This window comes from Agromyces hippuratus, assembly GCF_013410355.1.
GTDB lineage: Bacteria > Actinomycetota > Actinomycetes > Actinomycetales > Microbacteriaceae > Agromyces > Agromyces hippuratus.
Genome location: NZ_JACCFI010000001.1, coordinates 901,522 through 959,192, shown reverse-complemented (window position 1 = coordinate 959,192; position 57,671 = coordinate 901,522). Strand labels below are relative to the sequence as shown.

Annotated in this window: 52 protein-coding genes, 2 tRNA genes and 1 pseudogene (2 of these 55 only partly in view); 50 read left to right on the top strand and 5 right to left on the bottom strand. The window is 70.4% G+C overall.

Annotated elements, in window-relative coordinates; genetic code table 11:
- From BJY17_RS04630 to aroB, 10 genes are all read left to right on the top strand, one after another.
- On the top strand, positions 1–755 hold the 3' portion of the coding sequence (locus BJY17_RS04630) for a replication-associated recombination protein A (RefSeq protein ID WP_179550326.1). It extends 682 nt beyond the left edge of the window; 755 of the gene's 1,437 nt are visible here — the last part of the coding sequence; its start codon lies off the left edge, out of view; its stop codon occupies positions 753–755.
- Positions 756–968: 213 nt separating this feature from the next.
- Positions 969–1,592 carry a 30S ribosomal protein S4 gene (rpsD, locus tag BJY17_RS04625; protein ID WP_074258913.1) on the top strand — a complete coding sequence of 208 codons (624 nt, stop codon included), beginning with the start codon at positions 969–971 and terminating at the stop codon, positions 1,590–1,592.
- 147 nt (positions 1,593–1,739) lie between these two features.
- Positions 1,740–1,943 carry a hypothetical protein gene (locus BJY17_RS04620; RefSeq protein ID WP_179550325.1) on the top strand — a complete coding sequence of 68 codons (204 nt, stop codon included), beginning with the start codon at positions 1,740–1,742 and terminating at the stop codon, positions 1,941–1,943.
- Between the two features lie 54 nt (positions 1,944–1,997).
- On the top strand, positions 1,998–4,655 hold the full coding sequence (gene alaS / locus BJY17_RS04615; RefSeq protein WP_179550324.1) for an alanine--tRNA ligase: 2,658 nt from the start codon (positions 1,998–2,000) through the stop codon (positions 4,653–4,655).
- Positions 4,656–4,660: 5 nt separating this feature from the next.
- A complete protein-coding gene (gene ruvX / locus BJY17_RS04610) occupies positions 4,661–5,137 on the top strand; it encodes a Holliday junction resolvase RuvX (RefSeq protein ID WP_179550323.1) in 477 nt (158 codons plus the stop codon).
- Complete coding sequence (gene mltG / locus BJY17_RS18435; RefSeq protein ID WP_322789745.1) at positions 5,134–6,603, top strand: endolytic transglycosylase MltG; 1,470 nt, start codon at positions 5,134–5,136, stop codon at positions 6,601–6,603. Before ruvX ends, mltG begins: the two co-directional genes overlap by 4 nt.
- A complete protein-coding gene (locus BJY17_RS04600) occupies positions 6,596–7,441 on the top strand; it encodes a shikimate dehydrogenase (protein ID WP_179550322.1) in 846 nt (281 codons plus the stop codon). The genes mltG and BJY17_RS04600 overlap by 8 nt, the downstream gene beginning before the upstream one ends.
- Before the next feature lie 101 nt (positions 7,442–7,542).
- The gene (gene aroC / locus BJY17_RS04595; RefSeq protein ID WP_179550321.1) at positions 7,543–8,763 is read left to right on the top strand and encodes a chorismate synthase; all 1,221 of its coding nucleotides are present in this window, start codon (positions 7,543–7,545) and stop codon (positions 8,761–8,763) included.
- A complete protein-coding gene (locus BJY17_RS04590) occupies positions 8,756–9,274 on the top strand; it encodes a shikimate kinase (RefSeq protein ID WP_322789744.1) in 519 nt (172 codons plus the stop codon). Before aroC ends, BJY17_RS04590 begins: the two co-directional genes overlap by 8 nt.
- Complete coding sequence (aroB, locus tag BJY17_RS04585; protein ID WP_179550320.1) at positions 9,271–10,356, top strand: 3-dehydroquinate synthase; 1,086 nt, start codon at positions 9,271–9,273, stop codon at positions 10,354–10,356. The genes BJY17_RS04590 and aroB overlap by 4 nt, the downstream gene beginning before the upstream one ends.
- Before the next feature lie 65 nt (positions 10,357–10,421).
- Here aroB and BJY17_RS04580 read toward each other — a convergent pair whose 3' ends face one another.
- Positions 10,422–12,677 (bottom strand): esterase-like activity of phytase family protein, encoded by a 2,256-nt coding sequence (locus BJY17_RS04580; RefSeq protein ID WP_179550319.1) that lies wholly within the window; start codon positions 12,675–12,677, stop codon positions 10,422–10,424.
- 145 nt (positions 12,678–12,822) lie between these two features.
- On the opposite strand from BJY17_RS04580, the gene BJY17_RS04575 reads away from it, so the two are divergent.
- From BJY17_RS04575 to BJY17_RS04560, 4 genes are all read left to right on the top strand, one after another.
- Positions 12,823–13,260: a type II 3-dehydroquinate dehydratase gene (locus tag BJY17_RS04575; RefSeq protein WP_179550318.1), complete on the top strand. Its 438-nt coding sequence runs from the start codon at positions 12,823–12,825 to the stop codon at positions 13,258–13,260.
- 128 nt (positions 13,261–13,388) lie between these two features.
- Complete coding sequence (gene efp, locus BJY17_RS04570; RefSeq protein WP_056009305.1) at positions 13,389–13,952, top strand: elongation factor P; 564 nt, start codon at positions 13,389–13,391, stop codon at positions 13,950–13,952.
- Positions 13,952–14,365: a transcription antitermination factor NusB gene (gene nusB / locus BJY17_RS04565; protein WP_074258922.1), complete on the top strand. Its 414-nt coding sequence runs from the start codon at positions 13,952–13,954 to the stop codon at positions 14,363–14,365. Before efp ends, nusB begins: the two co-directional genes overlap by 1 nt.
- A gap of 223 nt (positions 14,366–14,588) precedes the next feature.
- Entirely contained in the window at positions 14,589–15,098 is a 510-nt protein-coding gene (locus tag BJY17_RS04560; protein WP_179550317.1) for a DoxX family membrane protein, read from the top strand.
- Here BJY17_RS04560 and BJY17_RS04555 read toward each other — a convergent pair.
- Positions 15,079–15,765 (bottom strand): hypothetical protein, encoded by a 687-nt coding sequence (locus tag BJY17_RS04555; protein ID WP_179550316.1) that lies wholly within the window; start codon positions 15,763–15,765, stop codon positions 15,079–15,081. The two genes, BJY17_RS04560 and BJY17_RS04555, sit on opposite strands and share 20 nt — an antisense overlap.
- Positions 15,766–15,883: 118 nt before the next feature.
- Between BJY17_RS04555 and pyrR the strand changes: the two genes are divergently transcribed.
- The 29 genes from pyrR (at position 15,884) to pyk (ending at position 49,890) form a co-directional block, all read left to right on the top strand.
- Entirely contained in the window at positions 15,884–16,447 is a 564-nt protein-coding gene (pyrR, locus tag BJY17_RS04550) for a bifunctional pyr operon transcriptional regulator/uracil phosphoribosyltransferase PyrR (RefSeq protein ID WP_179550315.1), read from the top strand.
- A complete protein-coding gene (locus BJY17_RS04545; RefSeq protein WP_179550314.1) occupies positions 16,447–17,397 on the top strand; it encodes an aspartate carbamoyltransferase catalytic subunit in 951 nt (316 codons plus the stop codon). Before pyrR ends, BJY17_RS04545 begins: the two co-directional genes overlap by 1 nt.
- Positions 17,397–18,740 (top strand): dihydroorotase, encoded by a 1,344-nt coding sequence (locus tag BJY17_RS04540; RefSeq protein ID WP_179550313.1) that lies wholly within the window; start codon positions 17,397–17,399, stop codon positions 18,738–18,740. The genes BJY17_RS04545 and BJY17_RS04540 overlap by 1 nt, the downstream gene beginning before the upstream one ends.
- Positions 18,733–19,326 carry a PH-like domain-containing protein gene (locus BJY17_RS04535; protein ID WP_179550312.1) on the top strand — a complete coding sequence of 198 codons (594 nt, stop codon included), beginning with the start codon at positions 18,733–18,735 and terminating at the stop codon, positions 19,324–19,326. The genes BJY17_RS04540 and BJY17_RS04535 overlap by 8 nt, the downstream gene beginning before the upstream one ends.
- Positions 19,319–20,497 carry a glutamine-hydrolyzing carbamoyl-phosphate synthase small subunit gene (gene carA, locus BJY17_RS04530; protein WP_179550311.1) on the top strand — a complete coding sequence of 393 codons (1,179 nt, stop codon included), beginning with the start codon at positions 19,319–19,321 and terminating at the stop codon, positions 20,495–20,497. Before BJY17_RS04535 ends, carA begins: the two co-directional genes overlap by 8 nt.
- Positions 20,497–23,784, top strand: coding sequence for a carbamoyl-phosphate synthase large subunit (carB, locus tag BJY17_RS04525; RefSeq protein ID WP_179550310.1), 3,288 nt, complete (start codon positions 20,497–20,499; stop codon positions 23,782–23,784). The genes carA and carB overlap by 1 nt, the downstream gene beginning before the upstream one ends.
- The gene (gene pyrF / locus BJY17_RS04520) at positions 23,781–24,659 is read left to right on the top strand and encodes an orotidine-5'-phosphate decarboxylase (protein ID WP_179550309.1); all 879 of its coding nucleotides are present in this window, start codon (positions 23,781–23,783) and stop codon (positions 24,657–24,659) included. The genes carB and pyrF overlap by 4 nt, the downstream gene beginning before the upstream one ends.
- Positions 24,652–25,584 (top strand): guanylate kinase, encoded by a 933-nt coding sequence (gmk, locus tag BJY17_RS04515; protein WP_322789743.1) that lies wholly within the window; start codon positions 24,652–24,654, stop codon positions 25,582–25,584. Before pyrF ends, gmk begins: the two co-directional genes overlap by 8 nt.
- A gap of 64 nt (positions 25,585–25,648) precedes the next feature.
- Complete coding sequence (gene rpoZ / locus BJY17_RS04510) at positions 25,649–25,906, top strand: DNA-directed RNA polymerase subunit omega (protein ID WP_056009287.1); 258 nt, start codon at positions 25,649–25,651, stop codon at positions 25,904–25,906.
- Between the two features lie 13 nt (positions 25,907–25,919).
- A complete protein-coding gene (gene coaBC / locus BJY17_RS04505; protein WP_179550308.1) occupies positions 25,920–27,197 on the top strand; it encodes a bifunctional phosphopantothenoylcysteine decarboxylase/phosphopantothenate--cysteine ligase CoaBC in 1,278 nt (425 codons plus the stop codon).
- A complete protein-coding gene (metK, locus tag BJY17_RS04500) occupies positions 27,194–28,387 on the top strand; it encodes a methionine adenosyltransferase (RefSeq protein WP_179550307.1) in 1,194 nt (397 codons plus the stop codon). The genes coaBC and metK overlap by 4 nt, the downstream gene beginning before the upstream one ends.
- A 1-nt stretch (position 28,388) precedes the next feature.
- Positions 28,389–30,347 (top strand): primosomal protein N' family DNA-binding protein, encoded by a 1,959-nt coding sequence (locus BJY17_RS04495; RefSeq protein WP_322789742.1) that lies wholly within the window; start codon positions 28,389–28,391, stop codon positions 30,345–30,347.
- 27 nt (positions 30,348–30,374) lie between these two features.
- Positions 30,375–31,310, top strand: coding sequence for a methionyl-tRNA formyltransferase (gene fmt, locus BJY17_RS04490; RefSeq protein ID WP_179550306.1), 936 nt, complete (start codon positions 30,375–30,377; stop codon positions 31,308–31,310).
- Positions 31,307–32,773, top strand: a complete 1,467-nt coding sequence (locus BJY17_RS04485) for an RsmB/NOP family class I SAM-dependent RNA methyltransferase (RefSeq protein ID WP_179550305.1) — start codon at positions 31,307–31,309, stop codon at positions 32,771–32,773. Before fmt ends, BJY17_RS04485 begins: the two co-directional genes overlap by 4 nt.
- Positions 32,774–32,804: 31 nt before the next feature.
- Positions 32,805–33,467: a ribulose-phosphate 3-epimerase gene (gene rpe, locus BJY17_RS04480; RefSeq protein ID WP_179550304.1), complete on the top strand. Its 663-nt coding sequence runs from the start codon at positions 32,805–32,807 to the stop codon at positions 33,465–33,467.
- 70 nt (positions 33,468–33,537) lie between these two features.
- Entirely contained in the window at positions 33,538–33,801 is a 264-nt protein-coding gene (locus tag BJY17_RS04475; protein WP_056650691.1) for a phosphoribosyl-ATP diphosphatase, read from the top strand.
- Between the two features lie 44 nt (positions 33,802–33,845).
- Entirely contained in the window at positions 33,846–34,688 is an 843-nt protein-coding gene (gene hisG, locus BJY17_RS04470; protein WP_179550303.1) for an ATP phosphoribosyltransferase, read from the top strand.
- A 7-nt stretch (positions 34,689–34,695) separates the two neighbouring features.
- Positions 34,696–35,457 (top strand): imidazole glycerol phosphate synthase subunit HisF, encoded by a 762-nt coding sequence (gene hisF, locus BJY17_RS04465; protein ID WP_179550302.1) that lies wholly within the window; start codon positions 34,696–34,698, stop codon positions 35,455–35,457.
- On the top strand, positions 35,454–35,825 hold the full coding sequence (hisI, locus tag BJY17_RS04460) for a phosphoribosyl-AMP cyclohydrolase (RefSeq protein WP_179550301.1): 372 nt from the start codon (positions 35,454–35,456) through the stop codon (positions 35,823–35,825). Before hisF ends, hisI begins: the two co-directional genes overlap by 4 nt.
- Before the next feature lie 23 nt (positions 35,826–35,848).
- Entirely contained in the window at positions 35,849–37,375 is a 1,527-nt protein-coding gene (locus BJY17_RS04455) for an anthranilate synthase component I (protein ID WP_179550300.1), read from the top strand.
- Positions 37,372–38,103 carry a Trp biosynthesis-associated membrane protein gene (locus BJY17_RS04450; protein ID WP_179550299.1) on the top strand — a complete coding sequence of 244 codons (732 nt, stop codon included), beginning with the start codon at positions 37,372–37,374 and terminating at the stop codon, positions 38,101–38,103. The genes BJY17_RS04455 and BJY17_RS04450 overlap by 4 nt, the downstream gene beginning before the upstream one ends.
- Before the next feature lie 35 nt (positions 38,104–38,138).
- On the top strand, positions 38,139–38,369 hold the full coding sequence (locus BJY17_RS04445; RefSeq protein ID WP_179550298.1) for a DUF6704 family protein: 231 nt from the start codon (positions 38,139–38,141) through the stop codon (positions 38,367–38,369).
- Complete coding sequence (gene trpC, locus BJY17_RS04440; RefSeq protein WP_179550297.1) at positions 38,369–39,142, top strand: indole-3-glycerol phosphate synthase TrpC; 774 nt, start codon at positions 38,369–38,371, stop codon at positions 39,140–39,142. The genes BJY17_RS04445 and trpC overlap by 1 nt, the downstream gene beginning before the upstream one ends.
- A 1-nt stretch (position 39,143) precedes the next feature.
- Entirely contained in the window at positions 39,144–40,352 is a 1,209-nt protein-coding gene (gene trpB, locus BJY17_RS04435; protein WP_179550296.1) for a tryptophan synthase subunit beta, read from the top strand.
- The gene (gene trpA / locus BJY17_RS04430) at positions 40,349–41,134 is read left to right on the top strand and encodes a tryptophan synthase subunit alpha (RefSeq protein WP_179550295.1); all 786 of its coding nucleotides are present in this window, start codon (positions 40,349–40,351) and stop codon (positions 41,132–41,134) included. Before trpB ends, trpA begins: the two co-directional genes overlap by 4 nt.
- Positions 41,135–41,191: 57 nt before the next feature.
- Positions 41,192–42,202: a prolipoprotein diacylglyceryl transferase gene (lgt, locus tag BJY17_RS04425; protein WP_376865957.1), complete on the top strand. Its 1,011-nt coding sequence runs from the start codon at positions 41,192–41,194 to the stop codon at positions 42,200–42,202.
- Between the two features lie 166 nt (positions 42,203–42,368).
- Positions 42,369–46,892: a glutamate synthase large subunit gene (gene gltB, locus BJY17_RS04420; protein ID WP_246303864.1), complete on the top strand. Its 4,524-nt coding sequence runs from the start codon at positions 42,369–42,371 to the stop codon at positions 46,890–46,892.
- Between the two features lie 53 nt (positions 46,893–46,945).
- Complete coding sequence (locus tag BJY17_RS04415; protein ID WP_179550293.1) at positions 46,946–48,403, top strand: glutamate synthase subunit beta; 1,458 nt, start codon at positions 46,946–46,948, stop codon at positions 48,401–48,403.
- 71 nt (positions 48,404–48,474) lie between these two features.
- A complete protein-coding gene (gene pyk, locus BJY17_RS04410) occupies positions 48,475–49,890 on the top strand; it encodes a pyruvate kinase (RefSeq protein WP_179550292.1) in 1,416 nt (471 codons plus the stop codon).
- Positions 49,891–50,073: 183 nt separating this feature from the next.
- Here the strand turns inward: pyk and BJY17_RS04405 are convergent.
- A tRNA-Leu gene (locus tag BJY17_RS04405) sits at positions 50,074–50,159 on the bottom strand.
- Between the two features lie 36 nt (positions 50,160–50,195).
- Between BJY17_RS04405 and BJY17_RS04400 the strand changes: the two genes are divergently transcribed.
- Positions 50,196–50,801, top strand: a complete 606-nt coding sequence (locus BJY17_RS04400; protein WP_056009246.1) for an ANTAR domain-containing response regulator — start codon at positions 50,196–50,198, stop codon at positions 50,799–50,801.
- Between the two features lie 72 nt (positions 50,802–50,873).
- Here the strand turns inward: BJY17_RS04400 and BJY17_RS04395 are convergent, their stop codons facing one another.
- Positions 50,874–51,293, bottom strand: a complete 420-nt coding sequence (locus BJY17_RS04395; RefSeq protein ID WP_179552709.1) for a hotdog fold thioesterase — start codon at positions 51,291–51,293, stop codon at positions 50,874–50,876.
- A gap of 57 nt (positions 51,294–51,350) precedes the next feature.
- On the opposite strand from BJY17_RS04395, the pseudogene BJY17_RS19015 reads away from it, so the two are divergent.
- A pseudogene (locus tag BJY17_RS19015) lies at positions 51,351–52,643 on the top strand (5'-3' exonuclease H3TH domain-containing protein); the annotation flags it as partial.
- Between the two features lie 451 nt (positions 52,644–53,094).
- On the opposite strand, the gene BJY17_RS04385 reads toward BJY17_RS19015, so the two are convergent.
- Positions 53,095–53,178: transfer RNA gene (locus tag BJY17_RS04385), tRNA-OTHER, on the bottom strand.
- Between the two features lie 80 nt (positions 53,179–53,258).
- On the opposite strand from BJY17_RS04385, the gene BJY17_RS04380 reads away from it, so the two are divergent.
- The 5 genes from BJY17_RS04380 to BJY17_RS18885 form a co-directional block, all read left to right on the top strand.
- Positions 53,259–54,047 carry a DNA polymerase gene (locus BJY17_RS04380; protein ID WP_179550291.1) on the top strand — a complete coding sequence of 263 codons (789 nt, stop codon included), beginning with the start codon at positions 53,259–53,261 and terminating at the stop codon, positions 54,045–54,047.
- An 85-nt stretch (positions 54,048–54,132) separates the two neighbouring features.
- A complete protein-coding gene (locus BJY17_RS04375; RefSeq protein WP_179550290.1) occupies positions 54,133–55,806 on the top strand; it encodes a DUF885 domain-containing protein in 1,674 nt (557 codons plus the stop codon).
- An 8-nt stretch (positions 55,807–55,814) separates the two neighbouring features.
- Complete coding sequence (locus tag BJY17_RS04370; RefSeq protein ID WP_179550289.1) at positions 55,815–56,486, top strand: DUF4166 domain-containing protein; 672 nt, start codon at positions 55,815–55,817, stop codon at positions 56,484–56,486.
- Positions 56,483–57,481, top strand: coding sequence for an epimerase (locus BJY17_RS04365; protein ID WP_179550288.1), 999 nt, complete (start codon positions 56,483–56,485; stop codon positions 57,479–57,481). The genes BJY17_RS04370 and BJY17_RS04365 overlap by 4 nt, the downstream gene beginning before the upstream one ends.
- A gap of 98 nt (positions 57,482–57,579) precedes the next feature.
- A protein-coding gene (locus BJY17_RS18885; RefSeq protein ID WP_179550287.1) for a hypothetical protein crosses the window boundary here: on the top strand, positions 57,580–57,671 show its 5' end (the start). The gene runs 1,816 nt beyond the window's last position; the window shows 92 of its 1,908 coding nt (coding positions 1–92); the start codon lies at positions 57,580–57,582; its stop codon lies off the right edge, out of view.

The window sequence follows — 57,671 nt, the reverse complement described above, 5'->3', positions numbered from 1 at the left end:
CTCCCGCCGCGCCGGAGCCGAGCGACGGCGACGACGACGACGAGGCTGCCCCTGACGCCACCGGCGACGACGAATCGTCGGCCGACGGCGAGACGGATGCCGCGGCATCCGCTGCGCCCGTCATCACGACCGACATCGTGGCGCGTGCCGTCGACCGCGCGCTGCTGCGCTACGACCGCAACGGCGACGAGCACTACGACGTCATCAGCGCGTTCATCAAGTCGGTGCGTGGCAGCGACGTCGACGCCTCGCTGCACTATCTCGCGCGCATGATCGAGGCCGGCGAAGACCCGCGCTTCATCGCGCGCCGCATCATCGTGCTCGCCTCCGAAGACATCGGCCTCGCCGACCCGAGCGCGCTCGGCGTCGCCGTCGCCGCTGCCGACGCCGTGCAGTTCATCGGCATGCCAGAGGGCCGCATCCCGCTCGCCCAGGCCGTCGTGCACCTGGCCACCGCTCCGAAGTCGAACGCGGCCTACGTGGGCATCGACCGGGCGATCGCCGACGTGCGCGACGGCAAGGCCGGCCGGGTGCCGAAGCACCTGCGCGACGCGCACTATCCGGGGGCGAAGCGGCTCGGCCACGGCAAGGGCTACAAGTACCCGCACGACGACGAGATCGGCGTCGTCGCGCAGGAGTACCTGCCCGAGTCGCTGCGCGGCGCCGTGTACTACGAGCCCACCGAGCACGGCAACGAGCGCGAGGTCTCTGCACGGCTCGCGAAACTGCGCCGCATCGTGCGGGGCGGGCGCTGAACTCCGGGCCGAGAGCAACGGGTGGGGCGCACGCCACGGTCGTGATATCATTTCCGTTGGCCTGAAGCCTGATTCTCGAGCGCGGCTGCGAGAGAGTCACCGGCGAACGGGTGCGATCTGTAGCCGATCCACCCTTGGCGAATCCCTCTGACACAGATTTTCGGCGCACGAACGCGCCGCGAATTCACTTGAGATTCTTCCGAAAGGACATTCGTGTCGAACCAGTCACGTAGCAAGACCCGCCTCTCCCGTGCGCTCGGCGTCGCCCTCACCCCGAAGGCCGCCCGCTACATGGAGAAGCGCCCGTACGCTCCCGGTGAGCACGGCCGCACCAAGCGCAAGCAGGACAGCGACTACGCCGTTCGTCTGCGCGAGAAGCAGCGCCTGCGCGCCCAGTACGGCATCCGCGAGAAGCAGCTGCGCATCGCCTTCAACGAGGCGCGCCGCACCGACGGCCTGACCGGTGAGAACCTGGTCGAGCTGCTCGAGATGCGTCTCGACGCCATCGTGCTGCGTGCCGGCTTCGCCCGCACCATCTCGCAGGCGCGCCAGTTCGTGGTGCACCGCCACATCCTCGTCGACGGCCAGCTCGTCGACCGCCCCTCGTTCCGCGTGAAGCCGGGCCAGCTCGTGCACGTCAAGGCACGCAGCGAGGGCACCGAGCCGTTCCAGGTCGCCGCTGCCGGCGGTCACGTCGACGTGCTCCCCAAGCTCCCCGCGTACCTCGAGGTCGAGCTCGACAAGCTCCAGGTGAAGCTCGTCCGTCGCCCGAAGCGCGCCGAGGTCCCCGTGACCTGTGACGTGCAGCTGGTCGTCGAGTACTACGCAGCTCGCTGACGCAGAGCAGTCGAGACAGGGGTCGCGGGGTTTCCCGCGGCCCCTGTGTCGTACCCGGCGACCGCCTGCGGTGCGGCCACTAGACTGATGCGAGGCGTGCCGCGCGCACCGCGTCGGCGACACATCGATCAGGAGCAGGAGCACCTCGTGAAGAGCATTCTGTGGTTCACCGTCGGCGTCGCGGCCGGATTCGCGGTCGCGCACCAGGTCAACCAGACCAAGCAGGGGCGAGACTTCTTCTCCGCGGTCGACGCGAAGGCCCGCGCCTTCGGCCACGCGATCGCCGAGGGCTACCACGCCCGCGACGCCGAGCTCCGAGCCGAGCAGGGCGAGACTCCCGCGGCTCTCTGAGTCGCGACCACGATGTGATGCCCGGACGCCCGGGCAACGACTGAGAACGGAACCATGCAGACTGCCGACATCCGCCAGCGTTGGCTGGACTTCTTCGCCGAGCGCGGACACACCGTCGTCCCCTCGGCGTCGCTCGTCTCCGATGACCCCACCCTGCTCTTCACGGTCGCCGGCATGGTGCCGTTCGTGCCGTACCTCACGGGTCTCGTCCCCGCGCCGTACCCGCGCGCGACGAGTGTGCAGAAGTGCATCCGCACGAACGACATCGAAGAGGTCGGCAAGACCCCGCGCCACGGAACGTTCTTCCAGATGAGCGGCAACTTCTCGTTCGGCGACTACTTCAAGGAGGGCGCCATCTCGATGGCGTGGGAGCTGCTGACGACGCCCGAGGCCGACGGCGGCTACGGGTTCGACCGCAACGACCTCTGGGTCACCGTCTACGAAGACGACGATGAGGCGATCGAGCTCTGGAAGAAGGTCGCCGACCTGCCCGACGAGCGCATCCAGCGCCTCGGCAAGGACACGAACTACTGGCACACCGGTCAGCCCGGCCCGGCGGGCCCCTGCTCCGAGATCTTCTTCGATCGGGGCCCCGAGTACGGCATCGACGGCGGCCCGGCCACCGACGACGACCGGTACGTCGAGATCTGGAACCTCGTGTTCATGCAGTACCTCATCGACGACGTGAAGTCGAAGACCGACTTCCGCATCGTGAAGGAGCTGCCGAAGAAGAACATCGACACCGGCATGGGTCTCGAGCGCGTGGCGTTCATCAAGCAGGGCGTCGACAACATGTACGAGATCGACCAGGTGCGCCCGGTGCTCGATCGCGCCGCCGAGATCTCTGGCCGTCGCTACGGCGCGAACCACGACGACGACGTGCGCATGCGCGTCATCGCCGACCACGTGCGCTCGGCCCTCATGCTGATGAGCGACGGCGTGAGTCCGTCGAACGAGGGGCGCGGGTACATCCTGCGCCGGCTCCTGCGCCGCAGCATCCGTGCCATGCGGCTCCTCGGTGTCGAGGGCCCGACGTTCCGCGAGCTCTTCGCCGCGTCTCGAGACGCGATGAAGAGCGCCTACCCCGAGGTCGCGAAGGACTACGCGCACATCGAGCAGCTCGCCCTCGGCGAGGAGGAGACCTTCCTCCGCACGCTCACGGCCGGCACGTCGATCCTCGACCTCGCGGTCTCCAAGACCAAGGAGTCCGGTCGTGGCCAGCTCGCCGGCGACACGGCGTTCCTCCTGCACGACACCTACGGCTTCCCGATCGAGCTCACGCTCGAGATGGCCGACGAGGCGGGTCTCGCCGTCGACCGCGCCGCGTTCGACACGCTCATGACCGAGCAGCGCTCGCGTGCGAAGGCCGATGCGAAGTCGAAGAAGAAGGTGCTCGCCGACCTCTCGGTGTACGCCGAGTTCCGCGCCAAGGGCGAGACCATCTTCACGGGCTACTCCGAGCTGACGACGGCCTCGAACGTGCTCGGCCTGCTCGTCGACGGCCGCCCGGTGCCGTTCGCGACCGCCGGTCAGACCGCTGAGGTGATCCTCGCCGAGACCTCGCTGTACGCGGAGTCCGGTGGTCAGGCGCCCGATCAGGGCCGCATCGTCGGCGACGGCTTCGACCTCGAAGTGCTCGACGTGCAGAAGCCCATCAAGGGCCTCATCAGCCACACCGTGAAGGTGACCTCGGGCGAGGTCGGCGTCGGCGTGCCGGCGACCACCCTCGTCGACGAGCAGTACCGTCGCGGCGCCACGCAGGCGCACTCGGGCACGCACCTCGTGCACGCTGCGCTCCGCCAGGTGCTCGGCCCGAACGCCCATCAGTCCGGCTCGTTCAACAAGGCCGGCTACCTGCGACTCGACTACGGCTGGAACTCGGCGCTCTCGGCCGAGACCCGCAGCGAGATCGAGGAGATCTCCAACGCCGCGATCCGCGACAACCTCGAGGTCGTCACCCGCGAGATGCCGCTCGACGAGGCGAAGTCCCTCGGCGCCATGGCCCTCTTCGGCGAGAAGTACGGCGATGTCGTGCGCGTCGTCGACATCGGCGGCCCCTGGTCGCGCGAACTCTGCGCCGGCACGCACGTGTCGACGAGCGCCGAGGTCGGCATGATCAACATCGTGGGGGAGTCCTCGGTCGGCGCGTCCAACCGCCGCGTGGAGTCGCTCGTCGGCCTCGACGCCTTCCGTCGATTCGCGTCGGAGCGTGCGCTCGTCTCCGAGCTGACGGCGACGCTGAAGACGCGTCCCGACCAGCTCGTCGACCGTGTCGGCGAACTCGTGACGAGCCTCAAGGCCGCCGAGAAGCGCATCCAGCAGTTCGAGGCTCGTGCCCTCAACGATCGCGTGCCCGCGCTTGCAGCCAAGGCCGTGCGCACGGGCGACGTGCTGCTCGTCGCCGAGACGGTCGGCTCGCTCGGCACCGGTGACGAACTCCGGGCGCTCGCGACCTCCGTGCGAGCACAGCTCGGCGACGCGGCATCCGTCGTGGCACTGACCGCCGAAGTCGGCGGCAAGCCGGTCGCGATCGTCGCGACCTCGCCTGCCGCCCGCGATACCGGAGCGAACGCCGGTGCTCTCGCGAAGACGATGGCCGGCGTGCTCGGCGGCGGTGGCGGCGGCAAGCCCGACCTCGCGCAGGGCGGCGGCAGCGACCTCGCGGCCATCCCGGCCGCGCTCGACGCGGTGCGCTCGGCGCTCCGCGGGTAGGCGCCGTGCGTACCGGGGCGAGACTCGGGGTCGATGTCGGTCGGGCGCGCATCGGCGTGGCGCGGTGCGATCCGGGCGGCATGATCGCGACCCCGGTGGAGACGGTGGCGCGTGCCTCCGACGGCGACGCCGACGTGTCGCGCATCCTCGAGATCGCGCGTGAGCATGAGGTGATCGAGATCGTCGTCGGCAATCCGCTCTCGCTCTCGGGTGCGTCGACGCCGTCGACCGACGATGCGGTAGCGTTCGCGGAGCGGCTGGCGAGCACGGGGATCCCGGTGCGGCTGGTCGACGAACGCCTCTCGACCGTGAGTGCCCAACAGGCGCTTCGCGCGACCGGGAAGTCGGCGCGCAAGCAACGTCCCATCGTCGATCAGGTTGCAGCCGTTATCATTTTGCAACACGCCATCGACGCCGAGCGGGATTTCCACCGCCCGCCCGGCCGGACGATCGAGATCCCCGAAGGGCCATCCCCCCTGTGACCCAGCCTCCTCCCGAGCGCGACGACCACGACCACGACCGCGCGACCGCCGACTGGCACGCGATGCTCGCCGGCGATGCGCCGGTGCGAGCACCCAGAGAAGCGGATGCCGCGCCGTCGCTGCCGGCCGCCGGCGCGACGCCGACCGGCGCGACGGCGACTCCGGCAGCCGCCGAGGGGCAGCCGATGACCCGTCGGGAGGCGAGGGAGGCGGAGCAGCGTCAGGCGGCCGCAGCCGAAGCGGCGGCGGTGCTCGCCGAGGCAGGTCCGCCTGCGGACGACGCCCGGCTTCCCTTCTTCGACTCGATCGTCGCCGAACCGGCCGCTCCCGAGCCGGCACGGCCGTCGCGCGCCGAGCGGCGAGCTGTCAACGCCGACCCGTACGAGCCCGAGAAGCCGAAGCGCCGAGGCGCATGGGGTTGCCTCATCGGCCTCCTCGTCGTCGTCGCACTCGGTGCCGTGGCGTTCTTCTTCCTGCAGGGCCCGATCAATGCCGTCGTCGAGCGGTTCACTCCGGCCGCGGACTTCGAGGGCGCCGGCACCGGCGAAGTGGTGTTCATGATCCACGACGGCGACGTCGGCTCGGATATCGCGACGAACCTCGTCGACGACGGCGTCACGGCGTCGTACGACGCCTTCTACGACCTCCTGCTCGAGCAGAGTCCCGAACCCGAGTTCCACCCCGGTGCGTATCAGCTGGCCGAGAAGATGAGCGCGCAGGCCGCACTCGACGCCCTGCAGGACCCGGCGAACAAGCTCGAGAACACGTTCGTCATCCCCGAGGGCACGGCGACCGTCGATGCCCTCCCGCTCATCGCCGAGGGCACTGGCGTGCCACTCGAGGAGTTGCAGGCCGCCGTCGCCGAGCCGCCCGCGAACTACGGGCTGCCGGCAGAGGCGAAGAACCTCGAGGGGTTCCTCTTCCCGGCGACCTACACGCTCGATCCCGGACTCGACGCGCACGGCGTGCTGCAGACGCTCGTCGACCGGCAGTTCGAAGCACTCGACGCCGCGGGCGTCGCTCCCGAGGACCGCTGGCGGACGATCGTGCTCGCCGCGCTCATCCAGCGCGAGGCGGGCCTCCGCGACGACTTCTACAAGGTGTCGCGTGTCTTCCAGAACCGGCTCGATCCTGCCAAGTGGGAGACCGGGCTGCTCGAGTCGGATGCCACTGTGGCGTACGGCACCGGCAACACCCATCTGGTGACGACGACCGACGAGGAGCGGGCGAACGCCGCGAATCTCTACAACACCTATTTGCACCCCGGCCTGCCGATCGGTCCGATCTCGAACCCGGGCGATCTCGCCATCGACGCGGCGCTGCACCCGGCCGACGGGCCGTGGCTCTTCTTCGTGACGTGGAACCTCGACACCGGAGAGACGATCTTCTCCGAGACCGTCGAACAGCACGACGCCGCCGTCGAGAAGTGGCTCGCCTGGATGGACGAGCACCCAGAGTATGGCTGAGCGACCGCGACCGCTCCACGCGCGGCTCGCGGTGCTCGGCTCGCCGATCTCGCACTCCAAGAGCCCAGCTCTGCACCGCGCGGCGTACGACCGTCTCGGGTTGTCGTGGCAGTACTCGGCCGTCGAGATGGACGGCGACCGGCTCGGCGAGTTCCTGGGTGGTCTGGATGCCTCGTGGCGCGGGCTCTCGCTCACGATGCCGCTGAAGCAGGACGTGCTGCCCCTCCTCGACTCGATCGACGAGGTCGCCGCGATCACCGGCGCCGCGAACACGGTGCTCTTCGACGGCGGCACCCGCCGGGGGTTCAACACCGACGTCGGCGGCATCGTGCGGACGCTCCGCGAGGCCGGCGTGCATGAGGCGTCGCACGGCGTGCTGCTCGGCGGCGGGGCCACGGCCGCGTCGGCGCTCGTCGCGATATCGCAGCTCGGGGCACGTGAGGTGCAGGTGCTCGTGCGTCGACCGGGAGCGGCGGCACCGCTCGTCGAGCTGGGGTCGCGTCTCGGCATCGACGTCCACGAGGGCCGCCCCATCGAACTCGCGACGATCGATCGTGCCGACCTCGTCGTGAGCACCGTGCCCGGCGGAACGGACCTCGGCGTCGCGGCATCCGCTGGTCTCATCTCCTCCGCTGCGCTGCTCGACGTCGCCTACGATCCCTGGCCCACGCCGCTCGCGGCCGGCTGGTTCGCGGGAGGCGGCGCAGTGGTGCACGGACTCGGGATGCTGCTGCACCAGGCGCTGCTGCAGGTTCGGATCTTCGTGAACGGCGACCCGAACGAGCCGCTCGACGACGAGGACGCGGTGCTCGCCGTCATGCGCGATGCGGTCGCCTGAGCGCTTCGTCGGGGCATCGCCGCCGCGGGTGCCGCGTCGTCGCGACGGCCGGCCTCTGTCATGCGACGTCTGCGTCACCGAGCCTGTGAAAGGATAGGAACATGCTCCGTTGGCTCACTGCCGGAGAGTCGCACGGCCCTGAGCTCGTCGCGATCCTCGAGGGTCTTCCCGCCGGTATCCCCGTTTCGCTCGACGATATTCGTGCCGACCTCGCGCGCCGCAAACTCGGCTACGGCCGGGGTGCGCGCATGAAGTTCGAGCAGGACGAACTGGCGATCTCGGGGGGTGTGCGCCACGGCGTCAGCCTCGGCAGCCCCGTCGCGCTGCGCATCGGCAACACCGAGTGGCCGAAGTGGCAAGAGGTGATGAGCCCCGAGCCCATCGACCCCGCCAAGCTCGGTCGGGGGCGCGGTGCCGCGCTCACCCGGCCCCGGCCCGGGCACGCCGACCTCGTCGGCATGCAGAAGTACGGCTTCGACGAGGCACGCCCGGTGCTCGAACGCGCGAGCGCCCGTGAGACCGCGGCCCGCGTCGCGCTCGGCGCGGTGGCACGCTCGTTCCTCGCCGAACTCGGCATCCGGCTCGTCGCCCACACGCTCGCGATCGGCCCCGTGCGGGTGCCCGACGGCCGCCCGCTGCCGACGCCCGACGACGTCGACCTGCTCGACGCCGATCCGCTGCGCTGCTTCGACCCCGAGACGTCCGCGGCGATGGTCGCCGAGGTCGACCTCGCGCACAAGGAGGGCGACACCCTCGGCGGCGTCGTCGAGGTGCTCGCCTACGGCGTGCCACCCGGACTCGGCTCGCACGTGCACTGGGACCGACGCCTCGATTCACAGCTCGCGGCCGCCCTCATGGGCATCCAGGCGATCAAGGGCGTCGAGGTCGGCGACGGCTTCGAGACCACCCGTCGCCGCGGCTCGGTCGCGCACGATGAACTGCACGTCGAGGGCGGTCGCATCGCACGCGCGAGCGATCGTGCCGGCGGCACCGAGGGCGGCATGTCCACCGGCACCGTGCTGCGCGTTCGCGCCGGCATGAAGCCCATCGCGACCGTGCCGCATGCACTGCCGACGGTCGACGTCGCCACCGGCGAGGCCGCCGCGGCCCACCACCAGCGTTCCGACGTCGTCGCGGTGCCAGCGGCGGGCGTCGTGGCCGAGGCGATGGTCGCCCTCACACTCGCGAACGCCGTGCTCGAGAAGTTCGGCGGCGACTCGGTCGACGAGACCCGTCGCAACCTCGAGTCCTACCTCGCGGCGATCCCCGACACGCTGCGCACCGCGGGCGCTGCGGCGGATGTCGCGGCAGATCGTGTCTGACACCTCGCGACTCGCCCTGCCGATCGTGCTCGTCGGCCCGATGGGCGCGGGCAAGTCCCGGGTCGGGCAGCGGCTCGCGGCATCCGTCGGCGCACCGTTCGTCGACACCGATCAGCGCATCGTCGAGCGATACGGACCGATCGAGGAGATCTTCGACCGCGAGGGCGAGGAGTACTTCCGCATCGTCGAACGCGAGGTCGTCGACGAGGCGCTGCGCGAAGAGGCCGTGATCTCGCTCGGCGGCGGCGCGGTGCTGCACGACGACACCCGCGACGACCTCGCGGGCCTGCCCGTCGTCTGGCTGCAGGTGTCCGCGTCGGCGGTGGCGCCCCGACTCTCGGGAGGCAACCGGCCGTTGCTCGCCGACGGCGGCATCGAGCGCTGGAACGCCATCCTCGAGGCGCGGCGCCCCCTGTACGAGTCGGTTGCCGACTTCAGCATCGACACCTCGCGTCGCTCGGTCGCGCGGATCGTCGACGACATCACCGGGCACTTCGGAGGAACACGATGACGCCAGACGAGACCCGCACGAGCATCCGCGTCGGCGGCGAATCGGGCTACGACGTCATCGTGGGCCGAGGGGTGCTCGCCGAGCTCGGCGACGCGATCGGCTCCGAGGCGACCAAGGTGCTCATCGTGCACCCTGCGACGCTCGGCGCCCGTGCCGCAGAGCTGCGGGAGGCCCTCTCCGATCGCTACCAGGTGCTGCTCGCCGAGGTGCCCGACGCCGAGGCCGGCAAGCGCATCGAGGTCGCCGCGTTCTGCTGGCAGGTGCTCGGCCAGGCCGACTTCACCCGCACCGACGCCGTCGTCGGGTTCGGCGGGGGAGCGATCACCGACCTCGCGGGCTTCGTCGCCGCGACCTGGCTGCGCGGCGTGAAGGTCGTGCAGGTGCCGACGACGGTGCTCGGCATGGTCGATGCCGCCGTCGGCGGCAAGACCGGCATCAACACCAACGAGGGCAAGAACCTCGTCGGCGCGTTCCACGCACCTGCCGCGGTCATCTGCGACCTCGACACCCTCGACACCCTGCCCAAGAACGAGATCCTCGCGGGATTCGCCGAGATCGTGAAGGCCGGCTTCATCCGCTACCCCGAGATCCTCGACATCATCGAGGCCGACCCCGATGCCGCGACCGACCCGTCGACGCCGCAGTTCCGACGCGTGGTCGAGCTCGCGATCCAGATGAAGGCCGACGTCGTCTCGGAGGACTTCACCGAGCAGGGGCTCCGCGAGATCCTCAACTACGGGCACACGCTCGGCCACGCCGTCGAACACGCCGAGCGCTACCAGTGGCGCCACGGTGCGGCGGTCGCCGTGGGCATGGCGTTCGCTGCCGAGCTCGGCCGTCTCTCGGGCCGGCTCCCCGACGAGGTCGCCGACCGGCACAAACGTGTGCTCGACCTGCTGAGCCTGCCGACCTCGTACCCCGCGGGCCGCTGGAACACACTCCTCGCCACGATGCAGCGCGACAAGAAGTCGCGCGCCGGCCAGCTGCGCTTCATCGTGCTCGACGACCTCGCGAAGCCGACCGTCATGCTCGCGCCCGACCCGTCGCTGCTCTTCGCGGCCTACCAGGAGATCGCCTCCTGACCATCGCGCACGAGAGCGGACGGATGCCCGAGGCATCCGCCCGCTCTCGAATCGGATGAAGCCGATCAGCCCGCGGTCGCGGCGCCGAGGTCGGGGTTGTCGCTGAAGAATCCGTCGAGGCCCGCGTCGAGGAACTCGCTGAGCTCGCCGGCGAGGTCGCCGATGCCGGCGGGATCGGCGCTCGAACGGAACTCTGCAGGGAGGAACGCGTTCTCGCGACGGAACGTCCAGCCGTGCACCTCGAGTCCGACCGCGTGCGCGTCGGCGATCAGCGTCGTCGGCGCGCCGAGCGTGCCCGCGGCCGTGCGGGGGATCACGAGGCTCTTCTCGACGCCGACGCCCTCGGCGTACGTCGCGATCTCGGCGAGGCCCGCGGGCGTCGCGAGGTCGGCGTACGTGCGGGCGTCGCCGGCGACCGTGAAGTCGTAGGGTCGACCGCTCGAGTTGATGAGCTGGGCGAGCCGCACGTCGGTGGCCTCGTCGAGCTCCTGGAGGTTGCCCACCTCGAAGCTCTGGATGATGACGGGCGCATCGGCCTCGTCGAGCCCGTTGCGCGCGAGCTCGGCGACGAGCGGCTCTTCGAGCGAGAGGCCGATCGAGTCGAAGTGGCTCGGGTGCTTCGTCTCGGGGTAGACGCCCACCGGCAGGCCGTCGCAGCTCACCGAGTGCCGGGCGAGGTCGAGCACCTCGTCGAGGGTCGGCACCTGGTAGAGGCCGTTGAACGCGGTGTTCGCCGGGCGGAGCTGCGGGAGCCGCTCGACCGCACGCAGCGTCTTGAGCTCGGCGAGCGTGAAGTCCTCGGTGAACCAGCCCGTGACGGAGACGCCGTCGATGAGCTTCGTGGTCTTGCGGTCGGCGAAGACCGGGCGGGACGCGACATCAGTCGTGCCGCTGATCTCGTTCTCGTGGCGGGCGACGAGCACGCCGTCCTTCGTCGAGACCACATCGGGCTCGATGAAGTCGGCGCACTCGATGATCGCGGCCTCGTAGGCGGCGAGGGTGTGTTCGGGGCGGTAGCCGCTCGCGCCGCGATGCGCCACGACGGTGACGTCGGACGGCTGCACCCGGGTGCGATCGAGGTCGATGACGTCGATCTCGGTGTCGTCGGGGGTGCCGCCGACGCGCGCGTCGTTGCCCGGGTAGTTGTTGTCGTTGGCGATCAGGAGGTCGCCGCCCTTCAGTTGCACGACGGTCTCGAACGACTGCACGGGCAGCGAGAACGGGTCGCCCGTGCCGTAGCCGTCGCCGTCGCCGAGCAGCCCGGGGTTCGCGATGCGGAGCGCATCGAGCACGAGGGTCTTCTCGACCTTGCCCTCGGGGTCCGTGCGCGTGAGGTCCACCTCGTAGATGCGCTTCGTCACGGCCTGTTCGCCTTCGAAGTCGTCGCGTTCGACGAGGAGCAGCACTCCGTTGCGGACGGCGAACGCATCGCCGACGACGTTCGCGTCCTGGTCGGTCTGGTAGTTCCAGGTGCGTCCCGTGTACGCGCCCGACTTCGTGTCGAACTCGAGGATCTCGCGGCGACGCGGATCGAGGTCGTCCGCGTAGGATCCCTCGACGATCGGGTAGAGGTAGCGTCCGTTGACCGAGGACGCGAGGGCCTCGAATCCGCGGCTCGCACGCACGAGGGGCGTCTCGCCGGCCTGCAGGTAGGGGTTCTGCGGCGACTTGGCGCCGCCGGGCATCGGGTGCGGCTTCTCGAGCAGGGTTCCGTCGGCGGCGAAATGGAGCAGGAACGGGCCGAACTCCTCGCCGACCCAGAAGCTGCCGTCCTTCGCCCGGACCACCGATTCGATGTCGAAGTCGGCGCCGGTGAGCAGGCGCTCGGGTGTGGCCTCGTTCGTGATCGGGAAGTCGAGCACGTGGTTCGCGTCGTTGTAGGAGACGAACCGCTCGACCCGGATCTCGCCGCTGCCGCCCTCCGCGGTCTGCCAGTCCGGACGGACCACGTAGTTCCGGAGCAGGAAGTCCGCCGAGTTGCCCTTCGCGCCGAAGCCGTTGTCGGGCTGGGCCCAGAACGTGCCGTCGCCGTTGTCGATCATCGCCGAGAACCCGGGGACGACCTGGCCGGCGAAGGGTCCGGTGCGCCCGTTCACCGGCGTGGTGAGCGCTGCGCCGCTGGCCGGACCCGCTTCGAGGTGGTCGGCCGACAGCGTCGCCCGAGCGACCAGGACGGGGTCCGTCTTCTTCATGGATGGCCCGTTCGGCTCGCCGTCGCCGGCAGCGTTCGCGGGGGAGGGGATGAGGATGACGGCCGCAGTGGCGGCCGCCGCGGCCAGGGCGAGGAAGCGCGTCCGTGCGCGTGAGATGCGATGTGCCATGCACGCAACCCAATCGGGCCGACCGCACGTGGACATGTCCACCGGCGATCCCGTTGCCGACCAACCGGTGAACACGGGGTGGGGTCGCGCGCCGGGCGGGGCGCAACTCGCCGTCACCCTGCTCGCCGGTGGATAGGCTTGCGGCGTGACGACGATCCTCATCCTCAACGGCCCGAACCTCGGCCGGCTCGGCACCCGCGAACCCGAGGTCTACGGCAGCGAGAGCCTCGCAGATATCCGCGACTCGCTCGCAGGCGCGGTTCCGGCCGACGTCGAGATCGACCTGCGCCAGAGCGACGACGAGGCCGAGCTCATCGGCTGGATCCACGAGGCCGTCGACCGCAGGCTGCCGGTCGTGCTCAATCCGGCCGCCTTCACCCACTACAGCTATGCGCTGCGCGACGCGGCCGCCCAGTTGAAGCAGGCCGGGGTGCCGCTCGTCGAGGTGCACCTCTCGAACCCGCACACGCGTGAGACCTTCCGGCACACGAGCGTGATCTCGGGTGTCGCCACGGGGGTGATCGCGGGTTTCGGCAGCGACTCGTACCGCATGGCCGTCGAGTGGGTCGTCAGGAACAGCTGAGCACGGCGCCCGCGCCGCGGCATCCGAGTGCATTGGCGCAGTTCCGACCGAGCGACTAAACTCGACCGACTGAACTTCTGCGGCCGATTCCGGCCGAGCCTCTTCGCAACTGAACGGAACACATACGCATGGCAAGCACCGCTGACATCAAGAACGGCGTCGTCCTCTCCATCGACGGTCAGCTCTGGAGCGTCATCGAGTTCCAGCACGTCAAGCCCGGCAAGGGTGGTGCGTTCGTGCGCACCAAGCTGAAGAACGTCGTGTCGGGCAAGACCGTCGACCGCACCTACAACGCCGGCGCGAAGATCGAGATCGAGAACGTCGACCGCCGTGACTTCACCTACCTGTACAGCGACGGCGACGGCTTCGTGTTCATGGACCAGACCGACTTCGACCAGCTCACGGTGCCCGGCACCGTCGTCGGCGACGCCGCCAACTTCATGCTCGAGAACCAGTCGGTGACCGTGGCGCTGAACAACGGCAACCCGCTCTACGTCGAGCTGCCCGCCTCGGTCGTGCTCGAGATCACCTACACGGAGCCGGGCCTGCAGGGCGACCGCTCCACCGGCGGCACGAAGCCCGCGACCGTCGAGACCGGCTACGAGATCCAGGTGCCGCTGTTCCTCGAGACCGGCACGAAGGTCAAGGTCGACACCCGCACGGGCGACTACCTCGGCCGCGTGAACGACTAGTGAGCGCACGTACCAAGGCGCGCAAGCGCGCGCTCGACCTGTTGTACTCGGCCGACATGCGTCAGGTGCCGGTCGAGCAGATGCTCGTCGTCGAGGCGGAGAAGGCGGCGAGCGAGCCCGAGCGTGCCGCCTCGTGGCTCTACGCGCGCGAGATCGTCGACGGCATCGTCGACAATCGGGCCGAGATCGACGAGCTCATCGAGACGCACTCCCACGGCTGGACCCTCGAGCGCATGCCCGCGGTCGACCGTGCGATCCTGCGCATCGGCGTATGGGAGATCATCCACAACGACGCCGTGCCCGACCCCGTCGCGATCTCCGAGGCCGTCGAGGCGGCCACGGTGCTCTCGACCGACGACTCTGCCGGCTTCGTGAACGGCCTGCTCGCGGCGATCTCGCACTCGAAGGCCTGAGTCTCGAGCTCCTTCCCGCGTGCGCTCGATTCGCGCGCACCCGACGGCCCCGGCCTGTCCCGCACTCGGGGGGTCGGGCGGGCATGTCCCTGAGAGCGCGTTCCGTGGTGGCACCGAGCGCGGTTCAGCGGCACTCCCGACGACGGGCGACCGCTGCGGCGGTGTGATGAGTGTGCCGCCGAATCCGGCCGGCATCTCCCACGTTGCTCTCGGAAGGAGCACCATGTCCAGCACCACCATCGGCACCGGTCGCGTCGCGACCGGATCCGGACTCGACTCGATCCTCGACCGCGCGAACGCCGCCCAGGCGGTCGTGCAGCGCTTCCTCGCTCGCGCAGGAGTCCCCGCGCTCCGCATCTCGCTCGGCCTCGTCTTCCTCGGCTTCGGCGTGTTGAAGTTCTTCCCCGGCATGAGCCCGGTCGAGGCACTCGTGACCCGCACCTGGAACGTGCTGTCGTTCGGTGTGGTCGACGGCTACGCGGCGCTCGCGCTGACTGCGGCGCTCGAGGTGTTCGTCGGCGTCACGCTCGTGACGGGCGTGCTGCTCAGGGTCGGTCTGCTCGCGCTGGCGGTGACCTTCGTGGGCGTGTTCTCACCGCTCGTCTTCTTCGCCGGTGAGCTCTTCACTGCGGCGGGGCCCACCCTGACCGCGCAGTACATCCTGAAGGACGTCGTGCTCGTGGCTGCGGCCATGGTGATCGCGGCGAAGGCATTCACACGTCCGATCCGGTGACGCCGTGTGCTCGGCCCGCTTCGGCGACGACCCCCTCCGTTCGCGGCAGGGGGTCGTTCGCTGCAGTGGCCCGCGGTGCCCACGCGGCGAGCACGGCGGCCTCGAGCGCGAACCCGACGAGGCTGCCATGCGGCCAGTACGTCAGCAGCGCGGTCGCACCGACGAGGATCGGGAGCGTCGCGCCGAGGAGCCAGCGTTCCCACGCCGGGATGCCGACGCCGCGCGGGGCGACGGCCGCCGCGACGACCGCCCACACGCCGATCGCCGCGAGCACGAACAGTTCGCCGCCCCAGATCGTATGCAGCGGGGCGTCGGCCGGGTGGTTCAGATACGACAGCAGGGTGATGACACCGCCGGTGAGGACGAGCCAGCCGAGCACCCGTCCGCTCCACCCGAGCGCGGCGAGCGTCGGCCCGGTCGCCAACCAGACGAGCACGAACGAGACGGATGCCGCGGCCCCGAACACGAGGTAGAAGTCGTGCAGCCCGGCCCCGTGCAGCCACCATCTGATGGCGTCGTACACGGGCAGTCCGTCGAGCGCGCCGAGCCAGGGTGGGATGTACACGCCCGACCAGACCGCCTGCTGCGGGGGGAGCAGGAAGAACGCCCAGACGGCCGCTGCGAGCGCCGCAGTGACCGCCCGCGGGCGGGTCGGGCGCGTGCGCATGGAGGAACGCTATCCGCGACGCGATCGCCCGCGGCAGCCCCCCACTCGTGGGACACGATAGGATCGAAGGACGTTGACAACCTTTAAGGCCGTCCTGTGAGGCGGAGAAGGGAGTCGTTTGATGGCACGTGCCGTGCTCAGTCAAGCTGACATCTCGCGGGCGCTGACCCGCATCTCGCACGAGATCCTCGAGTCCAATCGAGGCAGTTCCGATCTCGTCATCCTCGGCATCCCGACCAGGGGCGTGATCCTCGCCCGTCGCATCGCCGAGACCATCGCCCGCATCGAACCCGATGCCGCGCCGCCACCTGCAGGGGCGCTCGACGTCACGATGTACCGCGACGACCTCACCCGCACGCGGACGCGCACGCCGCAGCCCACCGAGCTGCCGCCCGGCGGCATCGACGGCAAGACCGTCGTGCTCGTCGACGACGTGCTGTTCTCGGGGCGCACGATCCGGGCCGCATTCGACGCGCTGAACGATCTCGGCCGTGCCCGTGCGGTGCGGCTCGCGGTGCTCATCGACCGGGGGCACCGGGAGTTCCCGATCCGGGCCGACTTCGTCGGCAAGAACCTGCCGAGTTCGACCCGGGAGCGCATCAACGTGCGTCTCACCGAGATCGACGGCGACGATGCCGTCGCGATCGACGACTCCGTCACGGCAGAGGGCGGCGAGGCCTGATGCGCCACCTGCTCAGCACCCGCGAGCTCTCACGCGAGCAGGCGATCGAGCTCCTCGACATCGCCGAGGACATGGCCGCCGTACAGGAGCGCGAGGTCAAGAAGCTGCCGACGCTGCGCGGCAAGACCGTCGTGAACCTCTTCTTCGAGGATTCCACCCGCACGCGCATCTCGTTCGAGGCCGCCGCCAAGCGCCTCTCGGCCGACGTCATCAACTTCAGCGCCAAGGGGTCGAGCGTCTCGAAGGGCGAGAGCCTGAAGGACACGGCGCAGACCCTGCAGGCGATGGGCGCCGACGGCGTCGTCATCCGCCACCACGCCTCGGGCGCGCCGTACACGCTCGCGACGAGCGGATGGATCGATGCGGGCGTCGTGAACGCCGGCGACGGCACGCACGAGCACCCGACCCAGGCGCTGCTCGACGCGTTCACGATGCGCCGTCGCCTGCACGGCGCGGCATCGCGCGGGCGGGCGCTCGACGGCGTGCACGTCGTCATCGTCGGCGACGTGCTGCACTCGCGGGTCGCGCGGTCGAACGTGTGGCTCCTCGCGACGCTCGGCGCGGAGGTCGAACTCGTCGCCCCGCCGACCCTCGTGCCGGTCGACACCCGCACCTGGCCCGCCCGCGTCGGCTACGACCTCGACGCCGCCCTCGGCCGCACCCCCGACGTCGTCATGATGCTGCGCATCCAGGTCGAGCGCATGCACGCGGCGTTCTTCCCGAACAGCCGCGAGTACGCGCGCACCTGGGGTCTCGACGACGCCAGGTTCGACGCGCTGCCCCCCAGTACGATGGTGATGCACCCCGGCCCGATGAATCGCGGGCTCGAGATCGCCGCCCGCGCAGCCGACTCCCAGCAGTCGACGGTGCGCGAGCAGGTTGCGAACGGAGTTTCAGTGAGAATGGCCGCCCTCTATCTGTTGATGTCCGGCGAACGGGGGGACGCCTGATGAGCGAGCGTTTCCTGATCACCGGCGCCACCCTCCCGGGTGGCGAGCGCGCCGACATCCTGCTCGATGGCGGCGTCATCGCCGGCGTCGGCAGCATTGCGGATGCCTCGGGCGCGACGGTCGTCGACGCCGACGGGCTCATCGCCCTGCCCGGTCTCGTCGACCTGCACACGCACCTCCGCGAGCCCGGCTACGAGCAGAGCGAGACGGTGCTCACCGGCACGCAGGCCGCTGCGGCGGGCGGCTTCACCGCGGTGTTCGCGATGGCGAACACCTTCCCGGTCGCCGACACGGCGGGCGTCGTCGAGCAGGAGGCGAGCCTCGGCCGCGCTGCTGGCTACGCGACCGTGCAGCCGATCGGCGCCGTGACCGTCGGGCTCAAGGGCGAACAGCTCGCCGAGCTCGGCGCGATGGCGCGCTCCCGTGCGAACGTACGGGTCTTCTCCGACGACGGCTTCTGCGTCTCCGACCCGCTGCTCATGCGCCGCGCGCTCGAGTACGTCAAGGCCTTCGACGGCGTCATCGCCCAGCACGCGCAGGAACCCCGGCTGACCGAGGGCGCGCAGATGAACGAGGGCGCCCTCTCGGGCGAGCTCGGCCTGACCGGCTGGCCGGCGGTCGCCGAGGAGTCGATCATCGCCCGCGACGTGCTCCTCGCCGAGCACGTGGGCTCGCGCCTGCACGTCTGCCACGTCTCCACCGCCGGATCCGTCGAGGTGATCCGCTGGGCGAAGGCCCGCGGCATCGACGTGACCGCCGAGGTGACGCCCCACCACCTGCTCCTCACCGAAGACCTCATCGCGGGATACGACCCCCGGTTCAAGGTGAACCCGCCGCTGCGCCGGGCCGAAGACGTCGAGGCGCTGCGCGCAGCACTCGCCGACGGCACGATCGACATCGTGGCCACCGACCACGCTCCGCACCCGGTCGAGGCGAAGGAGAGCGAGTGGCAGGCCGCCGCCAACGGCATGGTCGGACTCGAGTCGGCCCTCGCCGTCGTGCACGCCGCCGTCGTCGAGACGGGGCTCATGAACTGGGCGGATGTCGCGCGCGTGATGTCGTCGACACCGGCGCGCATCGGCCGGCTGCACGGCCACGGCGAGTCGATCGCCGTGGGGGCTGCTCCCGAGTTGACGCTCTACGACCCCGCCGCGGCATCCGAGTTCGACCTCGACCGGCTCGCCGGCCGCAGCACGAACTCGCCGTACCTCGGCCGTCGCCTGCCCGGTCGGGTCGTCGCGACGTTCCACGGCGGCTACCCGACATTCCTCGACGGCGCGGTGCGCCCGCACGACGAGGTCGCCCGCAACGCGGCATCCGCTCTGGGGGTCGTGCATGGATAAGGTGATCGGCACCCTCGTCGCCGTCGCCGTCGTGGCGCTCGTCGGCTGGCTCATGTACCGCTCGTGGAAGCGCCGCACCGTGCGCGACGAGTCGCTCAGCTCGTACCCCGTGCCCGCCGAGCACGCCGCTCCGGTGGTCGACGCCGAGGTGCTCTACGTCGCGACCACCCCGCTCGGAGAGCCCCTCGAGCGGCTCGCGGTGCACGGACTCGCGTTCCGCGGCTCCGGCCACCTCGAAGTGCTTCCCGAAGGCCTGATCCTCCGCATCGCGGGGGAGTCGCTGACCTTCGTCCCGGCCGACCGCCTCGTCGGTGCGCAGCTCGCGAGCTACGCCATCGATCGCGGCGTCGAGCCGGAGGGCCTCGTCGCCCTCACCTGGATCGCCCAGGAGCACGGCACAGTCGAGCGCACCGAGCCTCGAGTCGACAGCTATGTACGCGCCCGGTACCCGGGAGACCAGGCCAGGATCATCCAGGCCGTGAACGACATCGCCGCAGCGCCAGCCGCGCAGCGGTCGGAACAAGACATCGCCGCAGCGCCAGCCGCGCCGCGGCCAGAGCAGGAGAGTGAGGCCTCGAATGACTGAGACCCCCGCAGGCACGAGCGATTCCGCCGTGCTCGTCCTCGAAGACGGACGCCGCTACGAAGGTCGCGCCTACGGTGCGCGCGGCCGCACCCTCGGCGAAGCGGTCTTCGCCACCGGCATGACCGGCTACCAGGAGACCCTGACCGACCCGTCGTACGCGGGTCAGATCGTCATGATGACGGCGCCGCACATCGGCAACACGGGCATGAACGACGAGGACATGGAGTCGGCCCGCATCTGGGTGGCCGGCTTCATCGTGCGCGACCCCTCGCGAGTCGTCTCGAACTTCCGTTCGCAGCGCAGCCTCGACGACGACCTTGCCGCCTCGGGCGTCGTCGGCATCAGCGGCATCGACACGCGAGCGCTCACGCGCCACCTCCGTTCGGCGGGCGCCATGCGCGCCGGCATCTTCTCGGGCGACGACGCGCTCCTCACCCCGGGCGAGCAGCTCGACCTCGTGCAGAGCGGTGCGGCGATGGCCGGCGCCAACCTGTCGGGAGCCGTCTCGACCACCGAGCCCTACACGCTGCCGGCCGCAGGCGAACGAGTCGGATCCGTCGCGGTGCTCGACCTCGGCGTGAAGACCTCGACCCTGCAGTACCTCGCCGAGCGCGGCTTCGACGTCCACGTCGTTCCGCAGTCGATCACGGCCGAAGAGGTGCTTGCCCTCTCGCCCGACGCGCTCTTCTTCTCGAACGGGCCGGGCGACCCCGCGGCATCCGACCGCCATGTCGAACTGCTGCGCACCACGCTCCGCGAGGGGCTGCCGTACTTCGGCATCTGCTTCGGCAACCAGCTGCTCGGGCGCGCGCTCGGCTTCGGCACCTACAAGCTGCCCTTCGGCCACCGCGGCATCAACCAGCCGGTGCTCGACAAGGCCACCGGCCGCGTCGAGATCACGGCGCACAACCACGGCTTCGCCGTGGACGCCCCGATCGACCGCGTGAGCGAGTCGAGCGAGGGCTTCGGCCGCGTCGAGGTCAGCCACTACGGCCTCAACGACAACGTGGTCGAGGGGCTCAACTGCCTCGACATCCCCGCGTTCAGCGTGCAGTACCATCCCGAGTCGGCGGCCGGCCCGCACGACGCGAACTACCTCTTCGACCGATTCCGCGACATGGTGATCGCGAACACGACGACGAGCACCGCGACCGAAGGAAGCAACGAGTAATGCCCAAGCGCGACGACATCAACAGCGTCCTCGTCATCGGATCCGGTCCGATCGTCATCGGACAGGCCGCCGAATTCGACTACTCGGGCACCCAGGCGTGCCGCGTGCTCCGCGAGGAGGGCGTGCGGGTCATCCTCGTGAACCCGAACCCGGCCACGATCATGACCGACCCCGACTTCGCCGACGCGACGTACATCGAGCCGATCACGCCCGAGATCATCGAGTCGATCATCATCAAGGAGAAGCCCGACGCGGTGCTCCCGACGCTCGGCGGCCAGACGGCGCTGAACGCGGCCATCGCGCTGCACGACGCGGGCATCCTCGAGAAGCACGGCGTCGAGCTCATCGGCGCGAAGGTCGACGCCATCCGCAAGGGCGAGGACCGCCAGCTCTTCAAGGACCTCGTGATCGAGGCGGGTGCTGGTGTCGCCCGTTCGCACGTCGCGAAGACGCTCGAGCAGGCGAAGGAGTTCGCCCTCGACCTCGGCTACCCGCTCGTGGTGCGCCCGTCGTTCACGATGGGCGGCCTCGGCTCCGGCTTCGCGTACACCGAGGACGACCTCGTGCGCATCGTCACCCAGGGCCTGCACGACTCGCCCACGACCGAGGTGCTCCTCGAGGAGTCGATCCTCGGCTGGAAGGAGTACGAGCTCGAACTCATGCGCGACACGGCCGACAACACGGTCGTCGTCTGCTCGATCGAGAACGTCGACCCGGTCGGCGTGCACACCGGCGACTCGATCACGGTCGCACCCGCGCTGACCCTGACCGACCGCGAGTTCCAGCACCTGCGCGACATCGGCATCGACATCATCCGCGCCGTCGGCGTCGACACGGGCGGTTGCAACATCCAGTTCGCGATCGACCCGGCCGACGGCCGCGTCATCGTCATCGAGATGAACCCGCGGGTCTCCCGCTCGAGCGCGCTCGCCTCGAAGGCGACCGGCTTCCCGATCGCCAAGATCGCCGCGAAGCTCGCGATCGGCTACCGCCTCGACGAGATCCCGAACGACATCACCCGGGTCACCCCGGCGTCGTTCGAGCCGACGCTCGACTACGTCGTCGTCAAGGTGCCCAGGTTCGCGTTCGAGAAGTTCCCGGCCGCCGACCCCACCCTCACGACCACCATGAAGTCGGTCGGCGAGGCCATGGCGATCGGCCGCAACTACGCGACCGCGCTGCAGAAGGCGCTCCGCTCGCTCGAGAAGCGCGGCTCGTCGTTCCACTGGGGCGACGAGGAGCGCTCGATCGAGGAGCTCCTCGAGGTGGCATCCGTGCCGACCGACGGCCGAATCGTCGTCGTGCAGCAGGCGCTCCGCAAGGGCGCCACGATCGAGCAGCTCTTCGAGGCGACCAAGATCGACCCGTGGTTCCTCGACCAGATCGTGCTCATCAACGAGGTCGCCGAGACCATCGCCTCGGCGGAGAACCTCGACACCGAGCTCCTGCTGCTCGCGAAGGACCACGGCTTCTCCGACGCGCAGATCGGCCAGCTCCGCGGCTTCGGCGAGGCCGACGCCCGCGAGGTGCGCCACATCCTCGGCATCCGCCCGGTCTACAAGACGGTCGACACGTGCGCGGGGGAGTTCCCCGCGCTCACGCCGTACCACTACTCGAGCTACGACCAGGAGACCGAGGTCGAGCCCAGCGACCGCCGCAAGGTCGTCATCCTCGGCTCGGGTCCGAACCGCATCGGCCAGGGCGTCGAGTTCGACTACTCGTGCGTGCACGCGTCGTTCGCCCTCTCGGCGGCCGGGTTCGAGACGATCATGATCAACTGCAACCCCGAGACGGTCTCGACCGACTACGACACGAGCGACCGGCTCTACTTCGAGCCGCTCACCCTCGAAGACGTGCTCGAGGTCATCCACGCCGAGTCGCAGTCGGGCGAGCTCGTCGGCGTCGTCGTGCAGCTCGGCGGCCAGACGGCGCTCGGTCTGGCGAAGGGCCTCGAGGCCGCCGGCATCCCGATCCTCGGCACGACCCCCGAGGCGATCGACCTCGCCGAGGAGCGCGGTCTCTTCTCCGGCATCCTCGACGCCGCAGGCCTGCTCGCGCCGAAGAACGGCACCGCGACCGACCTCGCCGGTGCCGTGCACGTCGCAGAGGGCATCGGGTACCCCGTGCTCGTGCGTCCGAGCTACGTGCTCGGCGGCCGCGGCATGGAGATCGTCTACGACTCGCCGTCGCTGGCCGACTACTTCGCACGCATCGAGGGTCAGGGCATCGTCGGCCCGACGCATCCGCTGCTCGTCGACCGCTTCCTCGACGACGCGATCGAGATCGACGTCGACGCGCTGTACGACGGCACCGACCTCTATGTCGGCGGCGTCATGGAGCACATCGAGGAGGCCGGCATCCACTCCGGCGACTCGAGCTGCACACTGCCGCCCGTGACCCTCGGCCGCGCCGAGGTCGACCGGGTGCGCGAGGCGACTCGCGCCATCGCAGAGGGCATCGGCGTGCGGGGCCTGCTGAACGTGCAGTTCGCGATCGGCGCCGGCGTGCTCTACGTGCTCGAAGCCAATCCGCGTGCGAGCCGCACGGTGCCCTTCGTCTCGAAGGCGCTCGGCATCCCGCTCGCGAAGGCCGCGTCGCGCATCATGGTCGGCGCGACCGTCGCCGAGCTGATCGACGAGGGCCTGCTCCCCGCCAACGACGGCTCGCGGGTGCCGTTCGACGCACCCGTCGCCGTCAAGGAGGCCGTGCTGCCGTTCCACCGCTTCCGCACCCGCGAGGGCATCATGGTCGACTCCGTGCTCGGCCCCGAGATGCGTTCGACCGGTGAGGTCATGGGCATCGACAAGGACTTCCCGACCGCGTTCGCGAAGAGCCAGCTCGCAGCCTACGGCGGCATGCCCACCTCGGGCACGGTCTTCGTCTCGGTCTCCGACCGCGACAAGCGCGCGATCATCCTCCCGGTGCTGCGCCTGCAGCAGCTCGGCTACGACATCGCCGCGACCGAGGGCACCGCTGAGGTGCTGCGTCGCAACGGCATCCGCGCCCAGGAGGTGCTGAAGTTCAGCGAGAAGACGAGCCCCGACGCGGCCTCCGTGGTCGAGCTCATCCACCGCGGTGAAGTCGACGTCGTGGTGAACACCCCGAGCGGGCGCTCGTCGCGCGCCGACGGCTACGAGATCCGCGCGGCTGCGGTGGCCGCCGACATCCCGCTGTTCACGACCATCGCGGAGCTCTCGGCGGCCGTCGCGTCGCTCGACGTGCAGCGCGAGGGCTTCGAGGTCACGAGCCTGCAGGAGTACGCACGCCGTCGGGAGGCCAGCGCATGACCGAGGTGACTCCGTTCGGCGACCGGCTCGAGGCCGTCTTCGCCGCGTACGGGAGGCTCTGCGTCGGCATCGACCCGCACGCGTCGCTCCTCGACCAGTGGGGGCTTCCCGATTCGGCCGAGGGCCTTCGCGAGTTCGGCCTGCGCACGGTCGACGCCGCCGGTGGGCGCGTGGGCATCGTCAAGCCGCAGGTGGCGTTCTTCGAGCGCCACGGCGCCGCGGGCTACGCGGCGCTCGAGCGCGTGCTGGCCGAGGCCCGTGACGCCGGATTGCTCGTGATCGCCGACGTGAAGCGCGGCGACATCGGCACGAGCGTCGAGGCCTACGGCCAGGCCTGGCTGACGCCGGGATCCAGCCTCGAGGCCGACGCGATGACGATCAGCGCGTACCAGGGCCTCGGCTCGATCGCAGGCGTGCTCGAGGCCGCCGAGCGAGCGGGCAAGGGCGCCTTCGTGCTGGCCGCGACCTCGAACCCCGAGGCCGCCGCCATCCAGCGCGCCGTGCTGCAGCAGTCGAGTCGCGCCGGCTCCACTGTCGCCCAGGCCATCACGAGCGGGGTCGTCGCCTGGAACCAGGGGCGAGCGGATGCCTCGACCCGGGCCCTCGGCTCGGTCGGCGTCGTGCTCGGCGCGACGATCGACCTGCGCAGCTCGGGCATCGAGCTCGACGTGGATCCGCCGCGGCCGGGACTGCCGGTGCTGGCGCCCGGGTTCGGCCATCAGGGCGCCGAACTCCGCGACCTCCGGTCGATCTTCGGGTCGCTCGCGGCCGGGGTCATCGTGAGCGAGTCGCGGTCGATCCTCGGCGCAGGGCCCGATGGCCTGGCCGAGGCGATCACGCGTCGCGTCGGCGAGGTAGGGGCGACGAGTGTCTGAGCAGACGACCGCCCCCGGGGCCACGCGCCCGTCACCGCCCGACGTCGATCGAGTGGCCGCATCCCGCGCCGCCGTGGCGGCGCGACGCGCCCGGGCGACGGTCAAATCGGCGATCGCAGCGGGTTCGCGGAGCCCGCTCGACGTGCTGCGCGAAGCGTTCGAGTCTCCCGAAGGCGTCGAGGGGCGCCTCCGCGTCACCGAGTTCCTCACCTCGATCCCCGCGATCGGGCAGACGAAGTCGGCGCGCATCATGGAGGAGCTCGAGATCTCGCCGTCGAAGCGCCTCGGCGGCCTCGGCCGGCTGCAGCGCCGGCGCCTCCGCGAGTTCCTCGCGGACTGGGTCGCCGCCCACGGCGGCACGGGCGACCGACTCGTCGTGCTCGCCGGACCGACCGCGGTCGGCAAGGGCACCGTCGCCGAGTACATCCGGCGCCACCACCCCGATGTGCGCCTCTCGGTCTCGGCGACGACCCGCGCGCCGCGACCCGGCGAGGTCGAGGGCGAGAGCTACTTCTTCGTCGACGACGCCGAGTTCGACCGCATGGTCGAGGCCGGTGAACTCCTCGAATGGGCGACGGTGCACAACGCATCGCGTTACGGCACACCGCGAAAGGCCGTCGAAGAGGCGATCGCCGCCGGCAACAGCGTGCTGCTCGAGATCGACATCCAGGGTGCGCGGTCCGTGCGCCGCGCTGCCCCCGAGGCGACGCTCGTCTTCCTGCTGCCGCCGAGCTGGGACGAACTCGTGCGGCGTCTCGTCGGTCGCGGCACCGAGAGCCCGGCCGAACAGCAGCGCCGACTCGAGACCGCGAAGGTCGAATTGGCCGCCATCGAGGAGTTCGACCACCAGGTCGTGAACCACGACGTCGCCGAAGCGGCGCAGGAGGTCGTAGACTTGATGAGATCTCGCAAGGGTCGGCGTTGAGCTGCCCTCGCCACGACTTTCCGCGCACTGAGGGTGCGCACCCCACGATCTAAGGAGTCATTCCATGGCTGAGAAGCTGTCCGGCATCATCGATCCGCCCATCGACGACCTGCTCTCCAAGGTCGACTCGAAGTACCAGCTGGTCATCTTCGCGTCCAAGCGCGCACGCCAGATCAACGACTACTACGCCGACCTGCACGAGGGCAGCCTCTTCGACAACGTCGGCCCGCTCGTGGACTCCTCGATCGACGACAAGCCGCTGTCGGTCGCGATGCACGAGATCAACGAAGACAAGCTCCGGCTCCGCCCGATCGCCGAGTGATCCGGAGGGCCGGATGACTCGGCTCAACATCGTCGTCGGCATCACCGGCGGCATCGCCGCGTACAAGGCCGTCGGCGTCGTGCGTGCGCTCGTGCTCGCCGGCCACGACGTGCACGTCGTGCCGACCGAGGGTGCGTTGCGCTTCGTCGGTCGGCCGACGCTCGAGGCGATCTCGCGCAACCCGGTGCACACCGAGCTGTACGAGGGCGTCGCCGAGGTGCGGCACGTCGCCATCGGGCAGGCCGCCGACCTCATCGTGATCGCCCCCGCGACTGCGAACTCGATCGCGAAGCTCGCGACGGGGCTCGCCGGCGACCTGCTCGGCAACACGCTGCTCGCGAGCGAGGCGCCCGTCGTCATCGCACCGGCCATGCACACCGAGATGTGGCGGCATCCCGCGACTCAGGCGAACGTCGAGACGCTCCGTTCGCGCGGCGTCACGATCGTGGGCCCCGCCGTCGGACAGCTCACCGGTGCCGACAGCGGTGCCGGTCGCATGGAGGAGCCCGACGAGATCGTGCGGGTCGCGCTCGAACGCGTCCTGGGCGACGGCGTCTCCGCCGAGGCATCCGCTCATCGCAGTGATCTCGCGGGCCGCCATGTCGTGGTGAGCGCCGGTGGCACGCGCGAGCCCCTCGACCCCGTGCGCTTCCTCGGCAACCGCTCGAGCGGCAAGCAGGGCATCGCGATCGCCGAGGCCGCCCGCGAGCGCGGCGCGCACGTCACCCTCATCGCCGCGAACCTCGAGGTCCCCGAACCCGAAGGCTGCGACATCCGCCGCGTCTCGACCGCGCTCGAGCTGCAGGCCGCGGTGACCGAGGCCGCACGCGGCGCCGACGTCGTCGTGATGGCCGCCGCCGTCGCCGACTACCGGCCGGCCAGCGTGAGCGAGGGCAAGATCAAGAAAGACGCGAGCGACGACGGACTGACGCTCGAACTCGTGCGCAACCCCGACGTCCTCGCGGGCCTCGGCCATGCGCCGCACCCGGGCACGTTGCTCGTGGGCTTCGCGGCAGAGACCGAAGCCGACGACGACCGCATCATCGCGCTCGGCCGCGCCAAGCGCGAGGCGAAGGGCGCCGACCTGCTCGTCGTCAACCGAGTCGGCTGGAACGAGGGCTTCGCGAGCGACGAGAACCGTGTCGTCGTGATCGGTCGAGACGGCGATGTCGTCACACGAGCACACGGAACGAAACAGTCGGTGGCGCATGACATCCTCGATGTGGTGGTCACGGAAGTGACCGCCGTCACCACCGCGACGACCTCGAAGGAACACGAGCCCACCACATGAGCGCACTCCGCCGCTTCACGTCCGAGTCGGTCACCGAGGGCCACCCCGACAAGCTCTGCGACCAGATCTCCGACTCCATCCTCGATGCGCTGCTTCGCGAGGACCCCCACAGCCGCGTCGCGGTCGAGACCCTCGTGACGACCGGCCTCGTGCACGTCGCGGGCGAGGTCACCACGAGCGGCTACGTCGAGATCCCGGCGATCGTGCGCGAGCGCGTGACCTCCATCGGCTACGACTCCTCCGACGCGTGGTTCGACGGGCGTTCGTGCGGCGTCTCGGTGTCGATCGGCGGCCAGTCGCCCGACATCGCCCAGGGAGTGGACCACGCGTTCGAATCCCGGGAGGGGTCGAGCGTCGACGCGCTCGACATGCAGGGCGCGGGTGACCAGGGCATCATGTTCGGCTACGCCACGCGCGAGACCCCCGAGCTCATGCCCGTGCCGATCTGGCTCGCGCATCGCCTCGCCGAGCGCCTGTCGGCCGTGCGCAAGAACGGCGAGCTCGACTACCTGCGCCCCGACGGCAAGACCCAGGTCACGATCGGCTACGACGGCCAGGTGCCGAAGACGGTCGAGACGGTCGTGCTCTCGACGCAGCACACGCTCGCGGTGTCGACCGAGCAGCTCCGCGCCGAGGTCGAGGAGCTCGTGATCCGCCCGGTGCTCGACACGGTCGAGCTGGCCCGGCCCGATCTCGACGTGCTCATCAACCCCACCGGTCGCTTCGAGATCGGCGGCCCGCAGGGCGACGCCGGCCTCACCGGCCGCAAGATCATCATCGACACCTACGGCGGTGCGAGCCGACACGGCGGCGGCGCGTTCAGCGGCAAGGACCCGTCGAAGGTCGACCGCTCGGCGGCGTACGCGATGCGCTGGGTCGCGAAGAACGCGGTCGCAGCGGGTCTCGCCGATCGTCTCGAGCTGCAGGTGGCGTACGCCATCGGCAAGGCGGCCCCCGTCGGGCTCTACGTGGAGACGTTCGGCACCGGCGCGCTGCCCGACGAGCAGATCACCGCCGCGATCCGCGAGGTGTTCGACCTGCGGCCCGCCGCGATCATCCGCGACCTCGACCTGCTGCGACCGATCTACGCCCAGACCGCGAGCTACGGCCACTTCGGCCGTGAGCTGCCCGACTTCACCTGGGAGCGCCTCGACCGCGTCGACGACCTCCGCTCCGCTTCCGGGCTCTGACGTGGCAGGCGGCTCCGTCGCCCGCGTGCTCGTCGATTCGCCGCTGCCGCAACTCGACCAGCTCTTCGACTACGCCGTGCCCGAACGGCTGCGTGAAGCCGCCGTCGCCGGGGTGCGCGTGCGTGTGCCGCTGCGTTCGGGTGGGCGCATCGCCAACGGGTGGCTCGTCGAGGTCGTCTCGACGAGCGAGTTCGAGGGGCGCCTCAGCGAGCTCGAAGACGTCGTGTCCGAGGTGCCGCTGCTGATGCCCGAGGTGTGGGCGCTCGCCCGTGCGGCGGCCGACCGCGCGGCCGGCAACGCCGGTGACATCCTGCGGGTCGCCATCCCGAGCCGCTATGTGCGGGCCGAGCGGGCGTGGCGGGCGGCAGAACCCGATCCGGGCGAGCTGCCGGGCCCCGCCGCGGCGATCCCTGGATACGAGCCGGGCCGCATCGAGACGGGCATCGACGCGGGCGAGCGGATGGCGCTGGCTGCCGATCCTCGCCCGGTGCTGCTCTCGTCGGGCGAGTGGGTCGGGGCTTGGGCGGCGACGCTCGCAGCGGCGGCGGGGCACACGCTCGCGGCCGACCGGTCGAGCCTCATCATCGTTCCCGACTACCGCGACCAGGAGCAGCTGCAGGCGGCGCTCGCCGATCGCGTCGACCCGAGACGGGTGCTCCGCACCGATGCCCGACAGACCGGCGGCGAACGGTTCCGTGCATTCCTCGACGCCACCGGCGCCGACGCGCGCGTGATCATCGGCAACCGCTCGACCGTCTACGCCCCGGCATCGAGGCTCGGCCTCATCGCGATCTGGGACGACGGCGACTCGCTCCAGAACGAACAGCTCGCGCCGGGCGTGCATCCGCGTGACGCTGCCCTCATCCGGCAGGAGCAGTCGGGAGCGGCCCTGCTCTTTCTCGGCCACAGCCGCAGCGTCGAGGTCGAGCGTCTCGTGGAGATCGGCTGGGTGCACGAGGTGCCCGCCGTCAGGCATGTGCGGCCGAAAGTCATCCCGACCGAGCAGCAGGCGTCGCCCGAACCGGGTTCGGCGCGCATCCCGTCGAGCGCCTGGCGCGGTGCGCAGCAGGCTCTCCTCGAGGGCCCCGTGCTCGTGCAGGTCGCGCGGCCGGGTCACGCGCCGATGCTCACGTGCGACCGCTGCCGCGAGCCGGCGCGGTGCTCGGCGTGCGGCGGTGCGCTGGTCGTGCCGCGCAGCGGCGGCGACCCGCGGTGCGTGCTGTGCGGCACGAGTGCGAGCACCTGGCGGTGCCCGGTGTGCGAGGCCACGAAAATGCGCGCGGTGACGGTCGGGGCGAGCCGCACCGCCGAAGAGCTCGGTCGCGCGTTCCCGAAGGCCCGCGTCATCCTCTCCGACGGCGAACGGCCGGTGCTGAAGGTCGGCGCCGAGCCGGCCCTCGTCGTCGCGACCCGCGGCGCCGAGCCGATCGCCGAGGGCGGGTACCGCGCGGTGCTCCTGCTCGACGGCGAGCGGATGCTGCTGCGCGAGTCGCTTCGCGTCGCTGAGGACTGCCTGCGCTGGTGGGCGAACGCCGCGGCGCTCGCGGCTCCCGGCTCGCCGGTCTACCTGGTCGGGGTGGCGGGCGGGCTCGCGCAGTCGCTGGCATCCTGGCGGCTCTCGGAATGGGCGAGCGGCGAGCTCGCGAGTCGGCGGGCGCTGCGGTTCCCTCCGGCCGTGCGCGTGGCGAGCGTGACGGCGGCGCCGGCCCTGGTCGCCCGGGCGCTCGATGCGGCTCGTGACGCCGCACCCGGTGTCGACTCGCTCGGCCCGGTGCCGGCCGACGAGGGACTCGAGCGCGGCATCGTCCGGTTCGACTACGCCGCGGGAGTGGCGGTCGCGAAGGCGCTCCGCGCCGAGATGATCCGGGTCGCGACCGAGCGGCGGCGACCCGTCGCCGGCCAGCCGCCGAAGCGCCCTGCGGTGCTCCGCGTGCGCTTCGACGACCCCGAGGTCCCGTAGCGGCGCTCCGGTCGGCGACAATGGAGTGTGCAGAAGCTCCGCATCGTCTTCGCCGGCACTCCTGCCGTCGCCCTCCCATCGCTCGAACGTCTCGCGGCGAGCGGCCATGACCTCGTCGGCGTCGTGACCCGGCAGCCCGCCCCGCTCGGGCGCAGGCGCGTGCTGACGCCGTCGCCCGTCGCCCAGGCCGCGTCGCGACTCGGCGTGCCGTTGATCGAGGCCAATCGCCTCGATGCCGACACGACGGCGCAGATCGCAGCGCTGGCACCCGATCTCGGCGTCATCGTCGCCTACGGCGGCCTCGTACGCGAGCCGCTGCTGTCGACTCCGGTGCACGGCTGGATCAACCTGCACTTCTCGCTGCTCCCGGCCTGGCGCGGGGCCGCGCCCGTGCAGCACTCGCTCATCGCGGGCGACTCGGTTACCGGGGCGTCCGTGTTCCAGCTCGTGCCCGAACTCGACGCGGGCGAGGTGTTCGCGGAGCTGCGGCATCCTCTGCAGGGCGAGGAGACGGCCGGCGAACTGCTCGGCGAACTCGCGGACTCCGGGGCCGGGCTACTCGGCGATGTCGTGGATGCCATCGCCGACGGCACCGCACGGGCGGTGCCGCAGCACGGCGAGCCGAGCCTCGCTCCGAAGCTGTCGATCGACGACGCCCGTCTCGACTGGACGCGCCCCGCGGATGAGGTGCGCGCACGGTTCCGCGGCGTGACACCGGAACCCGGCGCATGGACGACGATCGACGAGCAGCGGGTCAAGGTGCTCGACCTCGTCGCGCCCGCCGCCGGCGATGACGTTCCCGCACTGTCGCCCGGCGAACTCGTGCTCGCTGCGCGCCGAGTGCTCATCGGAACGGCGACGACGCCGCTCGAGCTGCGCCGGGTGCAACCGGCCGGCAAGCCGGCCATGGACGCGGGCGACTGGTGGCGCGGCTCCGGCCGCACCACGGCGGTGGCACGATGAGCGGCGGTCGCGGCGGAAGCGGCGACGGCGGCCGGCGTCGCAGCGGCGGGGGAGGCTCGAATCGCCCCGCGCAGGCCCGTCCGGCGCAGCCGCGCATCGCCCCCGCGCGCATCGTCGCCGTCGAGGTGCTCGAGGCCGTGCGCGCCGACGAGGCCTACGCGAACCTGCTGCTGCCCACGCGCATCCGTCGCGCCGGCCTCGACCGGGCTGACGCCGCATTCGCGACCGAGCTGACCTATGGAACGCTCCGCATGCAGGGCTTCTACGACCGCGTGATCGAGCTCGCGGCGAACCGCCCGGCGTCGGCGATCGACCCCGCGGTGCTCGACGTGCTCCGGCTCGGCGCGCACCAGTTGCTGGCCACTCGCGTCGCCACGCATGCCGCGGTCAACGAGCAGGTCGAGCTCGCGCGACGCGTCGCCCCGAAGGCGGCAGGGTTCGCGAACGCCGTGCTCCGCACGATCTCGCGCACGTCTCCCGAGGAGTGGCGCGAACTCGTCGCCGAGGAGGCGAGCAGCGAAGACGCTCGCCTCGGAGCCGTCACGAGCCACCCCGAGTGGATCGTGCGGGCGCTCCGGACCGCCCTCGACCACGAGGGCCGGGCCGATGAGCTCGAGCAGCTGCTCGACGCCGACAACGCCTCACCGCGCGTGAACCTCGCCGTGCTGCCGGGCCTCGACGTCGACACCGACGGCATCGAGGGCCTCGAGCCCGACCAGTTCTCGCCGATCGGCGCCGTCGCCGCCGACCCGATCGCAGCGGCCGAGCGCTCGGGCGGTCGCATCCGGGTGCAGGACGAAGGCTCCCAGCTCGCGGCGCTCGCGCTCAGCCGTGCAGAGCCCGTTCGCGCGGGGGAGCGCTGGCTCGACCTGTGCGCCGGCCCCGGCGGAAAGACGGCCGTACTCGCAGCCGAGGCGCTCGCGAGCGGCGCGGTGCTCGCTGCGAACGAGACGGTGCCCGCTCGTGCCGAACTCGTGCGCAAGGCGATCGTCGGCGTTCCGCTCGACGTCGAGGTGCACGTCGGTGACGGCCGCGAGCTCGACCTCGAGGCGCTCGGCGCCCCGGACGGCTTCGACCGCATCCTGCTCGACGCCCCGTGCACCGGGCTGGGTGCGCTCCGTCGCCGCCCCGAGGCACGGTGGCGCAAGGCCCCATCGGATGTCGCCGAGCTCACGAAGCTCCAAGGGCAGCTGTTCGACAGTGCGTTCGCAGCTCTCGCGCCCGGCGGCATCCTCGCCTACGTCACGTGCTCGCCGCACACCGGCGAGACCCACGGCACCCTCGCCGCGGCGGTCCGACGAGCGGGGGAGTCCGTCGAGCAGCTCGATACGCGTTCCGTGATCGACGGCGTGTCGAGGCATCCGCTCGATCTCGCCGGCTCGCCCGAAACCGTGCAGCTCTGGCCGCACCGGCACGGCACCGACGCGATGTTCATCGCGCTCGTGCGCAAGCGGCGGGCGTGAACGGCGACAACACGCTCGATAGGGTGGCTGCATGACGACGCGGATCAACCCGAGCATTCTCGCCGCCGACTTCGCGAACCTCGAGCACGAGCTCGGGCGCATCGCGAGCGCCGACCTCGTGCACGTCGACGTCATGGACAACCACTTCGTGCCGAACCTGACGTTCGGCCCGCAGATGGTTGGGCGCCTGCAGCAGGTCAGCCCGATTCCGCTCGACGTGCACCTCATGATCTCCGACGTCGATCGCTGGGCACCGGGCTATGCCGAACTCGGCGCCTTCTCGGTCACCTTCCACGCCGAGGCCACCGATGAGCCGGTGGCCCTCGCGCGCCGGCTCCGCGAGATCGGCGCCCGCGCCGGCATCGCGCTGAAGCCCGGCACCGACGTCGAGCCGTACCTCGAACTGCTGCCCGAGTTCGACCAGGTGCTCGTGATGACCGTCGAGCCCGGCTTCGGCGGCCAGTCGTTCATGGCCGAGACGATGCCGAAGCTCGAGCGCCTGTCCCGCGTGGTGCGCGAAACGGGGCTCGACGTCTGGCTCCAGGTCGACGGCGGCATCTCGCTCGACACGATCGGCATCGCAGCAGAGGCCGGAGCCGACACGTTCGTGGCGGGTTCGGCGGTCTTCGGGGGCGAGGTCCCCGCCGACCGCATCGCGGCGCTTCGTGACGCCGCGGTCGCGCACCGGCACTGACCGGTACGCATCGTGACGCCGCGATCGCGCACGGGCATCGACCCGTGCCCGGCACCGGTAGTCTTGACGGGTGAAGACCTTCGACGAGCTGTTCATCGAGCTCGCTGACAGAGCCGCCACCCGCCCCGAGGGCTCAGGCACCGTGCGCGAGCTCGACGCCGGCGTGCACGCCATCGGCAAGAAGATCGTCGAGGAGGCGGCCGAGGTGTGGATGGCCGCCGAGTACCAGAGCGACGACGAGACGGCCGAAGAGATCTCCCAGCTGCTGTACCACCTGCAGGTGCTCATGCTGGCGAAGGGGCTCTCGCCCGCCGACGTGTACCGACATCTCTGATCACGCCCATGGCCGATCAGAACCGTCGACACGAAAGTACCGAAATGCTCCGAATCGCCGTGCCCAACAAGGGCTCGCTCGCTGAAACCGCCGCGCAGATGTTGTGGGAAGCCGGGTACACCGGTCGCCGCGACCCGCGCGACCTGCACACCGCCGACCCGCGCAACGGGGTCGAGTTCTTCTACCTCCGCCCGCGCGACATCGCGACGTACGTCGGCTCCGGCGCACTCGACGTCGGCATCACGGGTCGCGACCTCCTGCTCGATTCCGGCTCGGATGCCTCCGAGATCGCGCCGCTCGGATTCGGCGACTCGACCTTCCGCTTCGCGGGTCCGGCGGGCGCCTTCACCGACCTCACGGGCCTCGAGGGCGTTCGGGTGGCCACGAGCTACCCGGGCCTCGTCGGCGACTTCCTCGCCGGCCACGGCGTCACCCCCGCCAAGCTCGTGAAGCTCGACGGCGCCGTCGAGTCCGCCGTGCGCCTCGGCGTGGCCGACGCCGTCGCCGACGTCGTATCGACCGGCTCGACGCTCCGTCAGGCCGGCCTCGAGATCTTCGGCCCGGTCATCCTCGACTCCGAGGCCGTGCTCATCGGTTCCGGCGTCGACAAGCCGGGGGCCGCGACGCTGCTCCGCCGCCTCCAGGGTGTGCTCGTCGCGCGCCAGTACGTGCTGCTCGACTATGACGTGCCGGTCGAGCACCTCGAGCGCGCGACGGCCGCTGCGCCCGGATTCGAGTCGCCCACGGTCTCACCGCTGCACGATCCCGAGTGGGTCGCCGTGCGGGTCATGATCCCGCGCACCGACATGAACCACGTCATGGACGAACTGTACGAGCTCGGCGCGAGGGCGATCCTCGTCAGCGCCATCCACGCGGCCCGGTTGTGAGGCGCGCATGTCTCTCGCCGTCCGTGTGATCCCGTGTCTCGACGTGGCTGCCGGCCGCGTCGTGAAGGGCGTCAACTTCCAGAACCTGCGTGATGCGGGCGACCCCGTCGAGCTCGCGGCCCGCTACGCGGAGCAGGGTGCCGACGAGCTCACCTTCCTCGACGTCACCGCCACCGTCGACGACCGCTCCACGACGTACGACATGGTGCAGCGGGTCGCCGAGCAGGTCTTCATCCCGCTGACGGTGGGCGGAGGCATCCGCTCGGCCGACGACGTCGCGCGGCTGCAGGGCCACGGCGCCGACAAGGTGGGCGTCAACAGCGCCGCGATCGCGCGCCCCGCGCTCATCGGCGAGATCGCCGACCGGTTCGGTGCGCAGGTGCTCGTGCTCTCGCTCGACGTCAAGCGCTCCAACGCCACGCCGTCGGGCTTCGTCGTGACGACCCACGGCGGTCGCACCGAGACCGACCTCGACGCGCTCGAATGGGCGCGCCGCGGCATCGAGCTCGGAGCCGGCGAACTGCTCGTCAACTCGATCGACGCCGACGGCACGAAGGCCGGCTTCGATCTCGAACTCACCGCGCTCATGCACGAGCTCTCGACCGTGCCCGTCATCGCCTCGGGCGGTGCCGGTGCGGTGGCCGACTTCCCGCCCGCGATCGCGGCCGGTGCCGATGCCGTGCTCGCGGCGTCGGTGTTCCACAACGGCGAGCTGACCATCGGCGAGGTGAAGGCCGCGCTGGCGGCCGACGGGAGGATCGTGCGATGACCACCGGATCCACGGTCGAAGAGGCGCTCGAGCGCGCGGCCTTCAATGCGGACGGGCTGCTGCCCGCCGTCATCCAGCAGTGGGACACCGGCGAGATGCTGATGCTCGGTTGGATGGACCGCGAGGCGCTGCGACGCACCCTGACCGAGGGCCGGGTGACCTTCTGGTCGCGCTCCCGCCAGGAGTACTGGCGCAAGGGCGACAGCTCGGGCCACGCGCAGTACGTGCGCTCGGCGGCGCTCGACTGCGACGCCGACACCCTGCTCGTGCGCGTCGAGCAGATCGGCGCCGCCTGCCACACCGGCACCCGCACCTGCTTCGACGGCGACCCGGTCGCCGTGACCCCGGGATTCCCGCCCGCCGACTGACGACTGACGACGAGGAGCACACGTTGGCCGACGCCACGACCACCTTCGAGGAGTTCACTGCCCTGCTCTCGGGGCGCCGGGTCGTGCCCGTCGTGCGCGAGCTCTTCGCCGACGGCGAGACGCCGGTGGGCATCTACCGCAAGCTCGCGGGCGGCCGCCCCGGCACGTTCCTGCTGGAGTCGGCCGAGCAGGGCGGCATCTGGTCGCGCTACTCCTTCGTCGGCGTGTCGTCGTACGGCGTGCTCACCGAGGCATCCGACCGTGTCGAATGGCAGGACTACGGCCTGAGCGCCGAACGCGCACTCGGCGACGCAGCCGAGCTCGCTCCGCTCGCCGCGCTGGAGGCGCTCTTCGAGCGCTGGCGTACCGAAGACGTGCCGGGCGCTCCGCCGCTGACCGGCGGTCTCGTCGGCTTCATCGGCTGGGAGGCGATCCGTCAGATCGAGCACCTGCCGAATAGGCCGCCGTCGGAGTTCCCGATGCCGGGCCAGGCGTTCGCGTTCGTCTCCGAACTCGTCGTGATCGACCACCGCACGGGCACCGTGCAGCTCATCGCCTCGGTGCTGAACGACCAGGGCGAAGCGCCCGAGCAGCTCTGGCAGGGCGCGCAGGCGCGGCTCGACCGCATGCAGCTGGGTCTCGCCCAGCCGACGGAGGCCTGGCTGGCCGAGATCGACCTGGCTCGCGCGGCCGACCCAGAGCACCGCACCGAGAAGGCGGACTTCCTCGCGGCGGTCGACCGCTCGAAGGAGTACATCCGCGAGGGCGACATCTTCCAGGTCGTGATCTCGCAGCGCTTCGAGCAGGAGGCGACCGCGCACCCGATCGACGTGTACCGAGTGCTCCGCAGCCTCAACCCGAGCCCGTACATGTACCTGCTGCATCTCGAGGACACGTCGGGGGAGCCGTACTGGATCGTCGGCTCCTCGCCCGAGGCGCTCGTGAAGGTGCAGCACGGCCGCGTGTTCACGCATCCGATCGCCGGGTCGAAGCCGCGCGGCGCGACACCCGAGGCCGACGCCGACCTCGAGGCCGAGCTCATCGCCGACCCGAAGGAGCAGGCAGAGCACCTCATGCTCGTCGACCTCGCCCGCAACGACCTCGCGAAGGTCTGCACGGCAGGCACGGTCGAGGTGACCGAGTTCATGCGGGTCGAGCGGTTCAGCCACATCATGCACCTCGTCTCCTCGGTCGAGGGCGATCTCGTCGGCGACGCCAACGCGATCGACGTCTTCCGAGCGACGTTCCCGGCGGGCACGCTGTCGGGTGCGCCGAAGCCCCGCGCGCTCGAGATCATCGATGAACTCGAGCCTGCGCAACGCGGCCTCTACGGCGGCGTCGTCGGCTACTTCGGCTTCGGCGGCGATGCCGACCTCGCGATCGCCATCCGCACCGCGACGATCTCGGGCGGCGTCGCCCGGGTGCAGGCGGGCGGCGGTCTCGTCGCCGACTCGGATCCCGAGTCCGAGTACCAGGAGTCGCGCAACAAGGCCGCCGCGCCGCTCCGAGCGGTCGCGGTCGCGAATGCGATGCGACGGGTGGAGTCGTGAACCCGGCCCGCATGAAGCTGCCGGCGATCGTCACGACGGTCGTGGGCGCCGGGCTCGTGCTGCTCTCATGGAGTCAGGCCTGGTTCGACCTCCTCATCGAGGCCAGCAGCACCGGTGGCACCGGCGAGCCGATCGCCGTCACGGGCAGCATCGCGTCGCCGGCGCTCGCGGCGCTCGGCCTCGCGGGCCTCGCGCTCGTGGCGGCGCTCGCGATCGCAGGCCCGGGCATCCGCTTCGTGCTCGGCGTGCTCGAGGTGCTCCTCGGCGGCTGCGTGCTGCTCGCAGCGAGCCTGTCCCTCGCCGACCCCATCGCCGCGGTGTCGCCTGCCGTCACGGATGCCACGGGCGTCGCCGGCGCCGCACCGACCGCCGAGCTCGTGGCATCCGTCACCGCGACGATCTGGCCGGTGCTCGCGATCGTCGGCGGTGCGTTGCTCGTGCTCGCCGGGCTCGCCGTGCTCGTGACCGGCGGGCGCTGGCCGGCCTCCTCGCGGCGGTACAGCGATTCCCGCATGGCCGCCGACGGCACTGCTGCCGTGGCCGCCGAGCGCCCCGCCTCCGACCGCGCCATCGACGATTGGGACGGCCTCAGCCGGGGCGACGACCCGACCGACGACGAGACCGACGTCGAAGCGGGCGGCGCGACCGCCGGCGCGCGCGACGATTCCACCGACCATGCCGCCGCCGACCCGCGCGACGACGAGAACCCCAGTGACGCGAACCGCTAGACTGGCCGACGAAAACCCCAGCACGAAGGAGCATCATGAGCATTGAGACCGCAGATCCCGGCCACGGACACTCGCCCGCGGCATGGACCGCCGTCACGATCATGCTCATCGCATTCACGATCGGCACGGTCGCCTTCTTCTTCGAGGCGCAGTGGCTCGTCTGGGCGTCGGCAGGTCTGCTCGTCGTCGGCCTGATCGTCGGCTGGGTGCTCGCGCGCGCCGGCTACGGTGTCGGCGGCTCGAAGGTCGCCGAAAAGGCGCACTAGTGCTCGCCGAGCTGACGGCGAACGCTGTCGCCGACGCTCTGGCGCGCCGCGAGAGCGCACCGTTCGCCGTCGTGGAGGCAGCAGCGCTCGCGCGCCCGGCCGCCCTCGACGCGCTCGAGGCGCTGCGCCCGGCCGCGCACGTCAAGGTCATCGCCGAGATCAAGCGATCGAGCCCCTCGCGGGGTTCGCTCGCGACGATCAGCGACCCGGCCGCCCTCGCGCGGCAGTACGAGCTCGGCGGCGCGAGTGCGATCAGCGTGCTCACCGAGGGCCGTAAGTTCGGCGGTTCGCTCGCCGACCTCGAGACCGTGCGCGCTGCCGTCTCGCTTCCGGTGCTGCGCAAGGACTTCATCGCGACGCCGTACCAGGTGCTCGAGGCCCGCGCCGCGGGCGCCGACCTCGTGCTGCTCATCGTGGCCGCGCTCGACGACCCGACGCTGCGCGAACTCCACGACCTCATCGTCGAGCTCGGCATGACGCCGCTCATCGAGACGCACTCGGCTGATGAGCTCGAACGTGCGGCCGCGCTCGGCGCGCGCCTCATCGGCGTGAACGCCCGAGACCTCTCGACGTTCGAACTCGACCGCGACCTCTTCGGACGCCTCGCCCCGCGATTCCCCGATGGCGCGATCCGCGTCGCGGAGTCCGCGGTGCTGTCGGCTGCGGATGTCGCGCACTACCGCTCATCGGGCGCCGACGTCGTGCTCGTCGGCGAGGCGCTCGTCACGGGCGGCGACCCGATTGCCAACCTCTCAGCTTTCCTGGCGGTGTGACATGGCGCTCAGAGCGCAGACCGGTCCCTACTTCGGCGACTTCGGCGGGCGCTTCGTGCCCGAGTCCCTCGTCGCCGCCCTCGACGAGCTCGGCGAGGCCTACGACCTCGCAAAGCTCGATCCCGCGTTCGGCGATGAGCTCGCCGAGCTCGGCCGCAGCTACACGGGCCGCCCGTCGATCATCACCGAGGTGCCGCGTTTCGCCGCGCACGCCGGCGGGGCCCGCGTCATCCTGAAGCGCGAAGACCTGAACCACACGGGCTCGCACAAGATCAACAACGTGCTCGGCCAGGCGCTGCTCACGAAGCGCATCGGCAAGACGCGCGTGATCGCCGAGACCGGCGCGGGTCAGCACGGCGTCGCGACGGCGACGGCTGCGGCGCTCTTCGGCCTCGACTGCGTCATCTACATGGGCGAGGTCGACACCGAGCGCCAGGCACTCAACGTGGCGCGCATGCGGCTGCTCGGCGCCGAGGTCGTCGCGGTGAAGGCCGGTTCGCGCACGCTGAAGGACGCGATCAACGAGGCGATGCGCGACTGGGTCACCAACGTCGAGACCACCAACTACATCTTCGGCACGGTCGCGGGTCCGCACCCGTTCCCCGAGATGGTGCGCGACTTCCAGAAGATCATCGGCGAAGAGGCCCGACAGCAGGTCATCGACCTCACCGGCGGGCTGCCGACGGCCGTCGCGGCCTGCGTCGGCGGCGGATCCAACGCGATCGGCATCTTCCACGCCTTCCTCGACGACGAGTCCGTCGCGCTCTACGGCTTCGAGGCCGGCGGCGAGGGGGCCGAGACCGAGCGGCACGCCGCGACCATCACGAAGGGCCGCCCCGGCGTGCTCCACGGGGCGCGCAGCTACCTGCTGCAAGACGAAGACGGCCAGACGATCGAGTCGCACTCGATCTCGGCAGGCCTCGACTACCCGGGCGTCGGCCCCGAGCACTCGTGGCTCTCGGCGATCGGGCGGGCCGACTACCGCCCCGTGACCGACGACGCGGCGATGCAGGCGCTGCGCCTCCTCACCCGCACCGAGGGCATCATTCCGGCGATCGAGTCGGCTCATGCGCTCGCTGGCGCCCTCGAGCTCGGCCGTGAACTCGGCCCCGACTCCACGATCCTCGTGAACCTCTCCGGTCGCGGCGACAAGGACATGGACACGGCCGCTCACTACTTCGAGCTCTACGACCAGGAGAACCCCGAATGAACACGGTCGGTTCCGTCATCCGCCGACGCAACGACGAGGCGGGCGGCGCGCTCATCGGCTACCTGCCCGTCGGCTTCCCCACGTTCGACGAGAGCGTCGAGGCTGCGGTCGCGATGGTCGAGAACGGCGTCGACATCCTCGAGCTCGGCCTGCCGTACTCCGACCCCGTCATGGACGGCCCGGTCATCCAGGCAGCCACGCAGCAGGCGCTCGCGAACGGCTTCCGCCTCGCCGACGGCTTCGAGGCCGTTCGACGCATCACCGCGCGGGTGGATGCCCCGGTGCTGATCATGACCTACTGGAACCCTGTCGTGCAGTACGGCGTCGATCGATTCGCCGACGACCTGGTCGCGGCCGGGGGAGCGGGCCTCATCACGCCCGACCTCATCCCCGACGAGGGCGCCGACTGGATCGCGGCATCCGAGCGCACCGGTCTCGACCGGGTGTTCCTCGCGGCGCCGACCTCGACCGATGCCCGCATCAGGCAGGTCGTCGACGCGAGCCGCGGCTTCGTCTACGCCGTCTCGACCATGGGCATCACCGGCGCCCGCAGCGACGTCGACCGGGCGGCCCGCACGCTCGTCGAGCGGCTCACCGCCGCCGAAGCGCCCGCGAGCTGCGTCGGCGTCGGCATCTCCACGGCCGCCCAGGTCGCCGAGGTGCTCGAGTACGCGCAGGGCGCGATCGTCGGATCGGCGCTCGTGAACGCTCTCGCCACGGGCGGCGTCGCCGCGGTGGGCGAGCTGGCTGCGGAACTCGCGCGCGGCACCCGCGCAGAGTGAAGTACGCTCATTGAGGCCGTCAGCGGCCGACGCAACTGAGGAAAGGCAGCAGCCGGCGTGATCGCACCGTTCAGCATTCCGAGTCCAGACCCCGCCTGGCGCGCTCTCGAGATTCCGGTCCCGTGGGGCACGCTGACGATCCAGACGTATGCGCTGTGCATCCTCGTCGGCATCATCCTCGCCGTCATCATCACCTCGCGCCGCCTCACCAAGCGCGGCGCCGAGCCCGGCATCGTGCTCGACATCGCCCTGTGGGCGGTGCCGCTCGGCATCATCGGCGCCCGGTTCTACCACGTCTTCACGCACCCCGACGACTACTTCTACGCCGGTGCGAACATCTGGAATCCCTTCGCCCCCGGGGCGATCTGGAACATCTGGGAGGGCGGCAACGCCATCTACGGCGCCCTGATCGGCGGCGCGATCGGTGCGATCATCGGCTGCCGCTTCACCGGCATCCGCTTCTGGTCGTTCGCCGACGCGCTCGCACCCGGCCTGCTGGTCGCACAGGCCATCGGCCGACTCGGCAACTGGTTCAACCACGAGCTCTTCGGCTCGCCCACCGACCTGCCGTGGGGCCTCGAGATCTCCTCCGACAACCTGGCCTTCCCGGCCGGCCTCGCCGAGGGCACGCTCTTCCACCCGACGTTCCTCTACGAGCTCGTGTGGAACCTCCTCGGCGCCGCCGCCATCGTCATGCTCGAGCGCCGGTTCAACCTGCGCTGGGGCAAGGCCTTCGGCGTGTACCTCATCTGGTACGGCGCGGGCCGCGCGTTCTTCGAGTCGATCCGCCTCGACCCGAGCGAGATGTTCTTCGGCATCCGCGTCAACGTCTGGGCCTCGCTCGCGGCCGTCGTGCTCGGCATCGTGCTGATCCTCGTGCAGCGTCGTCGTCACACCGGCGACGAGCCGAGCCCGTACGTGCCGGGGCGTGAATGGACTGCGCCGAATGCTGAGGTAGACTCCGAAGACATCGAGTCCGACTCCGACTCTCTCGACGATGACGTCGAGGGTGAGAGCAAGACGGGCGTGACGGCAGCCACAAGCTCAAGCCGATCCACCTCAGCGTAAAGCGCCCCCGCAGAACGTTCTCCGAAGCGACGCCGCACCACGCGTCGAGACATCTCCCTTGATGGGCCGACGACGTCCCCCGCTGCACACTTAGTTGATGAGGACGGTTCACGTGTCGCTCACCCCACCCTTCTCGAGGTTCGGTACCGTTCCGGCTGCCCAGGGCATGTACGACCCTGCCGCCGAGAAAGACGCCTGCGGCCTCGCGATGGTCGCCACGCTCCGTGGCACTGCCGGACATGACATCATCACGGCGGCGCTCGATGCGCTGCGCAATCTCGAGCACCGCGGCGCGGTCGGCTCCGACGCCGGCACCGGCGACGGCGCGGGCATCGTCACGCAGGTGCCCGATGCGTTCCTCCGCGCGGTCGCCGCGTTCGGGCTTCCCGCAGCCGGCGCCTACGCGGTCGGCAACGCGTTCCTCCCCGTCGACCCCACCGCACGCAGTCGGGTCAAGCAGGCACTCGTCGGGCTCGCGGCATCCGAAGGCCTCTCGGTCATCGGATGGCGCGAAGTGCCCGTGCGTCCCGACGAACTCGGCTCGCTCGCCCGGGCGGCGATGCCGGTCGTGCATCAGCTCTTCGTGCAGGCGGTCGCCACCTCCTCGACCGGCGCGACCGTCTCGGGCATCGAGCTCGACCGGCTGACCTTCCGGCTGCGCAAGCGCGCGGAGCGCGAGCTCGAGCTCTACTTCGCCTCGCTCTCGAGTCGCACCATCGTCTACAAGGGCATGGTCACGACGCTGCAGCTCGAGCCCTTCTACCCCGACCTCTCCGACGAGCGGTTCGCGTCGAAGCTGGCCCTCGTGCACTCCCGGTACTCGACCAACACCTTCCCGTCGTGGCCGCTCGCGCAGCCGTTCCGCATGATCGCGCACAACGGCGAGATCAACACGATCCAGGGCAACCGCAACTGGATGCGGGCGCGCCAGTCGCAGCTCGAGTCCGAGGTGCTCGGCGACCTCGCGCCGCTCCGGCCGATCGTCACCCCCGGCGCCAGCGACTCAGCCTCGTTCGACGAGGTCGTCGAACTGCTGACGCTCGCCGGCCGCAGCCTCCCGCATGCCGTCATGATGATGGTCCCGGAGGCCTGGGAGAACCAGACCGAGATCGCGCCAGAGCGCCGCGCGTTCTACGAGTACCACTCGATGCTCATGGAGCCGTGGGACGGCCCGGCCGCGATCGTCTTCACCGACGGCACGCTGGTCGGCGCGACCCTCGACCGCAACGGCCTGCGCCCCGGCCGCTACGTCGTCACCGACGACGGGCTCGTCGTGCTCGCGAGCGAGATCGGCGTGCTCGACATCGAGCAGAGCCGCATCGTACGCAAGGGCCGCCTGCAGCCCGGTCGCATGTTCCTCGTCGACACCGAGGCCGGGCGCCTCATCGAAGACGACGAGATCAAGGCGGAGCTCGCCGCAGCCGAGCCGTGGGGCGACTGGCTCGAGCAGGGGCGCATCCAGCTCGCCGAGCTGCCCGAGCGCGAGCACATCGTGCACCCCCCGGCGTCCGTGAACCGCCGCCAGCGCACCTTCGGCTACACCGAGGAAGAGGTGAGGATCCTGCTCGCGCCGATGGCGCGCACCGGGCAGGAACCCCTCGGCGCCATGGGCTCCGACACCCCGATCGCGGTGCTGTCGAAGCGCCCGCGGCTGCTCTTCGACTACTTCACGCAGCAGTTCGCGCAGGTCACGAACCCGCCGCTCGACTCGATCCGCGAAGCGGTCGTCACCTCGCTCGGCACGTCGCTCGGCCCCGAGCGCAACCTGCTCGACGCCGGACCCGAGCACGCGCGACAGGTCGCACTCACCTTCCCGGTGATCGACAACGACGAACTCGCGAAGATCGTGCACATCGACCCGGCGCCGGGCGCACGCACGACCGTCACCATCCGCGGCCTCTACCGCTTCGACGAGGGCCCCGAGGCGCTGCGCAACCGCCTCACCGCGATCTGCGGCGAGGTCGACCAGGCCATCGACGACGGCGCGGCCTTCATCGTGCTGAGCGACCGCGACTCCAACAAGGACCTGGCGCCGATCCCGTCGCTGCTCATGCTCTCCGCAGTGCACCACCACCTCATCCGCTCCGAGAACCGCATGAAGGTCGGGCTCGTGGTCGAGGCCGGCGACGTGCGCGAGGTGCACCAGGTCGCGCTGCTCATCGGCTACGGGGCATCCGCCGTGAACCCCTACCTCGCCATGGAGAGCTGCGAAGACCTCGTGCGCTCGGGCGTCATCACCGGCGTCACGCCCGAAGATGCGGTGCACAACGTCATCAAGGCGCTCGGCAAGGGCGTGCTCAAGATCATGTCGAAGATGGGCATCTCCACGATCTCGTCGTACGCGGGGGCCCAGGCCTTCGAGGCGATCGGGCTCGACCAGGGCTTCATCGACGAGTTCTTCACCGGAACGACCTCGAAGCTCGGCGGCGTCGGCATCGACACGATCGCCTCCGAGAACCTCGACCGGCACACGCAGGCGTACCCGCAGGATGTCGCGGTGCGTGCGCACGAGCGCCTGGCGACGGGAGGCGAGTACCAGTGGCGCCGCGACGGCTCGCCTCACCTCTTCAACCCCGAGACGGTCTTCCGCCTGCAGCACGCGACGCGCAACCGCCGCTACGACGTGTTCCGCGAGTACACCTCGCTCGTCGATTCGCAGGCCGAAGACCTCATGACGCTCCGCGGCATGTTCGCCCTGCGCACCGGCACGCGGCCGGCGGTGCCGATCGACGAGGTCGAGTCCGTCGAGTCGATCGTCAAGCGCTTCTCGACGGGGGCGATGAGCTACGGCTCGATCTCCAAGGAGGCGCACGAGTCGCTCGCGATCGCGATGAACCGGCTCGGCGCGAAGTCGAACACCGGTGAGGGCGGCGAAGACCTCGACCGTCTGCTCGACCCCGAGCGCCGCAGCGCGATCAAGCAGGTCGCCTCGGGTCGTTTCGGCGTCACGAGCATGTACCTGACCCATGCCGAAGACATCCAGATCAAGCTCGCCCAGGGTGCCAAGCCCGGCGAGGGCGGCCAGCTGCCGCCGACGAAGGTGTACCCGTGGGTCGCGCGCACGCGGCACGCGACCGCGGGCGTCGGCCTCATCTCGCCGCCGCCGCACCACGACATCTACTCGATCGAAGACCTCAAGCAGCTCATCTTCGACCTGAAGCGCGCGAACCCGAAGGCGCGCGTGCACGTGAAGCTCGTGAGCCAGTCGGGCATCGGCGCGGTCGCCGCAGGCACGGCCAAGGCCCTCGCCGACGTCATCCTCGTCTCGGGTCATGACGGCGGCACCGGCGCGAGCCCGCTCAACTCGCTGAAGCACGCGGGCACCCCCTGGGAGCTCGGGTTGGCCGAGACCCAGCAGACGCTCATGCTGAACGGCATGCGCGACCGCGTCGTCGTGCAGGTCGACGGACAGCTGAAGACCGGTCGCGACGTCGTGATCGGCGCGCTGCTCGGTGCGGAGGAGTTCGGCTTCGCCACGGCGCCGCTCGTCGTGCAGGGCTGCGTCATGATGCGGGTCTGCCACCTCGACACGTGCCCGGTGGGCGTCGCGACGCAGAACCCCGAGCTCCGCAAGCGGTTCACGGGCAAGCCCGAGTTCGTCGTCAACTTCTTCGAGTTCATCGCCCAGGAGGTGCGGGAATACCTCGCGGAGCTCGGCTACCGCTCGATCGACGAGATCGTCGGCCGGCGCGAGCTGCTCGACGTCGACCGCGCGCTCGACCACTGGAAGGCGTCCGGCCTCGACCTGACCCCGATGCTCGTGGGACCCGACTTCTCCGAGTCCGAGGCGCGGCGCAACATCCGCGGTCAGGACCACGAGCTCGACGAGCACTTCGACAACGAGCTGATCCGGCGCAGCCGCCTCGTGCTCGAACAGGGCGGCAACATCGAGATCGCCCTGCCGATCCGCAACACCGAGCGAGCCGTCGGCACCATGCTCGGCCACGAGGTGACCGTGCGGCGCGGCGAGCACGGCCTGCCGAGCGGCTCGATCGACATCACGCTGACCGGTTCGGCGGGCCAGTCCCTCGGTGCGTTCCTGCCGGCAGGCATCACGCTCCGCCTCGAGGGCGACTCGAACGACTACGTCGGCAAGGGACTCTCGGGCGGGCAGATCGTGGTTCGTCCGTCGCGCGACAGCGGCTTCGTCGCCGAGCGGAACGTGATCGCCGGAAACGTCATCGGCTACGGGGCGACTCAGGGCAGCATGTTCATCCGCGGCATCGTCGGCGAACGCTTCCTCGTGCGCAACTCCGGCGCCACCGCGGTCGTCGAGGGCGTGGGCGACCACGCGCTCGAGTACATGACCGGCGGACTCGCACTCATCCTCGGCGAGACCGGTCGCAACCTCGGTGCGGGCATGTCGGGCGGCACCGCCTACGTGATCGGGCTCCGCGAGGAACGCGTGAACCGCGAATCGCTGACGACCGGCGAGCTCGAGCTGCACCCGCTCGGCAGTGCCGATCGCGAGATCGTCCGCGACTTGCTGGAGCAGCACGTCGCGAACACCGACTCCGCAGTCGCCGCATCGCTCCTCGCCGCCGGCGACGACGCGTTCGACCGCTTCACCAAGGTGCTGCCGCGCGACTACGCAGCAGTGCTCCGAACCCGCCAGAGCGCGGTCGACGAGGGGCTCGACCCCGACGGCGACGTGGTCTGGACTCGAATCCTGGAAGTGACCAATGGCTGAGAAGATCCAGACGATGGACCCGGCTGCGCCCATGAACAGGTGGGAAGTGACCAATGGCTGACCCCAAGGGCTTTCTGAAGGTCACCGAGCGCGAGCTGCCCAAGCGGCGGCCGGTGCCGGTGCGCATCATGGACTTCAAAGAGGTCTACGAACAGGGCGACCCCGCGCAGCTCCGCCGTCAGGCCGGGCGCTGCATGGACTGCGGCATCCCGTTCTGCCATCAGGGGTGCCCGCTCGGCAACCTGATCCCCGAGTGGAACGACCTCATGTACCGCGGTGAGGGGCGCGCGGCCGCCGAGCGCCTGCACGCCACGAACAACTTCCCCGAGTTCACGGGGCGGCTCTGCCCGGCGCCGTGCGAGTCGGCGTGCGTGCTCGGCATCAACCAGCCGGCCGTCACCATCAAGCAGGTCGAGGTCTCGATCATCGACCAGGCGTTCGGCAACGGCTGGGTGCAGCCGCAGCCGCCGGGGCGCCTCACGGGGAAGACCGTCGCGGTCGTCGGCTCGGGCCCGGCAGGCCTGGCCGCCGCCCAGCAGCTCACGCGCGCCGGTCACACCGTCGCCGTGTTCGAGCGCGACGACCGGATCGGAGGCCTCCTCCGCTACGGCATCCCCGACTTCAAGATGGAGAAGAAGCACCTCGAGCAGCGGCTCGCGCAGATGACGGCCGAGGGCACTCGGTTCCGCGCCGGCGTGAACATCGGCGTCGACATCACCTGGGCGCAGCTGCGCGAGCGCTACGACGCGGTCGTGGTCGCCACCGGTGCGATCGTGCCCCGGGACCTGCCGATCCCCGGGCGCGACCTGCCCGGCGTGCACTTCGCCATGGACTACCTCGTGCAGTCGAACCGGCACCTCGCCGGCGACCAGGTCGTCGACCAGATCACTGCAGAGGGCAAGCACGTCGTCGTGCTCGGCGGCGGTGACACCGGTGCAGACTGCATCGGCACCGCGCACCGCCAGGGCGCCCTCTCGGTGACGAACCTCGCGATCGGCAAGGAGCCGGGCGCGAACCGGCCCGAGCACCAGCCGTGGCCGATGCACCCGACCCTGTTCGAGGTGCAGAGCGCGCACGAAGAGGGCGGCAACCGCCAGTTCCTCGCCTCCACGGTCGAGTTCCTCGCGAACGAGGTCGGCGAGGTGCGCGCCATCCGCGTCGCGGAGACCGAGTACCTCGACGGACGCCGCGTGCCGAAGGCGGGCACCGAGCGGGAGATCCCCGCCGACCTCGTGCTGCTCGCGCTCGGGTTCACCGGACCCGAGACTGCGGCGCTCGACGAGCAGTTGGCACTGTCCGTCACCGATCGCGGCAACCTCGCCCGCGAAGCCGACTATGCGACCGCGCAGCCGGGCGTCTTCGTGGCCGGCGATGCCGGCCGCGGTCAGTCGCTCATCGTCTGGGCGATCGCAGAAGGTCGTGCTGCGGCATCCGCCGTCGACCGCTACCTTGAAGGCGAGACCCTGCTGCCGTCGCCGATCGCCTCGACGGCGCACGCCTTCTCCATCTGACCACCGCGCGCCGCACGGCGCGCTTCGACCAACACCCGGCGCTGACGCGCGGAACATGGGAGCACAAGAAAATGAGACGAGCGAAGATCGTCGCCACCCTCGGGCCGGCGACATCGAGCTATGAGCAGATCCGGGCGATCATCGATGCGGGCGTCGACGTCGCGCGGATGAACCTCAGCCACGGCAGCTACGACGTGCACGAAGGCGTCTACCAGAACGTGCGGAAGGCCGCGAACGACAGCGGCAAGGCGGTCGCCGTGCTGGTCGACCTGCAGGGGCCGAAGATCCGACTCGGCAAGTTCGCCGACGGCCCGCACGAGCTCGCCGAGGGTGACATCTTCAAGATCACCACCGAAGACGTCGTGGGCACGAAGGAGCTCGTCGGCACCACGTTCAAGGGCCTGCCCCAAGACGTGAAGCCCGGCGACTTCCTGCTGATCGACGACGGCAAGGTGCGCGTCGAGGTCATCGAGACCGACGGCGTCGTCGTCACGACCCGCGTCATCGTCGCCGGCCCGGTGTCGAACAACAAGGGCATCAACCTGCCCGGTGTCGCCGTCAACGTGCCGGCACTCTCCGAGAAGGACGAGGCCGACCTCCGCTGGGGCCTCGAGCTCGGCGCCGACATCATCGCGCTCTCCTTCGTGCGCAACGCGTCCGACATCACGCGCGTGCACGAGATCATGGACGAGGTGGGTCGCCGCGTGCCCGTCGTCGCGAAGATCGAGAAGCCGCAGGCCGTCGACGCGCTCGAGGAGATCACCGAGGCGTTCGACGCCATCATGGTCGCCCGTGGCGACCTCGGCGTCGAGCTGCCGCTCGAGGCGGTGCCGATCGTGCAGAAGCGCGCGGTCGAGATCGCGCGTCGTCTCGCGAAGCCCGTCATCGTGGCGACGCAGATGCTCGAGTCGATGATCCACAGCCCCGTGCCGACGCGCGCTGAGACCTCAGACGTCGCGAACGCGGTGCTCGACGGCGCCGACGCGGTCATGCTCTCGGGCGAGACGAGCGTGGGGGAGTACCCCGTCATCACGGTGCAGACCATGGCGCGCATCGTCGAGTCCACCGAGCAGCACGGGCTCGACCGCATCCTGCCGCTCGGCACGAAGCCGCGCACCCAGTCGGGTGCGATCACCGCCGCCGCGGTCGAGGTCGCCGACTTCGTCGAGGCCAAGTACCTCTGCGTCTTCACCGAGTCGGGCGAGACCGTGCGCCGCATGACGCGACTGCGGTCGAAGATCCCCATCCTGGCGTTCACGCCCGACCCCGCGATCCGTCGTCGCCTCGCCCTCAACTGGGGCGTCGAGGCGTTCGTCGTCTCCCGCGTGACCCACACCGACCAGATGGTCGGCCAGGTCGACGAGGCGCTCGCGAAGACCGGCAAGGCGGTGAACGGCGAGAAGGTCGTCATCATCTCGGGTTCCCCTCCCGGAATCCCCGGCACCACGAACGACGTGCGCGTGCACGTCGTCGGCGAGGTGCTCTAGAGCCGAACACGAGAGGAGCCGGTCCGCGAGGGCCGGCTCCTTTCGCGTGCCCGCCGCGACGAGCAGCGGATGCCTCGGCGGACCTGGCGCCGTCGTACTCGGCCCGTGCCTGCGGCGTCTCATCGAACAGCGGAACGCGCACATCGCGGCATCCGCTCGGTGAGCGGCACCCTCTCGTCGAGTTGGTGCCGGTGGTGGGGGTCGAACCCACACGCCCTTTCGGGCAAAGCATTTTGAGTGCTCCGCGTCTGCCATTCCGCCACACCGGCCAAAGGCCTCGCTCAGAATACCGTAGGCTTTCCTCCGTGACAGACACCGAACCAACTCAGTCGGCACCGCGCCGCGTGGTCGTGGCGGAAGATGAGTCGCTCATCCGCCTCGATATCGTCGAGATCCTGCGCGACAACGGCTTCGAGGTCGTCGGCGAGGCCGGTGACGGCGAAACGGCAGTTGCGCTCGCCACCGAGCTGCGGCCCGACCTCGTCATCATGGACGTCAAGATGCCCCAGCTCGACGGTATCTCCGCGGCGGAGCGGCTCTCGAAGGGCCACATCGCCCCGGTCGTGCTCCTCACGGCGTTCAGCCAGAAGGAGCTCGTGGAGCGCGCCAGCGAAGCCGGCGCCCTGGCCTACGTCGTGAAGCCGTTCACGCCCAACGACCTCCTGCCGGCGATCGAGATCGCCCTGGCCCGCTACGCGCAGATCATCGCGCTCGAGGCCGAGGTCGGCGACCTCGTCGAGCGCTTCGAGACCCGCAAGCTCGTCGATCGTGCCAAGGGCCTCCTCAACGAGAAGATGGGACTCTCGGAGCCCGAGGCGTTCCGTTGGATCCAGAAGGCCTCGATGGACCGCCGCCTCACGATGAAAGACGTCTCGCAGGCCATCATCGAGCAGCTCGCGGCCAAGAAGTAGCACCACAGGTTTCCACACAGCGGATGCCGCGGCGACACGTGTCGCCGCGGCATCCGCTGTTCTCGTTCCGCCTCAGGCCGCGGGGCGGTCCTTGATGAGGTTCGTGATGCGGATCGTGGAGCACCGACGGCCCTGATCGTCGGTGACGGCGATCTCGTGCGTGGTGAGGGTGCGGCCGAGGTGGATCGGCGTGCAGACGCCGGTGACCCATCCGCTCGTCGCCGATCGCGTGTGCGTGGCGTTGATCTCGATGCCGACCGCGAGCTTGCCGGCGCCCGCCCAGAGGTTCGCGGCCATGGAGCCGAGCGATTCGCCGAGCACCACGTAGGCGCCGCCGTGCAGCAGCATCGCCGGCTGGGTGTTGCCCTCGACCGGCATTCTCGCGACGGAGCGATCGACCGAGAACTCGACGAACTCGATGCCCATCTTCTCGGCCAGTGCACCCGTTCCGCGGGTGTGGAGGTAGTCGATGGGATCGCTCGTCTGGGTCATGCTCGCCTTCGAGATGGGCCGTCGGGCAGTGTCGTCGGCCGCTTGTAGTCTTGGGGGGTGTCGGACGCAGAAAAGCCTACCCTCCTCGTCGTCGACGGCCATTCGTTGGCCTTCCGGGCCTTCTACGCCCTCCCAGTCGACAGCTTCACCACCCGTGACGGTCAGCACACGAACGCCATCCACGGCTTCCTGTCGATGCTGCTCCTGCTGCTGCAGAACGAGAAGCCGACGCACATCGCCGTCGCCTTCGACATCTCGCGCGCATCGTTCCGCACGCGCGAGTACCCCGAGTACAAGGGCACCCGGGGGGAGACCCCGGTCGAGTTCAAGGGGCAGGTGCCGCTGCTGCAGGACGCGCTGAAGGCGATGGGCGTGCGCACCCTCGAGAAAGAGGACTACGAGGCCGACGACATCCTCGCGACGCTCGCCGCTCGCGGGCGTGCTGAGGGCTACCGGGTGCTCCTCGTCTCGGGCGACCGCGACACCATCCAGCTCGTCAACGACGACGTCACGCTGCTCTACCCGAACACCCAGGGCGTCTCGCAGCTGAAGCGCTACGACACCGACGCGGTCGTCGAGCGCTACGGCATCCGGCCCGAGCAGTACCCCGACGTCGCCGCGCTCGTGGGCGAGACGAGCGACAACCTCATCGGCATCACGAAGGTCGGCGAGAAGACCGCCGTCAAGTGGCTCGGCCTCTACGGCTCTCTCGACGGCATCCTCGAGCACGCCGAGGAGATCAAGGGCGTCGTCGGGCAGAACCTGCGCGACGAGAAAGAGAACGCCATCCGCAACCGCCGCCTCAACCGGCTCGTGACCGATGTCGAGCTCGACGTCGCGATCGACGAGCTCGAGGCCAAGCCGATCGACATCGAGGCGGTGCAGCCGCTCTTCGAACGGCTCGAGTTCCGCACGCTGTTCGAGCGCATGAAGAAGATCGTGGCCGGCAACGGCAACGGCAACGGCAACGGAGCGGCTTCGGCTGCGCCCGCGACCCCGGCAGCGGACACCCCTGCGGCGCCTGCAGCGCCGAGCCCCCGCCGACTGCTCGACGAGGAGCTCGCCGCCTGGATCGAGCGCGCCGTCATCGCTGAGCCCGCGGGCCTCGGCCTCAGCATCGAGGTGCTCGACGGCACCGTGATCGGCGCCGGCATCGCGACGGCGACCGAGTCCGTGCACCTCCCGTGGCAGCAGGGTCGCACCGACTACGCACCGTTCGAGGCATGGCTGGCGAGCGATGCACCGAAGATCATGACCGATGCGAAGCCCCAGCTGAAGGCGCTCATGCGCTCGGGCCTCGCGTTCGACGGGCTCGTCATCGACACCCTCGTCGCCGGATGGCTCGTGCGGCCGATCCTCGCAGAGAAGACGCTCGCCGACCTCGTCGAGCGCTACCTCGGCGAGACCGTGCCGCAGGCCGACCCCGCCCAGCTCGTGCCCGAAGAGGGCACCGATGCGGGCGCCCCCGAGTACGCGTGGTACTCGCTTCGGGTCGCTCCCGTCGTGCTCCGGGCCCTGCCCGAGAGCTCGCGGCAGCTGCTCGCCGATGTCGAGATGCCGCTCGTGCCGGTGCTCGCGGCGATGGAGGTGCGCGGCGTCACCGTCGATCACGCCGAACTCTCCGCGCTCTCCACCGAACTCGGTGCACGTGCGGCGGGCCTGGCCGAGTCGGCTTTCGCCGAGATCGGCCGGGAGGTCAACCTCGGTTCGCCGAAGCAGCTGCAAGAGGTGCTCTTCGACCAGCTCGGCATGCCGAAGACGCGGGCGACGAAGACCGGCTACACGACCGATGCGAGCGCGCTGGCCGACCTGCAGGAGTCGAACCCGCACCCGTTCCTCGGCTACCTGCTCGAACACCGCGACGCCACCAAGCTCCGCCAGATCGTCGAGTCCCTCGACAAGTCGATCGCCGCCGACGGGCGCATCCACACGAGCTACGGCCAGATCGGCGCGGCCACGGGCCGCATGTCGTCGAACGACCCGAACCTGCAGAACATCCCGATCCGCACCGAAGACGGCCGGCGCATCCGCAAGGCGTTCCGGCACGGCACCGAGTACACCGAGCTGCTCACGGCCGACTACTCGCAGATCGAGATGCGCATCATGGCGCACCTCTCGGGCGACCCCGGGCTCATCGAGGCGTTCAACGCCGGCGAAGACCTGCACCGCTTCGTCGGTGCACGCGTGTTCGGGGTCGACCCCGCCGACGTGACCCCGGTGATGCGCACGAAGGTGAAGGCCATGTCGTACGGCCTCGCCTACGGCCTCAGCGCCTTCGGCCTCTCGAAGCAGCTCCGCATAGATCGCGCCGAGGCGACGCAGCTCATGAAGGAGTACTTCGAACGCTTCGGTGCGGTGCGCGACTACCTGCGCATGGTCGTCGAGCAGGCGAAGATCGACGGCTACACCGAGACGATCTTCGGTCGTCGCCGCCCCTTCCCCGACCTCAACAGCCCGAACCGGGTGCTTCGCGAGAACGCCGAGCGCGCCGCGCTGAACTCGCCGATCCAGGGCTCGGCCGCCGACATCATCAAGATCGCGATGGCCCGCGTCGAGAACGACCTCGCGGCACAGGGCATGGCGAGCCGCATGCTGCTCACCGTGCACGACGAGCTCATCTTCGAGGTCGCAGCGGGGGAGTCCGAGACGCTCGAGACGCTCGTGCGCGACCGCATGGCGAACGCCGCTGAACTGCTCGTACCGCTCGACGTGCAGATCGGTCGCGGGGCGAACTGGGAGGACGCGGCGCACTGATCGGTGCGCCGCGCCGGCGAGGCATCCATCCACAGGGAGCAGCTGCGCGCCCCGAGTGGGTGCGGTCCGTCATAGGCTCGGGTGCATGACTTCGAGTGAGCGCACCCCGACCGACGTCGACCGCATCGCAGAGGGGTGGGTCGACACACTCGTCGAATTGAACCCCGGAGTCGGCACCTACATCGGCCGCACGACGTTCGACGAGCAGCTCGCCGACTACTCTCCCGAGGGTCACGAGCGCTCGATCGCAGCCACGCGCGAGGCACTCGCCGCGCTCCGTGCCGCGACTCCGGTCGACGACGTCGATCGCATCACCGTGGCCGACCTCGGCAGCGAGCTCGAGCTCGAGCTCGAGCGCCATGACGCCGGACTCCACCTGCGCGACCTCAACGTCATCGCGAGCCCCGCCCAAGACATCCGCGAGGTCTTCGACCTCATGCCGACCGACGCCCCTGACGAGTGGGAGCGCATCGCGACCCGTCTGGAGGCGGTCCCGGGCGCGATCGACGGCTACATCGAGACGCTGCGCGAGGGCATCGCCCGAGGCACCGTGCCTGCGGCTCGCCAGGTGCGCGAGGTCGCGGCGCAGGCACGACGCATCGCGAAGCCCGACGGATTCTTCGGAACGTTCGCCGGTTCGGCGAAGGCCGGTGGCACCGATCTCCCCGTCTCGATCACGAGTCACCTCGGTACCGGTGCCGAGGCTGCCGCCGCTTCGTACGGCCGCCTCGCCGAGTTCCTCGAGACGGAGCTGCACCCGGTGGCGGGCGAGCACGACGGCGTCGGGCGCGAGATCTACGCCCTGCAGTCGCGTCACTTCCTCGGCGCGGTGATCGACCTCGACGAGACCTACGAGTGGGGCATCGAGGAGCTCGCCCGCATGGTCGCCGAGCAGGAGTCGATCGCGAGCGAGATCCTGCCCGGGGCATCCGTTCACGAGGCGATCGCCTTCCTCGACGGCGATCCGTCGCGGAAGCTCCACGGCACCGAGGCACTGCAGCGTTGGATGCAGGAGACGAGCGACCGTGCCGTGGCCGAACTCGCCGGCACGCAGTTCGACATCCCCGCTGAGATCCGCACGCTCGAATGCATGATCGCGCCGACGCAAGAGGGCGGCATCTACTACACCGGACCGAGCGACGATTTCTCGCGCCCCGGCCGCATGTGGTGGTCGGTGCCCGAGGGCGTCACCGAGTTCGACACCTGGCGCGAGCTCACCACCGTGTACCACGAGGGCGTTCCCGGTCACCACCTGCAGATCGGGCAGGCCGTCGTGAACCGCGGTCAGCTGAACACGTGGCGGCGCCAGCTCGCCGGCACCTCCGGGCACGCCGAGGGCTGGGCGCTCTACGCCGAGCGGCTCATGCAGAGCCTCGGCTACCTCGACGACCCGGCCGACCGGCTCGGCATGCTCGACGGCCAGCGCATGCGCGCCGCCCGCGTCGTGCTCGACATCGGCGTGCACCTCGGCAAGCAGCGGCCCGACGGGCAGGGCGCCTGGACCGGCGACTACGCCTTCGAGTTCCTCGGTCAGAACGTCAACATGAACGAGGGCTTCGTGCGGTTCGAGGTCAACCGCTACCTCGGCTGGCCTGGCCAGGCGCCGTCGTACAAGGTCGGCCAGCGCATCTGGGAGCAGCTGCGCGACGAGGTCGCCCGCCGCGAAGGCGCGTCGTTCGACATCCGCGAGTTCCACCGCGATGCGCTCGCACTCGGCGGTGTCGGGCTCGACACCCTGCGTTCCGCGCTGCTCGGCTGATCGCGCCGGTGTCGACGCAGCAGCCGCAGCAGGGCGCAGGGTCAGCACCGTCGACGGATGCCGCGCCGCCGCTCTCGCCGTACGCGCAGGCGCTCGGCGGGGCCGTCTCCGAGCTCCATCCGGGGTTGCAGTGCTACTTCTCGGAGGTGCCCGACGGCGCGGTCGGGCGTGGACGCGGCACGTTCGAGGTCGTCGGCACCCCGCGCCGATGGCTCTGGCCGCTGCTCTCGGTGCTGGGCCGGTGGGGCGTCCTGTTCCCCGTGCACGAGGTCGAGGTGCCGTTCGCGGTGGAGAACCGGCGGTCGTCGACGGGCGTCCTCCATGCCGTGCGCCGGTTCGAGTTCCGTTCCGGTTCGCGCGAGATGACCGACGCGGTGCACTTCCGGAACGGTCGCGTGATCGATGTGCTCGGCGTCGGTGGGCGGTTGCGCGTGGCATTCGATGCGACCGTGCGAGAGGGGGCGCTCGTGCTCAGCTCGACGTCGGTCGGGCTTCGAGCCGGCCGGGTGCGGCTGCGGATCCCGACCGCCGTGGCGCCGCGAGCGCGGGTGGTGGAGCGGTTCGACGGGGTGATCGGCCGGCAGAGCGTGCGGTTCACGCTCGATGCGCCGCTGCTCGGGCGGATCTATGAGTACGCGGGTTCCTTCGTCTACGAGATCGAACAGGAGACGCCGGCATGACGCGGGTGGTCATCGCCGGCGCATCCGGCTTCATCGGCGGGCATCTCGTCGCGAGGTATCGCGCGGCCGGCATCGAGGTGCGCACGATCGGTCGCGGTGCGTCGGCGGATGCCGCGTGGGGCGATCCGGCAGCGATCGCCAGCCTCGTCGACGGGTGCGACGTGCTCGTGAACCTCGCAGGCAAGAGCGTCAACTGCCGGTACACCCCGCGCAATCGCGCCGAGATCGTGCGTTCGCGGGTGGAGACGACCGCAGCGCTGCGTTCGGCCGTCGAGTCGGCCGCCGTGCCGCCGCGGGTCTGGTTCAACTCCTCGACGGCCACGATCTACCGACATGCCGACGACCGCCCGATGACCGAGCGCGACGGTGAGCTCGGGAGCGGGTTCTCGGTCGAGGTCGCGAAGGCCTGGGAGCGGGAGTTCTTCGCCGGCGCGCTGCCGGCGACGCGGCGGATCGCCCTCCGCATCGCGATCGTGCTCGGCGACGGCAGTGTGATGCGGCCGCTCGCGCGGCTCGCGCGATTCGGACTCGGCGGGCCGCAGCTCGACGGACGGTGGCCGGCGACGCGCGCCCGTCGGGCCGCGGGCACACACCACGAGTTCACGGCGCGAAGCGGCAGCCAGCGCTTCAGTTGGGTGCACATCGACGATGTCGCCGGCATCATCGGCTTCCTCGCGGAGCGGCCCGATCTCGACGGCGTCGTGAACGTCAGCGCCCCGAACCCCACCGACAACCGCACGCTGATGCGAACGATCCGCCGACTGCTCGGCGTTCCGTTCGGCGTACCGGCCTGGCGGTGGATGCTCGAGCCCGCATCGGCGGTGATCCGTACCGAGACCGAGCTGGTGCTGAAGAGCCGCTGGGTCGTGCCCGAGCGCCTCCTCGACGCGGGGTACGAGTTCGCGTACCCCGACCTCGAGCCGGCGCTTCGCAGCATCCTGAAGCCCGGATCCGTGCGTGCCGAGGCCATCGGGGCGCCGGCTGCGAGGAAGTGACGCCGCCGTTCAGGTGATCCGACGATCGCGATCGTCGCTCGGTTTTCGTGATGGAGTCGTGACCAACGGGTGACGCGGCGACCACTACGTTCAAATCTGTGACCCGAATCACCGCCCTCACCCTGCCCGCCGCGACCCTCGTCGCAGCCCTCGTGCTCGCACCGTCGAGTGCCGCCTTCTCCGCTCCCGC

Excerpts from the sequence above, each read along its gene's own strand:
- BJY17_RS04395 (WP_179552709.1), bottom strand. The coding sequence starts at position 51,293 with ATGACCCAGACGAGCGATCCCATCGACTACCTCCACACCCGCGGAACG.
- hisI (WP_179550301.1), top strand. The coding sequence starts at position 35,454 with ATGACCACCGGATCCACGGTCGAAGAGGCGCTCGAGCGCGCGGCCTTC.
- carA (WP_179550311.1), top strand. The coding sequence starts at position 19,319 with ATGACTGAGACCCCCGCAGGCACGAGCGATTCCGCCGTGCTCGTCCTC.
- BJY17_RS04540 (WP_179550313.1), top strand. The coding sequence starts at position 17,397 with ATGAGCGAGCGTTTCCTGATCACCGGCGCCACCCTCCCGGGTGGCGAG.
- BJY17_RS04375 (WP_179550290.1), top strand. The coding sequence starts at position 54,133 with ATGACTTCGAGTGAGCGCACCCCGACCGACGTCGACCGCATCGCAGAG.
- BJY17_RS04415 (WP_179550293.1), top strand. The coding sequence starts at position 46,946 with ATGGCTGACCCCAAGGGCTTTCTGAAGGTCACCGAGCGCGAGCTGCCC.
- BJY17_RS04445 (WP_179550298.1), top strand. The coding sequence starts at position 38,139 with ATGAGCATTGAGACCGCAGATCCCGGCCACGGACACTCGCCCGCGGCA.
- trpA (WP_179550295.1), top strand. The coding sequence starts at position 40,349 with ATGAACACGGTCGGTTCCGTCATCCGCCGACGCAACGACGAGGCGGGC.
- rpoZ (WP_056009287.1), top strand. The coding sequence starts at position 25,649 with ATGGCTGAGAAGCTGTCCGGCATCATCGATCCGCCCATCGACGACCTG.
- rpe (WP_179550304.1), top strand. The coding sequence starts at position 32,805 with ATGACGACGCGGATCAACCCGAGCATTCTCGCCGCCGACTTCGCGAAC.
- BJY17_RS04560 (WP_179550317.1), top strand. The coding sequence starts at position 14,589 with ATGTCCAGCACCACCATCGGCACCGGTCGCGTCGCGACCGGATCCGGA.
- efp (WP_056009305.1), top strand. The coding sequence starts at position 13,389 with ATGGCAAGCACCGCTGACATCAAGAACGGCGTCGTCCTCTCCATCGAC.
- pyk (WP_179550292.1), top strand. The coding sequence starts at position 48,475 with ATGAGACGAGCGAAGATCGTCGCCACCCTCGGGCCGGCGACATCGAGC.
- metK (WP_179550307.1), top strand. The coding sequence starts at position 27,194 with ATGAGCGCACTCCGCCGCTTCACGTCCGAGTCGGTCACCGAGGGCCAC.
- pyrF (WP_179550309.1), top strand. The coding sequence starts at position 23,781 with ATGACCGAGGTGACTCCGTTCGGCGACCGGCTCGAGGCCGTCTTCGCC.
- aroB (WP_179550320.1), top strand. The coding sequence starts at position 9,271 with ATGACGCCAGACGAGACCCGCACGAGCATCCGCGTCGGCGGCGAATCG.
- hisG (WP_179550303.1), top strand. The coding sequence starts at position 33,846 with ATGCTCCGAATCGCCGTGCCCAACAAGGGCTCGCTCGCTGAAACCGCC.
- alaS (WP_179550324.1), top strand. The coding sequence starts at position 1,998 with ATGCAGACTGCCGACATCCGCCAGCGTTGGCTGGACTTCTTCGCCGAG.
- coaBC (WP_179550308.1), top strand. The coding sequence starts at position 25,920 with ATGACTCGGCTCAACATCGTCGTCGGCATCACCGGCGGCATCGCCGCG.
- BJY17_RS04600 (WP_179550322.1), top strand. The coding sequence starts at position 6,596 with ATGGCTGAGCGACCGCGACCGCTCCACGCGCGGCTCGCGGTGCTCGGC.
- gltB (WP_246303864.1), top strand. The coding sequence starts at position 42,369 with ATGTACGACCCTGCCGCCGAGAAAGACGCCTGCGGCCTCGCGATGGTC.
- BJY17_RS04545 (WP_179550314.1), top strand. The coding sequence starts at position 16,447 with ATGCGCCACCTGCTCAGCACCCGCGAGCTCTCACGCGAGCAGGCGATC.
- BJY17_RS04580 (WP_179550319.1), bottom strand. The coding sequence starts at position 12,677 with ATGGCACATCGCATCTCACGCGCACGGACGCGCTTCCTCGCCCTGGCC.
- BJY17_RS04555 (WP_179550316.1), bottom strand. The coding sequence starts at position 15,765 with ATGCGCACGCGCCCGACCCGCCCGCGGGCGGTCACTGCGGCGCTCGCA.
- hisF (WP_179550302.1), top strand. The coding sequence starts at position 34,696 with ATGTCTCTCGCCGTCCGTGTGATCCCGTGTCTCGACGTGGCTGCCGGC.
- BJY17_RS04380 (WP_179550291.1), top strand. The coding sequence starts at position 53,259 with ATGTCGTCGAACGACCCGAACCTGCAGAACATCCCGATCCGCACCGAA.
- BJY17_RS04485 (WP_179550305.1), top strand. The coding sequence starts at position 31,307 with ATGAGCGGCGGTCGCGGCGGAAGCGGCGACGGCGGCCGGCGTCGCAGC.
- aroC (WP_179550321.1), top strand. The coding sequence starts at position 7,543 with ATGCTCCGTTGGCTCACTGCCGGAGAGTCGCACGGCCCTGAGCTCGTC.
- BJY17_RS04365 (WP_179550288.1), top strand. The coding sequence starts at position 56,483 with ATGACGCGGGTGGTCATCGCCGGCGCATCCGGCTTCATCGGCGGGCAT.
- BJY17_RS04535 (WP_179550312.1), top strand. The coding sequence starts at position 18,733 with ATGGATAAGGTGATCGGCACCCTCGTCGCCGTCGCCGTCGTGGCGCTC.
- trpB (WP_179550296.1), top strand. The coding sequence starts at position 39,144 with ATGGCGCTCAGAGCGCAGACCGGTCCCTACTTCGGCGACTTCGGCGGG.
- carB (WP_179550310.1), top strand. The coding sequence starts at position 20,497 with ATGCCCAAGCGCGACGACATCAACAGCGTCCTCGTCATCGGATCCGGT.